Source organism: Bradyrhizobium sp. BR 1433 (assembly GCF_051547665.1).
Lineage (GTDB): Bacteria > Pseudomonadota > Alphaproteobacteria > Rhizobiales > Xanthobacteraceae > Bradyrhizobium > Bradyrhizobium australafricanum.
In genome coordinates this window covers 1,294,331-1,350,372 of the sequence record NZ_JBPUGG010000001.1, presented here as the reverse complement: position 1 = coordinate 1,350,372, position 56,042 = coordinate 1,294,331, and the positions used below count along the sequence as shown (strand labels likewise).

The following is a 56,042-nucleotide window of genomic DNA, read 5'->3' as shown; positions in this document are numbered from 1 at the left end:
CGCCGAACCGCTCGAGCGTGGCTTCGGCCAGACGCTCGGCAACGCGCTGCGCCGCATCCTGTTGTCCTCGCTGCAGGGCGCGGCGGTGCAGTCGGTGCATATCGACGGCGTGCTGCACGAGTTCTCCTCGATCGCCGGTGTCCGTGAAGACGTCACCGACATCGTCCTCAACATCAAGGACATCTCGATCAAGATGCAGGGCGAAGGCCCGAAGCGCATGGTCGTGAAGAAGCAGGGCCCGGGCGCCGTCACCGCCGGCGACATCCAGACCGTCGGCGATGTCACGGTGCTCAACCCCGACCTGCAGCTCTGCACGCTGGACGACGGCGCCGAGATCCGCATGGAGTTCACGGTCACGACCGGCAAGGGCTATGTCGCCGCCGAGCGCAACCGTCCCGAGGATGCTCCGATCGGCCTGATCCCGGTCGACAGCCTGTTCTCACCGGTCCGCAAGGTGTCCTACAAGGTCGAGAACACCCGTGAGGGCCAGATCCTCGACTACGACAAGCTGACCATGACGATCGAGACCAACGGCGCGATCACGCCGGAGGACGCGGTGGCCTACGCCGCGCGCATCCTGCAGGATCAGCTCAACGTGTTCGTCAACTTCGAAGAGCCGCGCAAGGAAGTCACGCAGGAGATCATCCCCGATCTCGCGTTCAACCCGGCGTTCCTCAAGAAGGTCGACGAGCTCGAGCTGTCGGTGCGTTCGGCAAACTGCCTGAAGAACGACAACATCGTCTACATCGGCGACCTCGTGCAGAAGTCGGAAGCGGAAATGCTCCGCACCCCGAACTTCGGCCGCAAGTCGCTGAACGAGATCAAGGAAGTGCTGGCCCAGATGGGTCTGCACCTCGGCATGGAAGTGCCGGGCTGGCCGCCGGAGAACATCGACGAACTCGCCAAGCGCTTCGAGGATCACTACTGATCCGATTCCACCGTCGTGGCCGGAAACTTCCGGCCACGATTTTTTACGCAGCATGATCCCGGAAAAGTGCGGAGCGGTTTTCCGGCGAGGATCATGCTCAAACAAGATAGCAAAAGCGCGCTAAGGCGCTTTTGCGGGCGAACGCAGGATGCCCACCTGCAAAACTTGTCGCTGAACCACCGCGGCAGAATTGAAGAAGGAATAAGTCAATGCGTCACGGCAAGGTTCATCGGAAGCTCAACCGCACCGCCGAGCACCGGCGTGCGATGTTCGCCAACATGGCGGCCGCGCTGATCAAGCACGAGCAGATCGTCACCACGCTGCCGAAGGCCAAGGAGCTGCGGCCGATCGTCGAGAAGCTCGTCACCCTCGGCAAGAAGGGCGGTCTGGCCCTGCGCCGCCAGGCGATCTCGGAGCTGCGCGACCTCGACCAGGTCAAGAAGCTGTTCGACACGCTGGCGACCCGCTACAAGGACCGCCAGGGCGGCTACACCCGCATCATCAAGGCCGGCTTCCGCTACGGCGACAACGCGGCGATGGCCGTGATCGAGTTCGTCGACCGCGACGTCGACGCCAAGGGCCAGGATTCCGGTCCGACCCAGGACAAGGAAGCCGAGGCGGCGTAAGCCGCTCTCGCTGAGGCGGCGCAGGCCGCTCTCGAGCCAGGTTTTGAAAGCGGCGCCTTCGGGCGCCGTTTTTGTTTTGGTGGCGTCGCTCTATCCCCGTCGTCGGCCTCGCGAAAGCCAGGACCCATTACCCCAACTGCTCATTGTTGCACGGCGATGGGGCAACGGTCGCGTTCACAATCGAATGCGGTGGTAATGGGTCCTGGCTTTCGCCAGGACGACGTCGTCTTGTGTACTGTCTTCCTCACGCATCGGTGAGATGCAATTGCGGCGCTGCATGCCGCGCCCGATATGTCCGTCGACATCAATGGAGATGACAGATGAAAATCGACCTTTCCGGAAAGACTGCGCTGGTGACCGGCTCGACTGCGGGCATTGGCAATGCCATCGCAAGGGGGCTGGCCGAGACCGGCGCCGAGGTCGTCGTCAACGGCCGCGGTCAGGCCAAGGTCGATGCCGCGATTACCGCGATCACCAAAGCGGTACCGGGCGCGAAGCTCCGCGGCATTGCCGCCGACGTCTCGACCGCGGCGGGCTGCAAGGCGCTGCTCGCGGCGCTGCCCGAGGTCGACATCCTCGTCAACAACGCCGGCATCTTCGAGCCGAAGACGTTCTTCGACATTCCCGACGAGGACTGGAGCCGCTTCTTCGAGGTCAACGTGATGTCGGGCGTCCGGCTGTCGCGCGGCTACATGCAGGGCATGCTGAAGCGCAACTGGGGCCGCATCGTCTTCATTTCGTCCGAGTCGGGCCTCAACATTCCGACCGAGATGATCCACTACGGCATGACCAAGACCGCGCAGCTTGCGATCGCGCGCGGCCTCGCCGAGCTGACCAAGGGCACCGCCGTGACCGTCAACTCGGTGCTGCCCGGACCGACCATGTCCGAGGGCGTCGAGACCTTCGTCAAGGATCTCGCCAAGCAGAACGGCCAATCGGTCGAGGAGGCGGCCTCCAACTTCGTCAAGCAGCACCGGCCGACCTCGCTGCTGCAGCGCTTCGCCAGCACCGCGGAGATCGCCAATCTCGTGGTCTATGCCTGCTCCAAGCAGGCCTCCGCGACCAACGGCGCCGCGCTACGCGCCGAGGGCGGCATCGTCAACACCATCGCATGAGCCCGCATGCCGGCCTATGTGATTTCCGAGGTCGAGATGCGGGACGCCGCGGCATTCGAGGCCTATCGGACGCTGGCGGCGAACACCATCGCGCAATATGACGGGCGCTACGTCGTCCGAGGCGGCGCGGCTGAAGTGGTGGAGGGCGGCCCACCACCGAACGCGATCGTCATCGTCGAATTTCCGACCATGGCGCGTCTGCGCGAATGGTACGCGTCACCGGAATACGCCGAAGCGTTGAAGCTTCGCGCAACCGCGCTGGAGCGACGCCTTCTGTTCGTCGAGGGCGTGCCGCCGATCTACGAGCTTTTCCCGTTCCGATGGAATCGGAACGGGGCTCTAGATTCTCGTTTTGACGCGTTTTCTTCACGCGAACCGGTATCCACTTCGCTCGAAAACGCTCTAGCTATCCCTTCGCGCCGTCCAGGAATTCGCCGAAGCCTGCGGGACGGTAGGGACCGAAGCAAATCTGCTCCAGCACGCCAATTCCGGTCTGGCCGCCCTGGCGGGCGCGCACCACCTGCTGTACGTGCACGTTTTCGCGGGCCAGCGGGTCGAGCGTCGATGGATCGAACGACTCGCCGCCGATCTCGAGCTCGCCCTTCCACATGCCCTGGCCCCACTGCGGATGGCCGTAGCCGAGGCCCTTCATCTGGAATTTGAGGATCGGGTCGAGTGCGATGGTCGTGGTGTGGCCGTCGATATCGACGAGGTCGATTTCAGCCGACTGCGCCAGCCGGGTGTTCGGCACGTATTCGACGCGATGCCGCGCGGTCGCCATGCGGCGGTCGAGGCCGTCGACCACGCCGGGGATCTCGGCCTCGCTTCGGTAGAGCGGCGCGGTGATGCCCTCGCGGACCAGCGCCTCGCCCTGCGTCCCGTCGAAGAAGATCGCGTGCGAGATGTGGTCGTCCCAGACCAGCGGCGCCCAGAGGAAGAACACGCTCGGCGGCGGCATCGGCGCGCCTCCGACGTCGCGTTCGCCGACATTGCGCACGCCCCAGGAGCGATCCTTGGTGCCGTAGCAGGTGCGATCGTCGACCTTGATCCCGCCATCGGGGTGGCTGATGACGCCGCTCCAGCGGCCGAACTGGTCGAACCGGGTCGAATCCATCGCGCGGCGGTCGCCCGACCAAAGCGTCTGGCGCGCTTCCTGGATCGCGGCGGTGCGCGCGGAGAAGGTCAGGTCGCAGGCGAGGCCCGTCGCATTGTCGTCGAGCACGACCCGGGTCCGCAGCATCGGCTCGAGCACTTCGAGCCTGAACGGACCGACCTGCATCTCGGTGCGCTCGATCGGGGCCCGCCGCGAACCGTAAAAGCAGTGCTGCCGTCCGCTGCGTTCCACGACGCTGAAGGCGCAATCGAGGATCTTGCGGTGCGGGTAGATCGCAATGCCGATCCCGAAATAATACGCGCCGTCGGCGGTGTAGCCGTTGAACCAGGTCCGGTCATAGACATTGCGGTCGCTGGTCGAGGGAACCGCGATCGGCTCCGGCGTCTGGTGGATGGGGAAATCGTCCAGTTTGTTGAGCACGCCGATCCCTTTCGATGTCCTGACGCGTTGTATCCACTTCGCTCGATAGCGCGTCAGTCTTGCCAGTATGAAAAACTGTCGTGGTCCAGGGCTTGCGCGCAGGCGCCGCGGGTCATTTTCAGGAACAGCGCGTCGCCTCGCTCGGAGCGCTGGACGCTGAGCGCGGAGACGACGCCCATCATGATGCCGTGCAGCGTGTAGCGCCGATAATCCCGCCAGCAACGATCCCACTCATAGTCCCGCACGCCGCGCCGGATCAGTTCCGAATGATAGAACCGCACCAGGTCGGCTTCATGAAGCCGCCGTTCGATCGGGTCGATGCCGGCCGAGAGGAAATAGGCGACGTCGACGATTCCTGGGCCCACTGTCAGCGTCTGCCAGTCCAGCGTCGCCATCGGATGGGTATTGCCGCGGACGTCGAACAGCATGTTGTCGAGCCGGAAATCCGCGTGCTGCAGCGTTCGCGGCGCCGATCGATCGGACTGGTAGCGCAATAGCGCGTCCGGAAGCCGGTCGATCAGATCAAGGAATTCCGGCTCGATTACGCCGCGATATCGCTCCTTGTAGTGACCGATGATGCCGGGCAGCACCGCGCGAAGGTCTCTGCGTCGGCTTGCGGCCATCACGAAGCATGGCACCGCATCGAGGCTCGGGTCATTCCATCGCGGCGCATGCAACGCCGCGGCCTCGGTCATGGCCATCTGGCAGTCGGCGATCGCGCATCCGGCGAGCTGATCGCCCGGACGTGCGGGCGCGAGGTCCTCCAGGATCAGGGTGAAGTCGTCGGTCGCCGGATCGATTTCGGCAAGAATCGGCCGGGGCGTGTGAATGGCGACGGTGGCGGCCAGCTCGCGATAGAACGCGACCTCGCGGACGTAAAGCGTGTGCGCGGAACCGGAGCGGCGGCTGTCGGGATCTGCGGCAGGGAATTTGCCGACGACGCTCAGGGGAGCGTTCGGCTCGTCACCGTCATAGGTCAGACGAAATCGATAGCTGTCGCCGACGAGGCCATTGCCGACTGGCTTGCAGGCGAGATCGACGACCCTGACCTGGTCGATCACACCGGCTTCGCGCAGCGCCCGCGTCATCCACTCCGGATCGATCCGCGACGGATCGGCCGTGAGCAAACTCATCGGTTTCCTCCCATCCCCGTGGGCGTCACCACCGCTCCGGCTGCGTCCTGCGCGGCCGGATTGAGGACGGGGTGATCGTTGCGCAAATCATACAGGCGCTGGCGGCTTTGGCAAAAGCCACCCGCCGGCCTGTGGGGATATCATGCCCGGGATGTTGCCTGGGCATGAGGAAGCGGACGTGAGGAGCCTTACCAGCCCTCGAGCACGATCTTGCCGCGTGACTTGCCGCTTTCCAGCAGAGCGTGGGCGCGCTTGAGGTTGGCGGCGTTGATGGTACCGAAGGTCTGGTCGAGCGTGGTGCGCAGCACGCCCTTGTCGATCAGGTCGGCGACATCGTCGAGCAGATGATGCTGCGCGATCATGTCGGGTGTCTGGAACGAGGAGCGCGTGAACATCGATTCCCAGTGCACCGAGACCGCCTTGCCCTTGAACGCGGCGACGTTGAATTCCGGCGGATCGTCGATCAGGCCGAACTTGCCCTGCGGCGCGATGAAGTCGGCGATCGATTTGTAGTGCTGGTCGGTGAAGGTGAGGCTGGCGACGAGGCTGACCGGCGGCAGCCTGAGCTTCTCGATCTGCTCCTTCATCGGCTGCGAGTGATCGATCACCGCATGGGCGCCGAGATCGCGGCACCACTTTTGCGACTCCGGCCGCGTCGCGGTCGCAACCACGGTCAGCCCGGTGAGGCGGCGCGCAAGCTGGATCAGGATCGAGCCGACACCGCCGGCGCCGCCGGTGATCAGCAGCGTGCGCGGATCGAGGCTCTTGCCCGGCACCGCGCCGAGCCGGTCGAACAGCAGCTCCCACGCGGTGATCGAGGTCAGGGGCAGGGCGGCGGCCTGCGCGAATGACAGCGACGCCGGCTTGTTGCCGACGATGCGTTCATCGACCAGATGAAATTCCGAATTGGTGCCCTGGCGCAGGATCGAGCCCGCGTAAAACACCTCGTCGCCGGGCTTGAAGAGCGAGACGTCGGGCCCGACCGCGTCGACCACGCCGGCCGCGTCGAAGCCGAGGATCTTGTATCCGCCGTCGGTCGGCGCCGCGCGCTTGCGCACCTTGTAGTCGACCGGATTGGCCGAGATGGCCTTCACCGCGACGCGGATGTCGCGCCCCTTCGGCTCGGGCTTGGCGATCTCGAAATCGACGAGCGAATCCGCCGCCTCGATCGGCAGCGATTTTTGGTATCCGACGGCCTTCATGCCTGGTCTCCGTGGTGGGCGATTGCCTGCCGATTAACTGTCGCGCTGGCGTCCATTTGGCAAGTACTGTAAAAACAGGGAACTAGTCCCTGTTTGTATACTATTGGGAAAATACTGCATGAAACGGAAGAATTTCGCGCGCCGGCCGGGCTGCGCGGTCGAGGCGGCGCTCGACCTGATCGACGGCAAGTGGAAGGGCGTGATCCTGTATCATTTGCAGGCCGGCACCCAGCGCTTCGGCGAGTTGCGACGGCGGATGCCCGGCATCACCCAGCGCATGCTGACCAAGCAGCTGCGCGCGCTCGAGGACGACGGCCTCGTGATCCGCAAGGTCTATGCCGAGGTGCCGCCACGGGTCGAGTACACGCTTTCCGAACTCGGCGAGAGCCTGCGCCCGGTGATCGATATTCTGAAAGCCTGGGCGAGGGCCATCAGGAGCGGCTGTCCTGCGCGCCGGCGCCGGAGGTCATTGTGAAGAAGTCGAAGCGCGCGGCCTGAAAGCATGTTCGCGCGACGCGCTCCGCTTCACCTCGCCCTGCGTGCGGGGAGAGGCATAGGCCGCCTACGGCGGCCGTTCTCAAGAACGCCGAAGCGGTGCTTCGGCTATGACGCATCGTCAGATGCGTTCCGGGTGAGGGGGAGTCTCAGCAAGCGCAGCTGCTGCCGAATGCGCGGAGAGGGCCCCTCACCCCAACCCTCTCCCCGTAAGAACGGGGAGAGGGAGCGCGGCGCCGTCCTGGTCAATATTCGACCGATCTCATTCAGCTAGAAACGCGTGAACCAAACGCTCGATGAAGACGGCCGGAGCGATGCCCCGGCCGTCTATGAGTTGGTCTCAGCTCCGATCAGATCAGAACGCAACCTGCGTGCGCAGCGCGACCGCGTCGAACTTCGAACCGACGTCCGCAGCCGAGGTCGCCGAGGCCTGCTTGGCGATATCGCCGTGCAGATAGTTCAGCATGAAGCGGACGTTGTTGTTGACGTACCAGTTCAGCGCGGCGGTGTAGACGGTCTGCCGTCCACCCGCGATGCCGACCGCCTGCGCGATCTGATCGTTGAGGTCCATCGTGCTGACGCGGCCGGCGATTTCCCAGGCGCCCCAGCCGCCGCCCGCGAGCGAGAACGGATGATGCGGCTTGATCCCGCTATAGGAGGCCGTCGCCGGGTTGTAGGCGTGGTTCTCGCCGGTCAGCACATAGCCGACCTGCGCGTAACCGCCGTCGAACTTCAGGCTCGGCGCGCCGAACGGCGGCAGTCCGGTGTTCGCGGAGCGATCGACATTGAACCAGTAATATTCGCCCTGCGCGATGAACGGGCCATAGGTCGCCGCCGCCTCGACGCCGTAGACCTGCGCGCCGGAGACATTGGCGATCGCACCGGTCGAGATCAGCGTGGTCGGATCGATGCGCAGCTCGGGCCGGTCGCTGAGCGTGAGCGTCTGCGCCTGCGTGAGCTGGTTGCGCGGCGGCTGCACCAGCCATTCCGCATCGGCGCCAATGTGCACCGAATAATTCTTGCCGCTGATCGGATTGCCGGCGACGCGGATGACCCCGCCATACTGCTCGGACGTGCCGGCCGGCGAGGCGGAGGACGCGGAGTGGATGGCGCCCGACGTCGGTCCGGTGACATAGCCGCCGATCCAGAACTGGTCGTTCCACCAGCGGGTGCCGGCGGCCGAACGGAAGTCACCGGCGGCGATGTTCTGTGCGATGATGCCGACCGAGGCGCGCTCCATGAACAGGATGTCGTTGGAGCTGGTCGCTTCGTCGAGTGTCCACGGCACGTCCATGATGCCGCCTTCGATCGCCATCTTGCCGCCGAACGGCTTGAAGCCGGTGTAGCTCAGATACGCGTTCTCGATGCCCGAGGTGCCGCCGCCGGGCAGCGATCCCGGCGCCGCGCCGCCGAAGCCGTCGGACGAGCCGCCGAAATCGTAGATCAGCGAGTAATTCCAGTCACCGAAGAACTTGCCGACGATGCCGATGCGCGCGCGGCGGACGTTCTCGCCGCTGTCGAGCTTCTGCGGTGAGGTGCCTGCGGTGTTCGGGCGATAGTCGTAGCCGCCGACATCCCAGTGCACGCGGCTCGTGATCGCAACGCAGTTCTGTTCGTCCGCGGTGCAGATCGTTCGGCCGGTTGTTCGGCATCGTCACCACGACGCCGGACGGCGCGACCGGGCCCTTCACCGGGATCGCGGCGTTGGCGGTCGCCACCCGCGCGGCCTTGGCATCCGCCGCCTTCGCATTGGCGTTTGCGCTGGCTGCGCTTGCGGTATTGGCGTTGGTCTGCTTCTGCAGTTTGTCGAGCTTCTGCTCGAGCATCTTCAGCTGCTGCTTCAGCAGCGCGATCTCCGCATCGCTGCCGCCTCCGGCCGATTGCGAATAGGCCGGCGAGGCGGCAAGCGCCCCTGCCAGGCCTATGGCGATTGCACTGACTTTTGTTGCACCCATTGTGCACCCCTGTTGTGTTTGAATTCCCCACTCACTCACTGAACGGTCCTAGGAGCGTATCGTGACTGACGCACGACAGTGCTTCCGGGCATCGCAGTTCCGCTTGTGGTCCGCAGGCAACAAGCGGAGCGGCGCAGTGAGATGACAGCCATCATAGAAGCTTGGCGGCGCGCTTCAACGCGGCCGCTGCGGGTTGTGCACCGGTACGGCGGGGGGCCAGTTATCCGGCCGGGCGCCCTTCAATTGCCCGGCGAACACGCCTATATTCCGGCGTTTCCACGAGAGGTGAGAATGCTCCGACCTGTCCGCTTTGCTGCCGTATCCGCTCTGTGCACGTTGGCCTTCATGGGGAATCTTTCCGCAGCCGCGGCCCAGGACCGCCGCGTGCCGTCCTCGCAGGCCGAGCTGCAATTGTCCTATGCGCCGATCGTGCAGCGGGTGCAGCCGGCGGTGGTCAATGTTTACGCCGCCAAGACCGTGCAAAACCGCAATCCATTCCTGGACGACCCGATTTTTCGCCGCTTCTTCGGCGTGCCGGGACAGCAGCCCGAGCAGATGCAGCGCTCGCTCGGCTCCGGCGTGATGGTCGACGGCTCCGGCCTCGTAGTCACAAACAATCACGTGATCGAGGGCGCCGATCAGGTGAAGGTCTCGCTCGCCGACAAGCGCGAATACGAGGCCGAGATCGTGCTGAAGGACAGCCGTACCGACCTCGCGGTGCTGCGCCTGAAGGACACCAACAAGGAGAAGTTCGCGACCCTCGACTTCGCCAATTCCGACCAGTTGCAGGTCGGTGACGTCGTGCTCGCGATCGGCAATCCGTTCGGCGTCGGCCAGACCGTGACGCACGGCATCATCTCGGCCCTGGCGCGCACTCAAGTCGGGATCACGGATTATCAATTCTTCATTCAGACCGACGCCGCGATCAATCCCGGCAATTCCGGCGGCGCGCTGGTCGACATGACCGGCCGGCTCGCCGGCATCAACACTGCGATCTTCTCGCGCTCCGGCGGCTCGCAGGGCATCGGCTTTGCGATCCCCGCCAACATGGTGCGCGTCGTGGTGGCCTCCGCCAAGAGCGGCGGCAAGAATGTGAAGCGGCCATGGCTCGGCGCGCGGCTGCAGGCGGTGACGCCGGAGATTGCCGAGACGCTCGGGCTGAAGCTGCCGTCTGGCGCGCTGGTCGCCAACGTCGCGCCGAACAGCCCGGCGGCGAAGGCCGGACTGAAGCTCTCCGACCTGATCGTCGGGATCGACGGCACGCCGATCGACGATCCCAACGCGTTCGACTACCGCTTCGCGACGCGTCCGCTCGGCGGCAACGCGGAGATCGAGGTGCAGCGCGCCGGCAAGCCGGTGAAGCTCACCATACCGCTGGAGACCGCGCCCGACACCAACCGCGACGAGATCGTGCTGACCGCGCGCTCGCCGTTCCAGGGCGCGAGGGTCGCCAACATCTCGCCGGCGCTGGCCGACGAACTGCATCTCGACGCCGGTGCCGAGGGCGTGGTGGTGACTGATCTCGCCGGTGACGGCACCGCGGCCAATGTCGGCTTCCAGAAGGGCGACATCATCCTCGCGGTCAACAACGAGAAGATCGTGCGGACCAGCGACCTCGAGAAGGCATCGAAGACGGGGACGCGGGTCTGGCGCATCACGCTGGTGCGCGGCGGCCAGCAGATCAACGTGACGCTCGGCGGATGAGCCCCAAGCAACCGCGAGAGGCCGGCAACCTCTTTGCTGCGGCGGGGATGGAGCAGGACGCGCCGCACCCGCTGCCGGACCGGCTGCGTCCGCGCACGCTGGCCGATGTCATCGGCCAGGATCACATCCTCGGCCCCGACGGCGCGCTGACGCGGATGCTGGAGACGCGCACGCTGGGCTCGCTGGTGTTCTGGGGACCGCCCGGCACCGGCAAGACCACGGTGGCGCGGCTTCTGGCCGACGCCACCGAGCTGCATTTCGAGCAGATCTCCGCGGTGTTCTCCGGCGTCGCCGATCTCAAGAAGGCGTTCGATGCCGCGCGTGCACGCCGCGAGACCGGCAAGGGCACGCTCCTGTTCGTCGACGAGGTGCATCGTTTCAACCGCGCGCAGCAGGATTCCTTCCTGCCCGTGATGGAGGACGGCACGGTGGTGCTGGTCGGCGCCACCACGGAGAACCCGTCCTTCGAGCTCAACGCGGCGTTGCTGTCGCGCGCCCGCGTGCTGGTGTTTCACTCGCTCGATACGGCGGCGATCGAGAAACTGTTCGCCAATGCCGAGAAGATCGAGGGCAAGCCGCTGCCGCTCGATGCCGAAGCGCGCGCCGTGCTGGTGCGGATGGCCGATGGCGATGGCCGCGCCTCGCTGACATTGGCCGAAGAGGTCTGGCGCGCCGCCCGCAAGGGCGAGGTATTCAACGCCGAGCAGTTGCAGGCCATCCTGCAACGCCGGGCGCCGATCTACGACAAATCGGCCGACGGCCATTACAATCTGATCTCGGCGCTGCACAAGTCGGTGCGCGGCTCCGATCCGGATGCGGCGCTGTATTATCTGGCGCGCATGTTCGATGCAGGCGAGGATCCGCTGTTCCTGGCGCGGCGCGTGGTGCGCATGGCGGTCGAGGACATCGGCCTTGCCGATCCGCAGGCGCTGGCGGTCTGCAACGCCGCCAAGGATGCCTACGACTTCCTCGGCTCGCCGGAGGGTGAGCTTGCGATCGCGCAGGCCGTGGTCTATCTCGCCACCGCGCCGAAATCGAACGCGGTCTACACCGCGTTCGGCGCGGCGATGCAGACCGCGAAGCAGGGCGGCTCGCTGCTGCCGCCCAAGCACATTTTGAATTCGCCGACCAAGCTGATGAAGTCGGAGGGCTACGGCTCCGGCTATCAATATGATCACGACATGCCGGACGCATTCTCCGGCCAGGACTATTTCCCGGAAGCGCTGGGCCGCCAGACCTTCTACGATCCGCCCGACCGCGGCTTCGAACGCGAGATCCGCAAGCGGCTGGATTACTGGCAGCGGCTGCGCAAGGAACGGGGCGGGAGCTAGAGCAAGACGAGATTGGGCCGCGGCCGCGAATAGCGTGCGTTCCCACCTGCGGCGCGGGCAGGGAACGCTTGCGTAACTTCGGAATATTAGAAATATATTCCTGATTTGCCCGACGTGTCAAGTTGCTTGGTGCCACGTTGCTTGGTGCCACGCCGATCGCCGCCGGCTCCTTTGCATGGGGTTGTTTTCGATATTTTGCCAGCGCCCGCTGCGACGGCCCATAACTTGATAGTGCTTGAGCGCATCACTTGACGCTCTTCACGAATTCCAGGATCTCGTCCGTCAGGCGTGTGTCCGGCGTGTTGATCGCATAGACCTCCGACATGTGGCTGTGCTGCGGCAGCATGAAGCTGCGGGCGCAGCCGCTCGGCCGCTTGCAGTTGGCCTGCTTCATGAGCTCGAACTGCTCGACGAAGCGCGGCGGATCGAGCTCCGCCGCCGTGATCAGGAACGGGATCGGGCTCGCGACCAGCCCTTGCAGCGAGGAGCGTTCGGCATAGCGCGAGGGGTCGGAGCCGTAATAGGCGAGCTCGGCGTCGCCGGCCGGCGAGGCCGTCAGATCGTAGATGCCCGACACCATGATCGCGCCGGCAAGTCCGCCGCCCTTCACCTTGTGGAATTCGCCATGGGAGACATAGCTCGCGACATGGATCGCGCCGGCCGATTGGCCCATCAGGAAGATGCGCCTCGGCTCGCCGCCGCGGGAGGCGATGTTTTCCGCAACCCACTGCACGATCGCACCCATGTCCTCCGGGCCTGCCGGCCACGGAAAGGCCGGCGCGAGGCGATAGGTGGCATTGACGCCGACGAAGCCGTTCTTGACCGCCCACAGCATGATGTTGTCGTAGAACGGGCTGCCGGGCGCGCGCTTGTTGCCCGCGACGAAGCCCCCGCCATGGATGTAGATCAGCACGGGTCGTGCGGGCGCCGCCGTCTCCGGCGTGAACACGTCGAGCAGATGCCGGTCGGCGGGGCCGTATTTGAGGTCGCGCTCGACCTTGACGCCCTGATAGGGCTCCTTCTGTTGCAGCGGCGCGTAGAGTGCAGCGGTCTTGGGCGGGTCGATGACGCGGCCGAGTTCCAGGAGCTTCCAGGCCAGATCTTCCGGCATCGCGGCTTCGGGCATCGGACTTTGCTGGGCGAGCGCAGGGTCCGTGAGCATCAGGGCCGCCGCCAAAGCCGATATCGCCAGTCTCATTCCAGGGCCCCCGTCGATTGTCGTATGCGGCCGAACATGGCCGATGTTGCACCGGATTCACACCGATTTCGCCGTGACGATTCGCGGCATTTGCGCTAGGCACAATGCAGGTCTGGAGCCGAAAAATCACCATGAGCCGCCGCATCAAGAGAACCACATCGCCGGGCGACCGCGCCAAAGGGCGCGACAAGGGCCGCGACCGCGACCGCGCCGGCGATCGTGGCAAGGATCGTGGTAAGGATCGTGGCAAGAGCGGATCGGCGGAGCGCACCCGCAAGCCGGACGATCGCAAGTTCGGTGAGCGCAAGTCTGGAGACCGTCCGTTCGCGCATCGTGCGGCCGGAAAGCCGCCGCGCTTTGCCGAGTCGCGTCGCGACCGGCAGGAGCGGGCTGAGCCCGCCGCTACGAAGCCCGCGGCCGAGCAGCCGCTGCCGACCAAGGTGCAGACCGTCGTCGTCACCGCCGACGAGAACGGCATGCGCGTCGACCGTTTCCTCGAGGCACGCTTTCCCGGCCTGTCGTTCTCCCATATCCAGCGCATCGTCCGGAAGGGCGAGCTCAGGGTCAACGGCAAGCGCGCCGATTCCAAGGACCGGCTGGAGGAGGGCCAGAGCGTGCGCATCCCGCCGCTGCGGCTCGATACGCCGAAGACATCAGGCACGCTCTCCGAGGCCGAGGCGAAGACGCTGCAGGCGCTGAAGGACATGACGCTGTACGAGGACGACGACGTGCTGGTGCTGAACAAGCCGGCCGGTCTCGCCGTGCAGGGCGGCTCCGGCATGACGCGCCATGTCGACCAGATGCTCGAGGTGATGCGCGACGCCAAGGGGCAGAAGCCGCGGCTGGTGCATCGGCTCGACCGGGAGACCTCCGGCTGCCTTCTGGTCGCCAAGACGCGTTTCGCCGCCACGCATCTCACCGGCGCATTCCGCCATCGCTCCGCGCGCAAGATCTACTGGGCGCTGGTCGCCGGCGTGCCGAAGCCGAAGCAGGGCCGCATCTCGACCTATCTCGCCAAGGAGGAGAGCGAGGAGGACAGCATCATGCGGATCGCGGAGCATGGTGACGAGGGCGCGAGCCACGCCGTGACCTATTATGCCGTGGTCGAGACCTCGGCGACCAAGCTCGCCTGGGTCTCGCTCAAGCCGGTGACCGGCCGCACCCATCAATTGCGCGCCCACATGGCGCATATCGATCACGCGATCGTCGGTGATCCCAAATATTTCAACAAGGAGAACTGGCAGCTGCCCGGCGGCCTGCAGAACCGGCTGCATCTGCTCGCCCGCCGCATCGTGATTCCGCACCCGCGCGGCGGCGTGATCGATGCCACCGCGCCGCTGCCGCCGCACATGCTGCAATCCTGGAATCTGCTCGGGCTCGAGGCCGACCGCTTCGACCCGATCGAGAACGCGCCCGAGGAGTGACGGGCGGGACGCGGCCTCCAATATCCGTCGCGGACAGCAACAACGATCAAACGGCTCCGCGCTTTGCGGCTATCCTCGCGCGCCGGCCTTTGCCGGCCTGCAACGGAGACCCTCCATGATCGGCACCTGGCTGCGCCTCACGCTTTTCCTGATTGGCTCGGCTGTCGCCTCGGTGACGGCGCAGGCCGAAACGATCGTGCTCCGCGGCGGCACGCTCTACGCATCGGCCGATGCGGAAGCGCTGCCGGATGCGGTGATCGTGATGACCGACGGCGTCATCAGCGCGGTCGGCAGGTCCGGCGACATCCAGGCGCCGCCGGATGCCCGCGTGATCGATTGCAGCGGCAAGACCATCGTCGCCGGCTTCTGGAACAGCCATGTCCATTTCACGCAGAAAGTCTGGCGCAACGCCGGCGCAGCGCCGGCCGCGGCGCTGACGCAGCACATGCAGGAGATGCTGACGCGCTGGGGTTTTACCACGGTCTGGGATCTCGGCTCCGATCCGAGCGACACGTTGCCGCTGCGCAAGCGCATCGCCGCGGGCGAAGTCGCCGGCCCCAACATCCTGCTTGCCGGCAACATCTTCCCGAAGGGCGGGCACCCCGTCTACATCCCGCGCGAAGTGCAGCTTCCTGAAGTCGCAACGCCGGAGGAGGCCACGAAATGGGCACGCGACTGGCTCGGCATGGGTGAGGACGGCATCAAGCTGTTCACCGGCGCGTTCATGGGGGACAAGCCCGTCGTCAACATGGACCCTGCAATCGCCAAAGCGGCTGTCGACGTCGCGCATGCGCAGGGCAGGCCGGTGTTCGCGCATCCGCAGAACAAGGTCGGCGTCGAGACGGTGATCGAGTCCCGCGTCGACGTGCTCGCGCACACCACGCCCGGCGAACCCAGCTACACCGCGGATCAGCTGGCGCGGTTCAAGGCACAGGGGACTGCGCTCGTTCCCACATTGTCGCTGTTCACCACCGTGGTGCTCGATCCGAACGTCACCAACCGTCTGGTGGCCTCGACCGTCAACCAGCTCAAGCAGTTTTCGGAGAATGGCGGCACGGTGCTGTTCGGCACCGATGCCGGTTTCACCACGCTGTACGACACCACGCAGGAATTTCAGCTGATGCACCGCGTGTTGTCGGAGCGGCAGGTGCTGGCCTCGCTGACGACCAATCCGGCGCGGTTCTTCAAGGCCGCGAAGAAGGGACGGGTGGAGCGGGGCTTCGACGCCGATCTCGTGGTGCTCGACGGCGATCCGCTCAGTGACGTCGGCAATCTCGCGAAAGTGAGCACCACCATCCGTAGCGGCCGCGTGATCTACCAAAAGCCGTGACGAGGGCGGGGAACTCGCATCTCGGGGGCAGCGTCGACGCATGGTGCGTTCACTTGAACCGTTGCGGCCGCGTCACGACATATAGCCGATGAAACGATCCTTGATTATCGGCAGCGTTTTGCTCTGGGCCATGAGTGCGGCGAGCGCGCAATTCCCTCCGCCCGGCCGCTCGACGTGGGACCCGCCGGTGCCCCAGCCTCCGCCGCCGCCGCGGATCGAGGTGCCGGCCATCCCGAGGATGGATGCACCGACGCAGCCGAGCCTGCGTTCGCGGCCGCGCAGCTCGTTCGGCGACCGCGTCAGCCGGTGCCTCGACGAGGCCGCCGCCGCCGGCCTGAACCAGGCCGAGCGTGCCGCCTATTCGCGATCCTGCGCCAATCACCGGGATTAGGGCAGGGCGTGGTCTGCTAGGCACGCCTTGTTGACGCACGGATGAGCTTGCGAGCTCGCCGGTGCGAGCTCGAACGGCCACGCGGCATCGTTCGGCGGAGGCGCGGCGATCCGGCTCAAGGCCGTCGAACGTGCGAAGCTGGAATTTGTTTGGCTATCCAAACGGACCAGTTTGATTGCGTCTCATGATCTTGAGCGTGAGCAGAACCGCACCGAGCAAAAGAAACAGGACACCGACGACAATTGTGCTTGTCGATTCGAATGTCACGCCGACTGCTGTCAGCAAGCAGCCAACAAGGATAGCAATAAGCCCACCAAGCTTCTTTATCAACAGAAGCTGTCCGTCGCTTGCGCGCGCAACCATGATCAACCTCACTCTGTAAGTGATGCGGTCATTCCACCGTCGCCGCGGGCCGGTGTTGCTTGGACAAGCGGCGGGCTCACATCCGCACACGATGATCGTACTCTCGCGTGCCAATGATGGAAATCGCTCGTTGCTGCCATGATGACTTCGCTTTTGATTCAATTGCGCCGCGCGCGATTGGGCAATCTTGCTTACCTAGCCGCGCCGAAACGTCGCATGACTTAATCGAGTGTCGTATCGCGCAACGGCGCTGCGCGACACGCAATGCGTTCAACACATTTGTCGTAAAGTGGTCTGGACCAATGCAAGTATTGCAAAGGTTGTGCAGGGATCGTTGACTTCGTGTTTTTTTGGGAGCCTACTTCTGGTTGCCGACTAGAAGACCTGAAGCAATAAGGTCGAAATCCGCAAGGACAGCCAATGCGGCCGCCTTCGATCGCGGAACAAGCGGAGCGGCCCTACATCTCGACCGGGCACTTGCCCGAGCCCGAGATGGTGCAGGAGCTCGTGTCTCAAGCGCATCTGCGCTTCAAGTCGAACAGCGAAGGGACCAATTCGCAGGTTTATCCGGCGCTGGCCAGGGTGCCGAGTGAACTGTTCGGCGTCTGCGTGGCCGGTACCAGCGGACGTGTCTACGGCGCGGGCGATATCGAATACGAATTCTCGATCATGAGTGTATCGAAGCCATTCGTATTCGCATTGGTGTGCGAGGCGATCGGCCCTGAACAGGCTCGTGCAAAACTGGGCGCGAACGCGACCGGGCTGCCGTTCAATTCACTGGCGGCGATCGAGCATGGAGCCGGGCGCACCAACCCGATGGTGAACGCAGGCGCGATCGCGAGCACAAGCCTCGTGCCGGGTTCGAGCGCGGACGAGCAGTGGCGGTTCATTCATGACGGCTTGTCGCGTTTCGCGGGCCGCAATCTGCCGCTCAACGAAGAAGTGTACGCATCGGCATCCAAGACCAATTTTCGCAATCGAAGCATCGCGCGGTTGCTGGAGAGCTACGACCGGATCTATTGCGACGCCAGGCAGGCGACCGATCTCTACACCCGGCAGTGTTCGCTGAATGTGAGCGCCAGGGATCTGGCCGTGATGGGTGCGACGCTCGCCGATGGTGGCGTGAATCCGGTGACCCGGCAGCGGGTGGTCGATGCGGCCGTGTGCCACTATGCATTGGCCGTCATGGTCACTGCCGGACTGTACGAGACGTCGGGCGACTGGCTGTACGACATCGGTCTGCCCGGCAAAAGCGGCATTGGTGGAGGCATCGTCGCGGTGTCTCCGGGAAAGGGTGGTTTCGGCACTTTCGGGCCGCCACTGGATGCGGCCGGCAACAGCGTGCGAGGGCAGCTCGCCGCGAAGTTCCTGTCGCAAAGACTGGGCATGGATCTGTTCGTGTCCCAACCGGACGAGTGAACGAGAGGCACTGAAGATCTGTCGAGCTGTGGCCTGATCGATCGCAACGTCGGGCAGGTTGGAGGACGCGATGGCAACGCAAGCAATCTCGATCGGCGACATTCATCAGGAAGAGCGCGCATCATGGGTGCCCATGGTCGCGATTGCGTTCGGCCAGATGATCATGTCGTTCAATGTCGCGTCGTTGCCGGTTGCGATGGGGGGAATGGTGGCCAGCTTCGGCGTGCCGCCGACCACCGTCGCAACCGGAATCGTGGCTTACTCGATGCTTGTCGCCGGGTTCGTGATGCTTGGCGCCAAGCTCGCCCAAAGGTTCGGGGCGGTGCAGGTATTTCGCGCTGCCGTCGTGCTTTTCCTGATCGCGCAGATTGCGATGACGTTCAGCCCCACGGCCTCCGTCATGATTTCCGCGCAAGCGCTTTGCGGCGCTGCGGGCGCGGTGATCGTGCCCTCGCTCGTCGCGCTGATTGCCGAGAATTATGCCGGACGCCAGCAGGCGACGGCCCTTGGCGCGTTGGGCTCGGCGCGGGCTGCCGCCGGCGTGCTGGCATTCGTCGTCGGCGGATTGCTCGGCACCTATATCGGCTGGCGCCCCGCGTTTGGAATTCTCATCGTTGCCTCGGCGATCGCTTTCGCTCTGAGTTTCCGCCTGCGGCCGGACCACGGTCGCCCGAATGTCCAGATCGACCTGATCGGGGTCGCTCTTGCCGCGAGCGCGATCATCTTCATCAGTTTCGGATTCAATAACCTGAACGGTTGGGGCGTGATCCTGGCGACCCCTAACGCGCCGCTCGAATTGCTGGGCGTCTCGCCGGCGCCGGTCCTGATCGTGCTTGGCATTGTGCTCGGGCAGGCATTCCTGATGTGGACCCATCGCCAGCTGGCCGCGGGGAGGACGCCTTTACTGGCGTTGGAGGTGATCGATTTACCGGAGGAGAGGAGTGCCGTCTACGCGCTGTTCGCGGTCGTGGCGCTCGAGGCAGCGCTGAACTTCACGGTCCCGCTCTACATCCAGATTGTGCAGGGACGTTCGCCAATCGCGACGGCGATCGCGATGATGCCCTTCAATCTGACCGTTTTTCTGTCGGCGATGATGATCGTCAATCTCTACGACAAACTGACGCCTCGCCGGATCGGACGCTTCGGTTTTGGCCTCTGCACCGTCGCGTTGCTGTGGCTCGCGTTCGTCGTGCGCAACGACTGGAGCGAGATTCCCGTTCTCCTTGGACTGGTGCTGTTCGGCATCGGCCAGGGCTCGCTGGTGACACTGCTGTTCAACGTTCTGGTCACGGCCTCACCCAAGGCATTGGCCGGGGACGTCGGGTCCTTGCGCGGAACCACACAGAATCTGGCGGCTGCAGTCGGTACCGCGGTCGCCGGAGCTCTTCTGGTCGGTCTTTTGAGCACGATCGCGCTCGGCAGGATTGCGGCCAGTCCGGTGCTGACCAAGGAGCTTCAGAACCAGGTTGATCTCGGCAACATCACCTTCGTCAGCAATGATCGGCTGCGCAGCGTGCTCGAAGGCACGAGCGGTACGCCGCAGCAGGTCGAGGAAGCCGTCCGGGTCAACACCGAAGCGCGCCTGCGCGCCTTGAAGATCGGATTGCTGATCATGGCCGGCCTCGCACTGCTTGCGGTCATTCCCGCGGGACGGCTGCCGAATTATCGGCCAGGCGAAATACCGGACGACGGAGCGACCGGCGAGGGCGAGCGATCGGCCTGATCGGATGTCGGGCGCCGCGGGGCAAGAAGGTCTCTGCAAGAACGAGGTGGCAGATATGGATGAACTCGATCGTCGCATCGTGCTCAGGAGAATGCTCGGCGGCGTCGCAGCCGTTGGTCTCGGAACCGGCTTGCTGACGCAGGTGGCCAGGGCGCTGCCACTCATCCCTGAAGATGCCCTCGTCGCGAAGACGGGTGGTCCCGTGCGGCCGCTTCATATGGTCGTCGCCCGACCACCACCGCGCCCGCGTCCTCCGCCACCGCGCCGCCGCTGGCATCGCCGGCGCCGCTGGGTCTGTTGGTGGCACAGAGGTCGCCGCCGCTGTGGATGGCGCTGGTGACGGCTGGCACAAGCTTCGGCAGCTCGAGTGGCCCGGTTGCGCGCGACCGGGCCATGGCTGCTTGGGATCAAGGAGGACGACATGGCTACCTATGAGAACAGTTCCACGATGCTCCGCGGGCTACCTGGTCCGCCTTTATGGGTCTGCGTTCTGCTGGGCCTCGTCATGATCGCCGCGGGCCTTCTGGTCCTGGGAGATGTCGTGCTTTTCACCGTGATCAGCGCCATCTTTATCGGCTGGACGGCCATCGTTGCCGGCGGGTTCGAAATCCTGCACGCCTTCTGGACCAAGGGCTGGGGTGGATTCGTGTGGCAGCTTCTGCTGGGGGTGCTCTACCTTGCCTGCGGAATCGTCCTGCTCAGCCAACCGGTGGCGAGCGCGCTGCTCCTGACCTATGCCCTCGGTCTCATGCTTTTAGTCTCCGGGATTGTGCGCATGCTGGTCGGCATCGGCCATTGGCAGCAGTCCGGCTGGATCATGCTGGCATCCGGGCTGTTTGGCGTCCTGGCCGGCCTCATCATTCTGACAGGATTTCCGGCAACCGGGCTGTGGGTGCTCGGGCTGCTGCTGGGGATCGATCTGCTGTCTCATGGCATCGGATGGCTGACTTACGCTTTACAGCCTGCCGCCAGAGCGGCTCAATAAGCCGTCGATCCTCCAGGGAGCAGCAGAACGCTCATTAATCGTCTGAAATCAAGTCGGCTCCTCGCGAGATCAATGACGGTCTCGCGCGATGCGCCATCGGCGGAGAGTGGACATGTCAGGTTTGAGGAAGGGCGTGAGAGTTTCGGCGCTGGTTGCGTCGATCGTGATGAGCCTCGTTGCCTTGCTGCCCGCGCAAGCTCAGCAGGATGGCGACGTGCTGTTTCAGAACGTGCGCATTTTCGATGGCAGGAATGGCGCGCTGTCCGGGCCGTCCAATGTGCTGATCCGGAACAACAAGATCGAGAAGATTTCGACTGCGGCGATCACGTCCGACGCTCAGGTGATCGCCGGCGACGGACGGGTGCTGATGCCCGGGCTGATCGACGCGCACTGGCATGCATTGCTGGTACGCCCGACGCCGGCGGCCGTGATGGCCAGCGATGTCGGTTACACCAATCTTCTTGCGGCCGCCGAGGCAACGGCCACGCTCATGCGCGGCTTCACCACCATTCGCGACATGGGCGGGCCGGCCTTTTCCCTCAAGCGGGCGATCGACGAAGGTCTCGTCGCCGGTCCTCGCATCTACCCATCCGGTGCCATGATCACCATCACCGGCGGCCATGGCGACTTCCGGCCGCTGTCCGATCTGCCCAGAACGATCGGCGGCATGCTCAGCCGCATGGAGAGGATAGGCGGCGCCATCGTCGCGGATAGCCCGGATGAAGTTCGCGTGCGCGCGCGCGAGCAGCTCATGCAAGGGGCTACGCAGGTCAAGCTCACGGCGGGCGGTGGGGTGGCGTCGCCGTTCAGCCCGCTCGATGTGTCCACGTTCACTGAACCGGAGTTGCGCGCCGCGGTAGAAGCTGCCGAGAACTGGGGTACCTATGTCGCCGTACACGCCTACACACCGGTCGCGATCCAGCGATCGATCGCAGCGGGGGTCAAGTGTATCGAGCATGGTCATTTGATGGACGACGCGTCGGCCCGCCTGATGGCCGAGAAGGGAATTTGGCTGAGCACCCAGCCCTTCCTCGATATGTCGGGCGCCAGCGCCCTTGGACCTGCGGAGCAGGACAAGATGCGGCAGGTTGTTGCCGGCACCGACCGGGTCTACGGCTTTGCCAAGAAGTACAAGTTGAAGACGGCCTTCGGTACCGACGTTTTGTTCTCGAAAGCGCTCGCTGACCGGCAAGGCGCCATGCTGTCAGCCCTCACGCGATGGTACACGCCGGCTGAGGCGCTCATCATGGCGACATCGACGAATGCAGAACTGCTCGGTCTGTCCGGGCTTCGAAATCCATATTCAGGCAAGCTGGGCGTGGTGGAGGAAGGCGCGTTCGCCGACCTTCTGCTGGTCGATGGCAATCCAATCGACAACATCAAGCTGATCGAGGATCCGGGGAAGAACTTCCTGGTCATCATGAAAGATGGGAAGGTCTACAAGAATCTTCTCGGTGGTGACCGGAACAGGTAGGCGGACATGGTCACAAGGCGGGCCAAGCGGCAGCATCAAAGCATCGGCTCGTAGCCGATATGGCTGCCGACGTGGCCGGTGGAGCAGCGATCGCCGGAAGGCAAGGGCAGTCTACTACCGCCGAAACTGCGTCAGAAACGTCCGCAAGGAATCGTGCGGGCTCTCGACATCCGAAATCACCCAGCCGTCGGGACCGTTGACGACGATGAAGTTGAGCGTGACGGCGCGGCCTTCATTGTCGAATGTCACCGTCACGTCGGCCTTGTCGAACTGCCGGCGCGGGATGGCGATCGAGATCGGGCCGAGCCGCCAGGTGGGGCTCTGCACCAGAAAATCGTAGGGCGCATCGTGCAGCGCGGTCCAGGCACCGCGCAGGGTGGGATCGAAGAATCGGCGAGCGGTTTCCTCGTCGCGCGGCAGGCCGTTGGAATATTCGGCGCTGCCTCGCCCATAATGGGCGTAGACGTTGCGGATCAGGGATTCCGGCGAACGGAACCCGGCGCAGGCTGTGGCGGCGGCGAAAACCGCCGCAACCAGCGAAAAACCCGCAAGGAATTTGCCGCGTCCCATCAGCTTTATTTGCCGTTGCCCCTGACATATCTTGCAGGGAAATCCCTTTGAACGAAAGCTACCCGGCGCGATGCGCGAACTTTTCGACGATGTCCCAGAACAATCTCCGTTCGATCCGCAGGAGGCGGTGCGGCGCCACATTCGCACGCCCCAGCGCAAGCGGTTTTACACCAGCGCCGGCGTCGCGGAGGCCGACGGCGGATTTTCGATCACGCTCGACGGCAAGCCGATCCGCTCGCCGTCGGGCAAGCCGATCGCGGTGCCGACGCGGGCCATTGCGGACACGGTGGCGGCGGAATGGAATGCGCAGCGCGAGACCATCGATCCCATGACCATGCCGCTGACGCGGCTTGCCAACAGCGTGATCGAGGGGGTGATCGATCGCGTCGACGAGGTCGCCGACGATGCGGCCAAGTTTCTCGGCAGCGACCTGTTGTTCTATCGCGCCGGCCATCCCGAAACGCTGGTGGCGCGCGAGGCGCAGCATTGGGATCCGATCCTGTTCTGGGCCGCTGACGCGCTCGGCGCCCATTTCGTGATGGCCGAGGGGGTGATGCATGTCGGCCAGCCCGAGCGTGCGATCAAGGCGGCGCGGGCGGCGTTCCCGACCGACCCATGGTCGGTCGCGGCGCTCCATGTGGTGACGACGCTGACCGGCTCGGCGCTGCTGGCGCTGGCGTTGGCGCATGGCGTCCGCGACGAGGACCAGGTCTGGGCCGCCGCCCATGTCGACGAGGACTGGAACATCGAGAAATGGGGCGTCGACGAGGAGGTCGCCGCCCGCCGCGCCGCCCGCCAGCTCGATTTCAAGGCCGCCGCCGGCGTGCTCAGGGAGCTCAAGCCGGCTGCCGGTTAACGAGGGGTTTACGGCGCCGGGCTAGCCTGCGGCACGTTCCTCGCGCCTGGCCGAGACCTCTGACATGGCAATCGCCATCAATCCCGTGCTGCCGGTGCTCGCCTCGAAGGAGGCGGACAGCGTCGCGCCGGACCTCACGCTCGAGGCCGGCAGCGTCGTCAATGCGCAGGTGCTGAAGGTGCTGTCCGCCGATCTGGTGCGGATCGCGATCGCGAGCCTGTCGATCGACGTCCAGACCGAGGTGCCGCTGCAGCAGGGCCAGAACCTGCAGCTCGCAGTGTCGCAGACCAATGACGGCATCCGCCTGCAGCTGGTCGGGCCGGGGCCGGACACCGGCGATGCCGTACGGCTGTCGCCGGCAGCGGCCAACGCCACGGATGCCGCCCAGCCGGTCGCCACGGCACCGAAGGCTGTATTGACGCCGCTGGAGCGCGTCACCATCACCGCGACGGCGCAGACCGCGGCGGCGGTGCAGGGCAGCCAGGCGCCGCTGTTTGCCAATCTCGCCGCGCTCGCCTCGGCCAATCTTTCGCCGAAGCTGCAGGCCGCGATCGCGCAGGTGCTGGCGCAGCAGACCGGTCTCGACGAGAATTTGAGCGGCGATGCGGTCAAGACCGGCTTGCAGAAATCTGGGCTGCTGTTCGAGGCGACGCTCGCCGCGGGCATTGCGCCGGCGAGCGGCAGTGCGCCCGATCTGAAGGCCGCGCTGATCGTGCTGCGCCAGGCGCTGACCTCGCTCGGCGCCAGTGATGCCGGCAGGCCGGCGTCCACCACATCGCTCCAGCAACCGGCGCTGGCCAGCGCCGCCACGGCACCGAGCCTCATGCCATCCGGCACGCCAGACCTCGACGTTCAGGAGATCCTGCTGCCGCAGGCCCGCCTGCCGGTCGCCGAGGATGTCAGCCGCGGCACCGCAGGGTTCGCAGGGGCGCTCGCCGATGCGCTCGATGCCGGCCCGTCCTCCGGCGGCGCGCTCAATCTCATTCAGGAAGCGCTGCACGAGCTCGGCAACCCCGCACGGCAAGGCGCCGCACCGAGAGAGATGCTGCCGGGTGAATTGCCCGCACGCAGAAACACGCCGCCACCGCCGTTTCACGGCGCGCTGCCGTCGGCGCAGGCCGTCGCCGAGCCGTCGATCGCCCCAAACACGCCGCTCGCGACCGCCGCGCATCGCCTGCTGGAGAACACCGACGCCGCGCTGGCGCGGCGAACTCTGCTGCAGGTCGCCTCGCTGCCGGACCGTGGCGACGGGTCGCGGCCGCAGCTCGACGCCATGCTGCCGCGCTGGAATTTCGAGATCCCGTTCCTGACCCAGCAGGGCACGGCGATGGCGCAGTTCGAGATTTCCCGCGACGGCGGCGGCAATGAGGTCGAAGCCGCCAAGCGGGTGTGGCGCGCGCGCTTCACGCTCGATGTCGAGCCGGCCGGCCCGGTGCACGCGCTGGTCTCGCTGAACGGCGAGCGCACCTCGGTGCGGATGTGGGCCGAGCGGCCCTCGACCGCCGCGCAACTGCGCGCCGGCGCCTCCGAACTGAGCCAGGCGCTGACCAGGGCCGAGCTTACGCCCGGCGACATCGAGATCCGCGACGGCACTCCGCCGCAACCTGCGCCCGCGCGCGCCGGCCATTTCCTGGACCGCGCATCATGAGCGAGGCCAACAACCAGCTGGCGGTCGCACTGCATTACGACCACGCCGGCGCGCCGCGCGTCGTCGCGAAAGGCAAGGGCGCGATCGGCGCCAAGATCATCGAGGTCGCCAAGGCCAACGACATCCCGATCGAGGAGAACGAGGTGCTCGCCGGCGCGCTCTCCAATGTCGAGCTCGGCGACGAGATCCCGGCCGAGCTCTACAAGGCCGTCGCCGAGGTGCTGGTGTTCGTGCTGCGGATGTCGGGCAGAGCGCGTTAGCGATCGCGTTTTCGAGCGAAGCGGGAACCGGTTCGCGTGAAGAAAACGCGACAAGCAAGTGAGTCTTCTTGCCATCCTTTCACCACGATGGCATCCACCATCGTCGTCAACGCGAACCTGCCCAGGACTTGTCGTGATCCATCGCCGTCATGCGCTCGGTCTGCTTGCTGCCGCCGCGATCCTGCCGTCGCGCAGCTTCGCCAACGTGTCCTACCAGCGCAGCGAGTTTCGCGAGGAGCTGCAAAAGCGCTTCTTCGAGCTCGGCACCGAGGGCACCTTCGTCGGCTACAAGGTCGAGGACTATCTGATCATCGCCAGCGACAAGGTCCGCTCGGGCGACGGCAAATTGCCGGCCTCGACCTTCAAGATCCCGAACGCGCTGATCGCGCTCGAGACGGGGGTGGTGCAGGACCCCGACAAGGACGTCTTCAAGTGGGACGGCACAACGCGGAGCATCGAGGCCTGGAATAAGGATCACACGCTGCGCTCCGCGCTCGCGGTGTCGGCGTTTCCGGTGTTCCAGGAGATCGCCCGCCGCATCGGCGAGGAGCGGATGAAGAAGTATCTCGACATCATCGACTACGGCAACCGCGACATCGGCGGCGGCATCGACCAGTTCTGGGTGACCGGCAATTTGCGGATCGATCCGGTGCAGCAGATCGATTTCCTCGAACCGGCTGCGCCGCGGCGTGCTGCCGGTCGGCAAGCGCAGCCAGCAGCTGGTGTGCGACATTCTCCCGGTGACGAAGGTCGGCGACGCCGTCATTCGCGCCAAGACCGGCCTGACCGACAAGGAGCACGGCTCGCTCGGCTGGCTGGTCGGCTGGGCCGAGAAGGGCACCGACATCACCGTGTTTGCGATGAACATGGACTGCAAGACCCAGGCGCAGACCGATGCGCGGATGAGCGTCACGCAGCAATGCCTCACCGATATCGTCGCGCTGTGACGGGCTGACCTCCGCGCAAACGCTTTGCGTTTGTCGCGCGCGACGCCATGCTCTAGCATCCTCCGATAAATCAAAGCGGAGGAATCATGCATTCAGCAACAGTCTGGCTCTCGTCGCTCACGCTGGCCGCGGCCGGCGGCTGGCTCGCGGCAACGGTGTTTTCAGCGCCGGCCACCAGCAAGGAGCCGCGCTTCCCGCAGCTCACGATGGAGCAGCTCAGCGACCTGCAAAAACCGCTCGGCGAGCAGATCATTAAGGTGTCGAGCGTCGGCATCGGCGGTCCCTACAATCCGATGATCCGGAGCCCGGTGCTCGGCCAGCGGCTGTACGATCTGTTCTATTATCTGCGCTGGCAGACCTCGGTGCCGACACGGCTGAACGAGTTCGCGATCCTGATCATCGGCCGGCAGTGGCGCTCGCAGGTCGAGTGGTTCGCGCACGCGCCGCTCGCCGCCAAGGCCGGCCTGCCGCCCGATGTGATCGCGGAGCTCAAGGCCGGCAACCGGCCGTCGAAGATGGCCGACGACGAGGCGGTCGTGTACGACTTCGTCACCGAGCTGACCACGACCAAGAAGGTCTCCGACGAGACCTATGCGCGCGCCAGGAAGATTTTCAACGATCAGCAGATCGTCGACCTCACCGCGGTCGCCGGCAATTACGTGATGGTGGCGATGATCCTGGCGATGGCGGAGGAGACCGTGCCGCCTGGCAAGGAGGAGCCGTTCAAGATTGGTGAGAAGTAGGGGCGGCGCGGACTCCGTTCACCTCGCCCCGCGTGCGGGAGAGGTCGGAACGCATCGCAGATGCGTTCCGGGTGAGGGGACTCTCCTCAGGCACAGCTATCACCGTGCAAGAGGAAGCAGCCCCTCACCCCAACCCTCTCCCCGTAAGAACGGGGAGAGGGAGTAGGGCGCCGTCGCTATTGGCGCCCGATCGCCCGCTGCAAGGTCGGCATCAGCTTCGGGTCGCGGCATTGCGCGACGTTGAAGCGCATGAAGGCGGCGGCCGTCTGCGAGGCGCTGAACACGTTGCCCGGCGCCAGCACGACATTGTCCGCGAGCGCCAGCCGCGCCACATCGGCGGAGTCGCACCCGTCGGGCAGATGGCACCACAGATAGAAGCCGCCGCGCGGCATCAGCCAGGGTGTGACGCCGATGCGCTGCAGTTTGTCGCCGACGTCGCGGCGGGCGCGGGCAAGGCGCCGGCGCAGCTCTTCGACATGCTTGCGATAGAAGCCGCTCGCCAGCACGCTGGCGATGATCTCGGTCGCGACCGCGCTCGGGCCGCCGAAGCCGGTCGCGACCTGGAGATCGACGAGATCCTCTATCCAGTCCGCCCGCGCCGCGATGAAGCCGCAGCGCACCGATGCCGACAGCGTCTTGGAGAAGCTGCCGATCCGGATCACGCGGCTCAGGCCATCCAGCGCGGCGAGCCGCGCCGAAGGCTCCGGCTCGAAGTCCGCAAAGATGTCGTCCTCGACGATCGTGAGGTCATAGGCTGTCGCGGCATTCAGCACGCGGTGCGCGGTTTGCGGCGACAGCGTCGCACCGGTCGGATTATGCAGCGCCGAATTGGTGACATAGAGCCGCGGCCGCTCGGCGGCGAGTGCCGCCTCGAAGCTGGCAACATCGGGGCCCGACGCCGTGTAGGGCACGCCGACGATGCGAACCTGATGCGCGCGCAGCAGCGCCCGGAAATTGAAGTAGCAGGGATCGTCGACCAGCACGGTGTCGCCCGGCCGCAGCAGGAAGCGGCAGACGAGATCGATCGCCTGCGTGCCGGACGCGGTCAGCAAAAGCTGCTCGGGCGGCACCTCGAGGCCCTCGTCGGCAAACCGCGCCATCAGGATCCGACGCAGCGTGAGCGAGCCGCGCGTCGCGCCGTAGTCGGAGAGCACGGCGTCGTCGGCCCGCGCCAGGCCGCGCAGCGCGCGCCGCAGCGCTTCGGTCGGCATCCACTCGGCGGGCAGCCAGCCGCAGCCGGGCTTGAGCGCGCCGGTCTCGGCATCGAGCGATTGCCGCGACACCCAGAACGGATCCACCGCGCGGTCGCGTTGCGGCTGGTCCTTGGCGAGCGCGAGCGGCGGCAGCGCCGTGGACGAGACATAGAAGCCGGAGCCGGGCCGGGCCCGGATCAGGCCCTCGGCCACCAGTCGGTCATAGGCCTCGACGACGGTGGAGGGCGAGACGCCCATGGTCGCGGCCAGGCCGCGGATCGAGGGCAGGCGGTCGTCGGCGACCAGCGCGCGGCTCGCCACCTTGGCGCGGATCGCGTTCATCACGTCGGTGGTCCGCGTCGCCTTTGGCGCATCGGATTGCTGTTGCAAGTGTATGCCTACCTTTGCCCATACAGTTTTACGGTATTGTACTGATCTGTAGCTGCCTTGGCGAGCCTCCGCCGGCTATGGTCGGTGCGAGGTCGGACTCGGCTTCACCTCGCCCCGCCAGCGGGGAGAGGTCGGAACGCATCGCCAGATGCGTTCCGGGTGAGGGGAAGTCTCCACGAGTTCGGCCGTTACCGAGTATGCGGAGCCGCCCCTCACCCTAACCCTCTAAGAGCGAGCTTCGCTCGTCTCGGCCCCGCAAGAGCGGGGCGAGGGGGCGCAGTTACGTTTTGGGAAGCAAAGTACGATGGACAAGGCTTCGATCGACGGCTGGGGCAGCGGCCTGCTCGGCGTGATTATCTTCAGCGGCTCGCTGCCGGCGACCCGCGTGGCCGTGGCAGGGTTCTCGCCGCTGTTTTTGACTTCGGCGCGGGCGGCGATCGCGGCGCTGCTCGGCGCCGCGCTGCTTGCGGTGCTGCGGCAGCCCTGGCCGCAGCGCAAGGATCTGGTGTCGCTGACCATCGTCGCACTCGGCGTCGTGATCGGCTTTCCGCTGCTCACCGCGCTCGCGCTCCAGCACATCACCTCGGCGCATTCGATCGTGTTCATCGGGCTGCTGCCGCTGTCGACCGCCGTGTTCGGCGTGCTGCGCGGCGGCGAGCGGCCGCAGCCGCTGTTCTGGCTGTTCTCCTGCATCGGCAGCGCGACGGTCGGCGCATTCGCGCTGTCGAGCGACGGATCGGCGTCGCTGACCGGCGACCTCCTGATGGTCGCCGCCATCATCGTCTGCGGCCTCGGCTATGCCGAAGGCGCGGCGCTGTCGCGGCGGCTCGGCGGCTGGCAGGTGATCTCCTGGGCACTGGTGCTGTCGGCGCCGGTAGTGCTCCTGATGACGATCATGACGCTGCCGCCGAGCTGGCAGGGCATCGGTGCGCCGGCCTGGCTCGGGCTCGCCTATGTCTCGATCTTCAGCATGCTGGTCGGCTTCGTGTTCTGGTACCGCGGGCTTGCGATCGGCGGCATCGCCAGCGTCGGCCAATTGCAGCTGCTGCAGCCGTTCTTCGGCCTCGCGCTGGCCGGCCTGTTGCTGCACGAGCAGGTGCCGTGGTCGATGATCGTGGCGACCATGCTCGTCGTCGTCTGCGTGGTGTTCGCGCGCCGCTTTGCTTGACGTCTGTCTCTCCTCACGGTGAGGAGCGCGGAACGCGCGTCTCGAACCATGAGGCCACAGGCGGGCCTGCATCCTTCGAGACGCCAGCAATCGACGCGCACGCGTCAATTTGACCGGCCGTGCGTGACGTCAGGAAGCGGGTGCTAGGCGGGCTCCTGCGCTTTCCCGATCCGCCCGAGATGGGTGAAGCCGAAGCCTTTGGAATATTTCAGCCCGTAGCCGAGCGCGCGGTCGATCCCGATATGGGCGAGCCAGATCATCGCGATCGACAGCACCAGCGGCGCCGCGGCGGCAAAGCCCAGCGTCATCAGCGCGACCGGCGCCAGATAGCTGTGGGCGGCGTTGTAGACGATGGCGCCGACCCGCGGGCCGGCGAGATAGGCCGCGAAACTCAAATCCGGCACTAGGAACAGCAGGACATAGACCAGCCACGAGCCCTCCCATTGGGCATAGAGCACGGTCATGCCGAGGAACAGCACGAGGCCCTCCAGCCGGAGCAGGGTGCGCACCCCGCCGGTCGGTGCGCCGGTCTCGACCGTGGCCGTGCTCGTGTTGGTCATCGCCATCTCCCCAGATATCGGAAAATCCTACCGTTTTTGCGCCCGAACCCGTCCACAACCGCCTTTCCGGTTCCGAAATGGCCGTGCTAAGCCATTTCCGAACGAAGCGGACCTCGGCTCGCGCCGGGACGCGGACTGTAGCTAACACGGGCGGAAACAAATGAAAGATATCCTCGATACCCTCGAAGAGCGGCGCGCCGGCGCCAAGCTGGGCGGCGGCGAAAAGCGCATCGAGGCGCAGCACGCCCGCGGGAAGCTGACCGCCCGCGAGCGGATCGAGCTCCTGCTGGACAAGGGCTCGTTCGAGGAGTTCGACATGTTCGTCGAGCACCGCTCGATCGAATTCGGCATGGAGAAGACCAGGATCCCCGGCGACGGTGTCGTGACCGGCTGGGGCACCGTCAACGGCCGCAAGACGTTTGTCTTTGCCAAGGACTTTACGGTGTTCGGCGGCTCGCTCTCCGAGACCCACGCGCTGAAAATCACGAAACTGCAAGACATGGCGATGAAGGCGAGGGCGCCGATCATCGGCCTCTATGACGCCGGCGGCGCGCGCATCCAGGAGGGCGTCGCGGCTCTGGCGGGCTATTCCTACGTGTTCCGCCGCAACGTGCAGGCCTCGGGCGTGATCCCGCAGATCTCTGTCATCATGGGCCCCTGTGCCGGCGGCGACGTCTATTCGCCCGCGATGACCGACTTCATCTTCATGGTGAAGAACACCAGCTACATGTTCGTCACCGGCCCCGACGTGGTGAAGACCGTCACCAACGAGGTGGTGACCGCGGAAGAACTCGGCGGCGCCTCGGTGCACGCCACGCGCTCCTCGATCGCCGACGGCGCGTTCGAGAACGACGTGAACGCGCTGCTGCAGATGCGCCGCCTGATCAACTTCCTGCCCTCGAACAACAGCGACGGCGTGCCGGAATGGCCGAGCTTCGACGATATCGGGCGGGTCGACATGTCGCTGGACACGCTGATCCCCGACAATCCGAACAAGCCCTACGACATGAAGGAATTGATCCTCAAGGTCGTCGACGAGGGCGACTTCTTCGAGATCTCGGAGACCTTTGCGAAAAACATCGTCACCGGCTTCGGCCGCATCGCCGGCCGCACCGTCGGCTTCGTCGCCAACCAACCGATGGTGCTGGCGGGCGTGCTCGACAGCGACGCCTCACGCAAGGCCGCGCGCTTCGTCCGGTTCTGCGATGCCTTCAACATCCCGATCGTCACCTTCGTCGACGTGCCGGGCTTCCTGCCGGGCACCGCGCAGGAATATGGCGGCCTGATCAAGCACGGCGCAAAGCTGCTGTTCGCGTATTCGCAGTGCACGGTGCCGCTCGTCACCATCATCACCCGCAAGGCCTATGGCGGCGCCTTCGACGTCATGGCCTCGAAGGAAATCGGCGCCGACATGAACTACGCCTGGCCGACCGCGCAGATCGCCGTGATGGGTGCCAAGGGCGCGGTCGAGATCATCTTCCGCTCTGACATCGGCGACCCCGACAAGATCGCCGCCCGCACCAAGGAATACGAGGACCGCTTCCTGTCCCCCTTCATCGCCGCCGAACGCGGCTACATCGACGACGTCATCATGCCGCATTCGACAAGGCGCCGCATCGCGCGGGCACTGGCGATGCTGAAGGACAAGAAGGTCGAAATCCCCGCGAAGAAGCACGACAATCTGCCGCTGTGAGGAGAGCGTAGGGTGGGTTAGCGCAAGCGTGACCCGCCGCGTTCGCTCCGCACGATCCGTAGCGGGCCTGACCCGCCCGACAGGTCCGAACCTGATGACCGAAGACGAGCCGACCGACGAGATCTCCGAGATCGAGGCGCAGATCGAGGAGCTTGCCGAGAGCGCCGAGCGCTCCCGGCGGATCATTCTCGGCTCGAAGGTCGCGATCGCAGGCGGGTTCGCGTTGCTGGCCGTCGCGCTGCTCGGGCTGTTGGGCGCCGGTCAGACCGCGGCACTCGGATCGATCGCACTGGTGCTCGGCGGTATCGTGTCGCTCGGCTCGAATGTCAGCACACTGCGGCAGACCGAGGCTGCGATCAGCACCGCCGAGGCGCGCCGCGCGCGTTTGATCGGCAATATCGACCTGCGCCTGGTTCACGACGCGCCGCTGAAACTGATGTGAGGCGCGGCGGGCGCGCAAAGCGGCGCCACAAACTCAGTGTCGTCCTGGCGAAAGCCAGGACCCATTACCCAAATCTCAATTGTTGCGCGACGCTGGGGCCGCGATCCCGTTCATCACCGAAATGCGGTGGTTATGGGTCCCGGCTTTCGCCGGGACGACGATCGTGTGTGAGGAACCCGCACCGTCATCGCCAGGTTCGCCCCGCATGCGCGGGTGATGACACCGTATAGGCTGTTTGAGATGTAAATCGGTTTCTATCCTTCGAGTCGTCCCGGGCAAGCGCAGCGCGACCCGGGACCCATAACCACAGCTCAATCTTGTTGCACGATGTTGGGGCCACAGCTTGCTTCACAACGCAACGGTGGTTATGGGTCCCTGCTTCCGCAGGGACGACGGCGCAGCAAGCGACGCGTGTCCTCAGCCTGCCGCCAGCGGCACGTAGTCGTATTCGCCGACGCCTTGCAGGATCAGGAACGTCAGCGACGTCGTGCCGGCATTGGTGACGAGGTGAGGGCGGGTCGGGCGGACGGCGTAGACTTCGCCGACCTTCAGGTTCACTTCCTCCTTGGGCTCCTGCAGGAACAGCCGCATCTGGCCCTCCAGCACATAGAAGGTGTCGGAGATGTTGCTGTGGGTGTGCCACGGCACCTTCTGGGTCGGCGAGAGCTGCAGCTCCATGATGCGGAAGCCGGGGCGGGCGGCGTGCTGGGCGCGGCGCTCGACTTCGTAGAGATGGCTGGCGTCCTTGACCGGTTGTCCTGGCTTCATGGCGACCTCCCTGTGGTGTTGTCCCGTCGGGCGGGAAGGCGATGATGCTAGTCCCGTTCTGCCGCGCGCGGAACGGCCGGAATGGTCATGGCGGGCGCGCACGGTGCGTAGGGCCTCAGGCGCGGCCGTAACCCGCCCCGCAATATCTCACTTCATCCCCATGCAGTTCGCATAGAATGTGGTCGTGGCCGGCCAGTCGGAAAACATCGCGCGGACGCCGACCTGTTTTGCCAGCACGTCGAGCACGGTCAGCGTGTCGCCGTCGCGGTCGATCGCCGCTTTGACCGACTTGTGGTAGAACGCACCGCCTCGGTTGAGCGGCCCGTCGCGCTCCAGCGACCAGCCGATCAGATCGAGGCCGGCGGCCTTCGCTGCCCTGGCGTAAGCCGACGGGACGATCTCGCCCTTGTCGTTCAGCGCCAGCATCGCGAAGATCGGCGGCCCCAGGATCGCGACGCCGGAGGCCTTCAATTCCTGCATCGACGGCTTCCAGGTCTCCGGCCGGTTCGGATCGAGGCCTGCTTTCTCGTAGCGGTCCTCGAGATAGAGTGCCTGGCCGGCAAAGTCGGCTTCGGTCTTCACCCAATAGAGGATGTCCTTGAGGCTGAAGCTCTGCGGGAACACGTCGCTCGGCTGAATGCCGGCGGCCTTGTAGGCGGCGAGCATCTGCGTCGCATATGTCTCCTGGGTGTAGTCGCCGTCGAACGGCATCGCCACTTCCGGTGCCTTCAGCTCGGGCGTGAATTTTGCGCCGAGAACTCCTGATCAAGGCGATGCTCTCGTCATGGCTCATCAGCGTGCCGGAATTGGCGTAGAGGTCGGTGCGCCAGCGCGGCGTGCCATTTTGGTACTCCTCGGGCGTCCTCGCATCCGGATTGAAGCCGTCCATTTTCGCGGTGAGCCGCTTGAATTCGGCGAGCGTGATGTCGCTGGTGCAGCATTTCGCCGATGCCTTCCTGCCGGTGGCGGGGTCGGCCGGGCTGAAGGGCTGCGTGCATTTTGCGGCGAGACCCGGCACCGTCAGGATGTTGGTCGTGGTCTGCAGGTCGCATTGCGAGTGCCGGCACACCAGCTGGCGATCCCGCGTGAAGGTGACGTCGCATTCGATCACGCCGGCGCCCATCCGCGCCGCGGCGAGATAGGATTCGCGGCTATGCTCGGGAAATTGCAGCGCGGCGCCGCGATGGCCGATCGAAAAATCCGTCTTGTGGAACGGCCCAGTGCATTGGCTGAGCTGCTGCTTCAGGGGCCCGTCCTTCATCTTGTCGACCAGATAGAACGGGCGCGGCCCGAGCTGCGCCTCACGCGGCAGCGCGATCTCCTCGGCGGCAGCCGGCAGCGCGGCGCCGAGGGCGAGCAGGAACGAGAGCAGGGCGGTGCGGTGACGGGCAAGCATGGGTGATCCCCCTGATCAGGCATTGTCAGCAGACCGACATATCACGGAGCATGGACCGGCCGCGTGTGCGAAATGAAACCATGGAGGAAACAATGCCGGCAGCCTATTTCGTCGTCCGCGCCACCTTCACGGACGCCGCCCGGCGTGCCGCCTTCGACACCTGGTATTCGCGCGAGCATCTGCCGGACGCGATGAAATCGTTCGGCGCCGAGCGCGCCTGGCGATGCTGGAGCCTGAGCGATCCCTCGCTGCACCAGGCGACTTATCAGTTCGCCGACGAGAAGGCGCTCGAGCGCGCGGTGAGCAGTGAGGACATGAAGCGGCTGGTCGCCGACTTCAACCGTGACTGGCCGGAGGTGACACGCACGCGCGATCTCCTGGTGCAGGCGGAGGAGACGACGGCGGCATGATGGTTGCGTGACGTCACGACGTCGACAACCCTCGAGTTCCATGAAACGTGAACGCGCGGTTCAGCGGGCGTTCAGCTCGTGAGGCAAAAACTCGCTGCTGCAGTTGGTCCAACTCAGCAACAAAGGGAAACGCTCATGGAACGCCGGGATTTTCTGAAGATGGCCTTCGGTGCCGCCGCCGGAGCCGTCACCTTCGCAGCGACGGCGCAGGCGGCGCCGCTCGCGCCGCTTCCTCTCAACCAGGATGCACGCGCGCCGGCGGCTGGCGATGCGCATCCCGCCGTCACCACGGGTGACGAGGTCGGCCGCATGAAGCCCGAGCAGGTACGCTGGCATCATCGCCATTGGGGTTGGCGTCACCGGCACTGGCACCGCAGGCATTGGGGCTGGCGTCGCCACCATTGGCGTCGTCATCACTGGCGCCGCTGGTGACGTCGACTCCATGACGAAAAGAAAAACCCCGCGCCAGGCGGGGTTTTGTTAGTTCGGAATCTGCCGCGATCAGATCGGGCGGCAACGGCCATAGCGCCAGGCAAAACCGTAGGGGCAGGCGCGGACACGCGGCGCCACCACGACGGGGCGCTCGACCACGACCGGCGGGCGCACGACAACGGCGCCCGGCGCGACGACGACGCCGCGATTCCTGACGCAGCCGCCATAGGGGCCACGGTGCCAGCCGGGGCCGCAGCCACCGGCCGCATCAGCGGCGCTGATGCCGGCGAATGCGGTCGTCAGCAGAACTGCTGCAGCAAAAAGATACTTCATGTCTTCTCCTTTTTTATTTTGGGCCGCGCTGCGGCACCGCAACAAGCTTTCGTCTACCGATTCGCCCGGCCGGATCATTGCAGAAGGCGTGCCCGATGTCGCCGACCATAATGTTGCGGCCTGAATGCGACATGAATGTTGCAGCTCAAAGCTGCGTCAGCACGCCGCAAGCCGGCTCAGCATCAGTTCGAAATATTTCGCGGACGCGGGCAGCCGCGCGCACATGGCGAGCGTACGAAAATACATCGGAAGGCGAGGCAAGCGAGACCGGCGGTTCATCGACGCTTGCCCGAAGGCGCGCCGCTATTGGTCCGGGCCGAACAACGCAGCGAATCGCTTCTCGCCGTTACGCGAAAAATTGACCACGCGGCTGCCCGGCGCAGCGTCGCGCGCGGCCCATTTCAGTTCCGTGAAGCGGTCCATCATGGCAGCGCCCAGCGTGCCGGCAAGATGATGCCGCCGCTCGCTCCAGTCGAGGCAGGCCTTGCACACAGGACGGCGCGGATGCGTCAGCGCATCGGCGTCGATCTGCAGCTCCTCGGCCATGAAGCGCTTGCCTTCGCCGGTGAGCTCGATCGCCTGCTTGCTCTGGCGGACCAGCTTCTGCCGCTTCATGCTGTCGAGCATCTGCACGCCGAGATCGCCGGCGAGATGGTCGTAGCAGATGCGGGCGCGGCGCAGCGCCGGATCCTTCGGCCCGGTGCGCACCCGCATATGGCCGGCGCGGGCGGCAATGCCCTGCAGGCCTTCCAGCACGTCGGCGACGTCGGGGTCGGAGAGGCGGTAGTAGCGGTGGCGGCCCTGCTTCTCGGGCTCGATCAGCCCGCCGGCCTCGAGCTTGGAGAGATGCGAGCTCGCCGTCTGCGGCGTGATGCCGGCCTCCTGCGCCAGCTCACTCGCGGTCAGCGCCCGGCCGGTCATCAGCGCGGTCAGCATGTTGCAGCGTGCGGGATCGCCGACCAGAGCGGCGATCCGGGAGATGTCGGGTCCTGCTTTCATAGTTCGATGATAGACGAAGCATCGAGGTCGGACAAGCCGCTATTGTTCACCGTGCCGTCATTGCGAGGATTGCTTCGCTGACGCTCGCAACAACGGAAACATGACCGGAGGCCATCAATGACCGTCACCGTTTTCATCCGCTACCAGCTCGATCCATTCAAGCGCGCGATGTTCGAGGAGTATTCGCGGAATTGGCTCTCGATCATCCCGCGCTGCGGCGGCGACCTCATCGGCTATTGGATGCCGCATGAGGGAACAAACAACATCGCCTTCGCGCTGATCTCGTTCGACAGCCTTGCCGCTTATGAGGCCTATCGCGCGCGGCTGCGCCAGGACAAGGAGGGAGTGGCGAACTTCAACTTCGCGGAAGAAAACCGCTTCATCCTCGCCGAGGAACGGACATTTCTCCGCAAGGTCGAGGTATAGTAGGGCCACAACAGCAATGTGCGGGAGGCGCCCATGATCGCAGTGATCTTCGAAGTCTGGCCCAAGCCTGAGCAACGGGATCTCTATTTCGACCTCGCCGCCGAGCTGAAGCCGATCCTGCAGGAGATCGACGGCTTCATCTCGGTCGAGCGGTTCGAGAGCGTTACCGAGAAGGGCAAGTTCGTGTCGCTGTCATTCTTTCGCGACGAGGCTGCGGTGGAAGCCTGGCGCAACACGATCGAACATCGCCGTACCCAGGCCAAGGGCCGCGCGCGGATTTTCGAGAACTACCGGCTGCGGGTGGCAAGCGTGATCCGTGATTACGGCCTGAACGAACGCGATCAGGCGCCGAAGGACAGCCGCGCGGTGCATGAGCCGCACTAGCGGGCGGATGCGTGGGTGCCTATCTCTGCGCGGCCAATGACTCCAGGGAGCGACCAATGCCACTGCCAACTGCTGACAAACGCGCCGCCTTCAAGAAGCTGCATGAGAGCGGCTGCTTCATCATTCCGAATCCGTTCGATGTCGGCAGCGCCAGCGCCTTGCAGCATCTCGGCTTCAAGGCGCTGGCGTCGACCAGCGCGGGCTTTGCATGGACCATCGCCAAGGCCGACAACCGCGTCACCGTCGATGACGTCTGCGACCACCTGACCGCACTGTGCGCGGCGGTCGATATTCCCGTCAATGCGGATTTCGAGGGCGGCTTCGCGGTCGAGCCCGACAAGGTCGCCGCCAATGTCGCGCGCGGCGTCAAGACCGGCGTCGCCGGGCTTTCGATCGAGGACTCCACCGGAGACGCCGCCAACCCGCTGTTCGAGCACAAGCTTGCGGTGGAGCGCATCAAGGCGGCGCGCAAGGCCATCGATGCCGACAACAGCGGTGTGTTGCTCACCGGCCGCTGTGAGGCATTCCTGTGGGGCAAGAAGGACATCAATCTGGTGATCGAACGGCTGCAGGCCTATTCGGAAGCAGGAGCGGACGTCCTTTATTCGCCGGGCATCGCGACCAAGGAGGAGATTTCCGCGGTTGTGAAGGCGGTGGCGCCAAAGCCGGTCAATCTGTTGATCGGCGGCGCGTCGGAGCTGACGCTGCAATCGGTCGCCGATCTCGGCGTGCGCCGGATCAGCGTCGGCGGAGCGCTGGCGCGGATGGCCTGGACCGGCGTGATGAAGGCGGCCAAGGAGATGGCCGAGAAGGGCACCTTCACGGAATTCGCCAACGGCTATCCCGGCGGCGAGCTCAACAAGATGTTCAAGTAGACTCACACGCAAAAAAGCAGCGGGCCGCCGGGGCCCGCTGCTTCGTCGCTCACGATAGCGAGCGGATTACTTGTTCTTGTCGCCGGTCGAGTCGGACGGCGTCGCCGAGCGGTCGATGTCCTGTCCGGTCGGCTTGTTGGCCGACGGAGACGCCGGCTGCGCAGGTGCCGCGCCCGTGGTCGTGCCGGGCTGGCTGTTCGGCTTCGGCGTCACGTCGCGCATGCCCGGAGGCGGCGCGGCCGGATTGGCCGGCTGCTGCTGCGCGGTCTGCGCTGACGGCGTGGTGCCCGCCTCATGCACCGAGGTATTGTTCAAGCCGTAGAACAACGCACCGAGCACCACGGCCACCGCGACGGCGAACATCGCGATCTTGGTGGTGCTGGCCGGTCCCTCCTGGAGTTCCGGGTCCGGCTGCAGCTCGTTGTCCAGGCTGTTGAAGCGCGCCTGACGGCGCATTTCGTCCTCGGTCAGGTTGGCGCGATACGGATCGTCAGGTTGATGGGCCATTGCAAGGTTCCTCCGTTAGCCCTGAAAGCTAAACGCAGGGGACAATGGCTGGCGCGCGAGGATGTTCCGCGCCAATGTTGCAACCTGTTCATGCAGGAACCGCCGATTCCTCGGGTTCCAACCTGTTTCATGAGGCCTTTTCAATGTGGACCATGCCGCCCACCGATTCGGTGCTGCACTTGCTCTCGTTCATTGCGGTTGCGGCGCAGTCGATGACGGCGGCGCTGGCGGCAGGCAGGCGCAGCATGGACTGGGCCGGCGTCTGCATGCTCGGCGCGATCACCGCGCTCGGCGGCGGCACCATCCGCGACGTGCTGCTCGGACATTATCCGCTGCTCTGGGTCGCGCACCCGATCTACCTTGCGGTCGCGGCGGCGGGCGCCTTCGCCACCATCCTGCTGGCGCGGCTCGTGCACCGGCTCAACCTCGCATTCCTGGTGCTCGATGCGATCGGACTTGTGGTGTTCACCATGACCGGTTGCGACGTGGCCTCGCAAGTCGACGTCCCGCTGCCGATCGTGATCGTCGCCGGCATGATCACCGGCTGCGCCGGCGGCGTGCTGCGCGACATCCTCTGCAACGAGGTGCCGCTGTTGTTTCGCAGCGAGCTCTACGCCAGCGTCTCCGTGGTGACCGGACTGTTTTATGTGACCGGCCCCGGGCTGCAGGTGAACGCCCAGCTCTGGACCGCGCTGACCTTCGCACTCGGGCTGACGTTCCGCATGCTGGCGATCCGCTACCGATGGGGGATGCCGAAATTCGTGTTCAGCGACGAGGAGCGCTGAACGGCTATTTCGCCGTCCGCGCCTTGGCGACCTCGTCCGCGGTGACGGCCGGCGCCGCGTTGCCCCAGGCATTGCGGATGTAGGTCGCAACGTCCGCGACCTCCTGGTCGGTGAGCTTGGGATAGGCCGGCATCGAGCCGCCGTTCGGGGCGCGCGGCGTGGTCACGGTCTGTGCGCCGTCGAGGATGATGCGCAGCGTGCTTGCTGGATCGGCCGATTGCAGATTGGCGTTGCCGGGCAGAGGCGGATAGATCCGCGGCGCGCCGGAGCCGTCGAGCTCATGGCAGGCGATGCAGGCCCCGCGGTAGATGCGTTCGCCATTGCTCATCTGCGCCGGCGAGGGCGGGGTGACCTCCGGCTCCGGCGCGCCGGCAGGCAAGCTCTTCAGATAGACCGCAATCGCGTGCACATCGGCGTCGCGCATCTTCGAGGTCGAATTGAGCACCACCTCGGACATCAGGGGGCCGGCATGGCTGTGCCCGTTGCGGCCGCTCTGCAGATATTCGGCGATGTCAGCCACGCTCCATGATTTCAACCCGCTGCGCGCGGCGCCATCGAGCCTTGGCGCGAACATGCCTTGCACCATGCTGCCACCGAGCGCCTGGTCGCGCCTGTCGGCGCCGAAGGCGTTCTTGGGCGTGTGGCAGGCGCCGCAATGGGCGAGGGCCTCGACGAGATAGCGTCCGCGATTCCATTCCGCACCCTTGCCCTGGTTCGGCTGGATGATGCCCGGTGTGAAGAACAGCGCGTTCCACGCCCGCATCAGCAAGCGATAGTTCAACGGCCAGCGCAGCTCCGGCGGCGGCGCCTTGTCGTTGACCGGCGCCAGCGTCGCGAGATAGGCACGGATCGCCAGGATGTCGTCGCGGATCAGCTTCGTAAAATAGGGGTAGGGGAAGGCGGGATAATAATGCGCGCCGCTCGGCGCGACGCCCCTCCGCAGCGCGCGCAGGAAATCGTCGTCGCTCCAGCCGCCGATGCCGGTATCGCGGTCGGGGGTGAGGTTCGGCGAGAACACCGCACCGAACGGCGTGTCGATCCGCTTGCCCCCGGCAAAAGGCTTTGCCGGATCGGCCGTGTGGCAGCTGGCGCAGTCGCCGGCGATCGTGAGCGCCTTGCCGCGGGCGATGACGTCGTCGGTCGGCGCGGCGGCACATTCGCGGGTCGCGAGCGCGCCGCACAACAGCGCTGCAACCAGAATCGCACCCGTCGTTCGAAATCGTCGCCGCATCCATTTACCTTCCGCACCTTCCGGTCCACAAGACACGTCACGCCATTTCGCCACGGGCCTGTCCTGCGACAGAAACCGAAACCGCCCTGCAATATTCCCGGCACGAAATTGCGATTTTTGAGCCACGGGCCTGGTCGCCCAGAATTGTGCTGCGCGGGCCGGAAAATCCGACATAGACTGGTTCTAACAAGCTCGGATGACTAGCTAAAAAGCAGTCGTCGCGACCAGCGAAAAGAGGGCTAAATGGGAATCAACCAAGGGCCTATCAGCCTCGACCAGAAATACACCCAGGACACCGGCCACGTTTTCATGACCGGCATCCAGGCGCTGGTCCGCCTGCCGATGGCGCAGATCAGGCGCGACCGCGCCGCGGGCCTCAACACGGCAGGCTTCATCTCCGGCTATCGCGGTTCCCCCCTCGGCGGCTACGACCAGCAGCTGTTCGCCGCCCGCAAGCATCTTGAGCAGTACAACATTAAATTCCAGCCCGGCGTGAACGAGGACCTCGCGGCCACCGCGATCTGGGGCTCGCAGCAGCTCGCCCTGTCGCCGGGCGCCAAATATGATGGCGCGGTCGGCATTTGGTACGGCAAGGGCCCCGGCGTCGACCGCTGCGGCGACGTGTTCCGCCACGGCAATGCGGCCGGCTCCGCCAAGCATGGCGGCGTGCTCTGCCTTGCCGGCGACGACCATGGCGCGAAATCCTCCACCGTCCCGCATCAGTCCGACCACGCCTTCATCTCCGCGCTGATGCCCTACCTCTACCCCTCCAGCATCCACGAAATGATCGAGATGGGCCTCCTGGGTATCGCGATGTCGCGCTACTCCGGCTGCTGGGTCGGCATGAAGGTGATCACCGAGACGGTCGAGACCACCGCCGAGATCGACCTCACCGACGAGATGACGCCGTTCATCATTCCGACCGATTTCGAATTGCCGCCGGGCGGCCTCAACATCCGCTGGCCCGACGACCGCTTCGAGCAGGACCGGCGGTTGCAGGACTACAAGGGCTTTGCCGCGATCGCCTTCGCCCGCGCCAACAAGGTCAACCGCATCACGATGGATTTGCCGAACGCGCGCTACGGCATCATGGCCTCGGGCAAGAGCTACGAGGACATCCGCCAGGCGTTGCGCGAGCTCGGCATCACGCCCGAGATCGCCGCCAAGATCGGCATCCGCCTCTACAAGATCGGCATGCCCTGGCCGCTGGAGCCGGAAGGCGTGCGCAACTTCGCCGTCGGCCTCGAGGAGATCTTCATTGTCGAGGAGCGCCGCGAGATCGTCGAGAACCAGGTCAAGCAGGAGCTGTTCAACTGGCGCGACGACGTGCGTCCGCGCATCGTCGGCAAGATGGACGATCACGACAAGCGCTTCCTGACCTTCGCCGCCGAGCTCAGCGTGGCCTCGCTTGCGAGCTCGCTCACCGAACGGCTGCTTCGACTTAATCTCAATCCTGAAATCGCCGAGATGCTGCGCGCCAAGGCCGACTGGTTCAACGGCCGTCAGTCGACGCAGATGCAGGCGACCGCGCCTGTCAGCCGCACGCCGTATTTCTGCTCGGGCTGCCCGCACAACACCTCGACCAAGGTGCCGGAAGGCAGCCGCGCGCTGGCCGGCATCGGCTGCCATTTCATGGCGCTGTGGATGAACCGCTCGACCGAGACCTTCACCCATATGGGCGGCGAGGGCGTGCCGTGGGTCGGCATCGCGCCGTTCACCAACGAGAACCACATCTTCGCCAATCTCGGCGATGGCACCTATTTCCACTCCGGCATTCTCGCGATCCGCCAGGCGGTCGCTTCCAAGGCCAACATCACCTACAAGATCCTTTACAACGACGCGGTCGCGATGACCGGCGGCCAGCGCCATGACGGCGATCTCTCGCCGCAGCAGATCACCTTCCAGCTCCACGCCGAGGGCATCCGCGAGATCTACCTGGTCTCGGAGAACCCGGACTCCTATCCGGCCGATACGATCGCGCCCGGCGTCAAGCTGTACCACCGCGACGAGCTCGAGAACGTCATGAAGATGTGCCGCGAGTACAAGGGCACCTCGGCGATCGTGTTCGTGCAGACCTGCGCCGCCGAAAAGCGCCGCCGTCGCAAGCGCGGCCTGATGGAGGATCCGCAGCGCCGTGTGCTGATCAATCCTGCCGTTTGCGAAGGCTGCGGCGACTGCTCAGTGCAGTCGAACTGCATCTCGGTCGAGCCGCTGGAGACGGAGCTCGGGCGCAAGCGCACCATCAACCAGTCGACCTGCAACAAGGATTATTCCTGCGTGAAGGGCTTTTGCCCGTCCTTCGTCACGGTCGACGGCGGCAAGCTCAGGCGGCGCGCGCCGCCCGAGCTCGGCAGCATCGATAATCTGCCGGAGCCGGCCTCCAAGCCCGCGCTCGACCGGCCCTACAACATCGCGGTCGGCGGCGTCGGCGGCACCGGCGTGCTGACGATCGGCGCGCTGCTCGGCATGGCCGCCCATATCGAGGGCAAGGCCTCGATGATCCTCGACATGTCAGGTCTCGCGCAAAAGGGCGGCGCGGTGTTGAGCCACGTCCGGCTCTCCGAGCACACCGCCGACGTGACCTGCTCGCGCATCGTGACCGGAACGGCCGATCTGGTGCTTGCGGCCGACGAGGTCGTGGCGGCGTCGAAGGACACCATCACGCTGTGCGATGCGAGCCGCACCGTCGGCATCATCAACAGCCACGTGATCCCGACCGCGGACTTTATCCTGAACCGCGACTTCAACTTCCAGAGCCGCAAGGTCAACAGCGTGCTGGAGACCGAGCTGCGCAAGGACTCCGCGTTCTTCGACTTCACCAAGCCGGCCGAAGCGCTGCTCGGTGACTCCATCGCCACCAACATCATGATGATGGGCTTTGCCTATCAGCGCGGGTTGCTGCCGCTGTCGGCGGAGGCGATTCTGCAGGCGATCGAAGTCAACGGCGTCTCGATCAAGATGAACACCCAGGCGTTCCAGCTCGGGCGCCTGGCCGCCGCCGATCCGGCACGGCTGAGCGGCATGATGAAGGGCGACGACGAAATCGCGCCACCGAAATCGCTGGATGCGATGTCGCTGGACGAGATCATCACCCATCGCATGGCGTTCCTGACCGACTACCAGAATGCACGTCTGGCAAAGCGCTATCGCAAGCTGGTCGACCAGGTGCGCGACGCCGCCACCAAGGGCGGCTATGGCGAGGCGCTGCCGCGCGCGGTCGCGATCAACTACGCAAAGCTGCTCGCCTACAAGGACGAGTATGAGGTGGCGCGGCTGTTCACCGACGGCCGCTTCGAGAAACAGCTGCGCGATCAGTTCGAGGGCGAGTTCAAGTTCAACTTCAATCTGGCGCCGCCGATCCTCGGCGGCGGGCTCGACGCGCAGGGTCGGCCGAAGAAGCGCGCCTTCGGTTCGTGGATGATGTCGGCCTTCAGGGTGCTGGCGAGATTCCGCTTCCTGCGCGGCACGCCGCTCGACATCTTCGGCTACAATGCCGACCGCAAGCTGGAGCGCGATCTGATCGCCGGCTACGAGAAGGATGTCGCGACGGTGCTGAACCTGCTGTCGCCGCTCAACCACGACATTGCGGTCGAATTGCTGGCGCTGCCCGATCGCATCCGCGGCTACGGTCCGGTGAAGGACAAGGCGATCAAGGAAGCGAAGGTTCGCTACGCGCAACTCGCCGCCGACCTCGCCAACCCGCCGCCCGCGCCGCGGCAGATGGCGGCGGAGTAGGGGGTGTTCACAGCGCTCGATGCTGCTCCGGAGCGGCTCGACAAACACGAGCAGAATTTCGTCGAGCATATCCGACGACATGGCTGGTTTGGTACGCATGTCGCATCGGACGACGTAGGCCCGGGCTTCTCGTACACCACCGGATTTTGGCTGAAATTCAAGCTTCCGGAATTGATCCTGTTCTCAATGTCGATGGAGAACGCCCAGGCTACATTCTGGCACATCTATCGCGAACTCGAGGCTGGACGACGGTTTCCCGTTGGCGAGCTAACGGAAGAGATATTCGAGAATGCCTCCGCGGTGCTGCTGCCGGTCGCTGTCGAGCATCATCGATCCCATCTCGGGTGGAGCAGATGGTTTTACGGAAACGACAACTTTGAATGCCACCAGATCATATTCCCGGATCGAGGCGGAGAGTTTCCGTGGGCGCCGGGGTCATCGGACGAGTTTAGGTCGGCGCAGCCAGACTTGACCGCTGGCAATTGGTCCGGGCTGCGCGATCGATAGCGTGCCACAAATTCGGTGTCGTCCCGGCGAAGGCCGGGACCCATAACCACCGCACTTTGTTGTAGCGCGACGCTGGGGCCACAGCTCACTCTCACCACACAATCCTGTGGTTATGGGTCCCGGCTTTCACCGGGACGACATCTGTGTTTTGGGCGCGCGCACTGTGCACATGCTACAGTCTCGCCTGACGGAATATTTCCGCGCTTGCCAAGGTCGCGTCGTCGGTTCAGAAAAACGCTCGAGCGAAGAAACGCCAGCGGAGAGCGATTTGACCATCAAGGGCAAGGCCTACATTGCCGGGATCTACGAACATCCCACCCGGCACGCACCCGATAAATCAACAGCACAGCTGCACGCCGAGGTCGCCAAGGGCGCGATCGAGGACGCCGGGCTCACGAAGGACGACATCGACGGCTATTTCTGCGCCGGCGACGCGCCGGGCGGGCTGTGGCCGATGGTCGATTATCTCGGTCTCAACACCAGGAAGCTGCGTCATGTCGACTCCACCGAGACCGGTGGCTGTTCCTATCTGATCCATCTCGGCCACGCCGCCGAGGCGATCGCCGCGGGCAAATGCTCGGTCGCGCTGGTCACGCTGGCGGGCAAACCGCGCACCGGCCCGATGCCGCCGCGCGCCTCGGGCGCCGAGGCCGATTTCGAATCCGCCTACGGGGCTACCACGCACAATGCCTATGGCATGTGTGCCATGCGTCATATGCACGACTACGGCACCACCTCCGAGCAGCTCGCCTGGATCAAGGTCGCGGCCTCGCATCATGCGCAATACAATCCGCATGCGATGCTGAAAGAGGTCGTCACCGTCGAGGACGTGCTGAACTCGCCGATGATCTCCGATCCGCTGCATCGGATGGATTGCTGCGTCGTCACCGACGGCGGCGGTGCGATGATCGTCACGACGCCCGAGATCGCCAAGGGCCTGAAGAAGCCGCTGGTGCGTCTGATCGGCCATGGCGAGGCGATGAAGGGCCCGCGCGGCGGCAAGGATCTCGATCTGACCTACTCCGCCGGCGTGTGGTCCGGTCCGCGTGCCTTCGAGGAGGCGGGCGTGACGCCGAAGGACATCAAATACGCCTCGATCTATGACAGCTTCACCATCACGGTGCTGATGCAGCTCGAGGACCTCGGCTTCTGCAAGAAGGGCGAGGGCGGCAAGTTCGTCGCCGACGGCAATCTGATCTCGGGCGTCGGCAAGCTGCCGTTCAACACCGACGGCGGCGGTCTGTGCAGTAACCATCCCGTCAATCGCGGCGGTATGACGAAAATCCTCGAGGCTGTGCGCCAGTTGCGCGGCGAGGCGCATCCGAAGGTGCAGGTGAAGAACTGCGACCTCGCGATCGCCCACGGCACCGGCGGTCTGCTCGGCGTTCGCCACGCCGCCTCAACCTGCATTCTGGAGCGTGCGTGATGTCTGAAGCGAAGAAGTACAATGCCCCGGTGACCAACCCGGAGACCGCGCCGTTCTGGGAGGCGGCGAAGGCGGGCAAGTTCATGATCAAGCGCTGTAACACCTGCGGCGAAGCGCACTACTTCCCGCGCGCGATCTGCCCGTTCTGCTTCTCGGACAAGACGGTGTGGGAAGAGTTCGAGCGGCGAGGCCACGGTCTACACCTACAGCCTGATGCGGAAGTCGCCGACCGGTCCCTATGCGATCGCCTATGTGACGCTGAAGGAAGGTCCGTCGCTGCAGACCAACATCGTCGATTGCGATCTGGAGAAGGTGAAGATCGGCCAGAAGGTGAAGGTGGTGTGGAAGCCGACCGACGGCGCCCCGCTGCCGTTCTTCACGCCGGCCTGATTCTACCCTCTCCCCTTGTGGAGAGGGTGCCTTCGCTGAAAGCGAAGGCGGGTGAGGGGTCTCTCTCCGCGTAGAGAATTCTCTGTGGCGCGAACCCCTCACCGAAACGAGTTTGAGACGACTGCCGGTGCTGCCCTCTCCCACAAGGGGAGAGGGCGCAGTAATGGGCACCGTGCCGTTAAGAATACATTCGGGGAGAAAACAACAATGCCGATCGTGTACGAACAGCTGATGGCCCTGAAGAATCTCGGCCAGAAATACAGCTACAGCGACCGTGACGTGATGCTCTATGCCTATGGCATCGGCCTGGGTGCCGATCCGATGGACGAGAAGGAGCTCGCTTTCGTCAATGAGGGCGTGCTGACGCCGCGCCCGCTCAAGGTGGTGCCGACGTTTGCCTCGGTCGCTGCCTGGGGCGCCGGTCCCGGCGAGATGAACCTCAACCGCGTCATGGTGGTCGACGGCGAACGCGACATCACCTTCCACAAGCCGTTTGCGACCGCGGCACACATCACGGCCGACTCGACCGTGCTCGACGTGTTCGACAAGGGCAAGGACAAGGGCGCGGTGATCCGCCACCAGACCGTGCTGAAAGACGAGAAGGGCGAGAAACTCGCCACGCTGGTCGCCTCGCGCTTCGCCCGCGGCGATGGCGGCTTCGGCGGCCCGTCCGACGGCCAGCCCGAGCCGCACAAGGTGCCGGAGCGCGCGCCGGACAAGGTCGTCGACATCACGACGCGGCCCGACCAGGCGCTGGTCTATCGGTTGTGCGGCGACCGCAACCCGCTGCATTCCGATCCGGAGTTCGCCAAGAAGGCCGGCTTCCCGCGGCCGATCCTGCACGGCATGTGCACCTACGGCATCACCTGCCGCGGCGTGCTGCAGACCTATGCCGACTACGATCCGTCCGCCTTCAAGCAGCACGTGGCGCGGTTCTCCTCGCCGGTGTTCCCCGGTGAGACCGTGACCATGGAGCTATGGAAGGACGGCAATGTGGTGTCGTTCGAGGCCAAGGTGAAGTCGCGCGGCGTCACCGTGATCAAGAGCGGCAAGACGGTGCTGGCGTAGCAACGCTCGACCGCCGTCGGCTCCCTCGCCCCGCTCTTGCGGGGAGAGGGTGGGGTGAGGGGCTTTCTCCGCAACGGTGGTCTCGCGGACAGACCTGTACCCCCTCACCCGGATCGCAAGGGCGATCCGACCTCTCCCCGCAGGCGGGGAGAGGTGAAGAAGAAAGAACAACGGAGAAAACAACCATGGGATTACTCGACGGCAAGGTGGCGCTGATCACGGGCGCCGGCGGCGGGCTTGGTGAAGCCTATGCGAAGCTGTTTGCGCGCGAGGGCGCGGCCGTGGTGGTCAACGATCTCGGCGGCCCGCGCGACGGCTCGGGCTCCGACAAGTCGATGGCCGACAAGGTGGTCGACGCGATCAAGGCCGAGGGCGGCCGCGCGGTCGCAAATGGCGCCGACATCTCGACCTTGGCCGGCGGCCAGTCGGTGTTCGACGACGCCATCAAGCATTTCGGCCGCGCCGACATCTTGGTCAACAATGCCGGCATCCTGCTCGACGAGACCTTCCACAAGGCCAAGGAAGCGAACTGGGACAAGGTGATGAAGGTGCACCTCAAGGGCACCTTCTGCTGCACCCAGCCGGTGTTCAAATGGATGCGTGACAATGGCGGCGGCGTCATCGTCAACACGTCCTCGACCTCGGGCCTGATCGGCAATTTCGGCCAGACCAATTACGGCGCCGCCAAGGGCGGCATCTGGGGCCTCTCCAACGTGCTGGCGATCGAGGGCCGCAAGTACAACATCCGGATCTGGACCCTGGCGCCGGGCGCGCTGACCCGCATGACCGCGGACCTGCCGCGCTACAAGGAGAACCCGGGTGCGGCGCTCGGGCCCGATGGCATCGCGCCGGCCGTGCTCTACATGGTCAGCGATCTGTCGGGCGACCAGACCGGCAAGGTGCTTGGCGTCTCCGGCCCGCGCGGCGTCCGCGAAATGCGGATGATGGAAATGGAGGGCTGGACGCCGCCATTCACGGGATGGAAGGCGGAGGACATCGTCACCCACGCCAAGGAGATCTTCTTCTCCGAGGAAGAGATCAAGAAGTCGGCGCGGCGGTTCAAGTAAGGATTGGCACCCGCGACTGCGGGAACGGCTTCCCGATGCGCAATGGCGCATCGGGAAATGACGCTGTATAGAGGGCGGAAACAGACGAGGCACCCATGACCAAACTCACCGCCCAGGCCGCCGGAACCTTTGCGATCGCGCCGACCCCGTTCCACGACGACGGCCGCATCGACGAGGCATCGATCGACCGGCTGACCGATTTCTATACCGATGTCGGCTGCGACGGCGTCACCGTGCTCGGCATCCTGGGCGAGGCGCCGAAGCTCGACGCCGCCGAGGCCGAGCAGGTCGCGCTGCGCTTCGTCAAGCGCGCCAAGAAGCTCCAGGTCATCGTCGGTGTCTCGGCGCCGGGCTTTGCCACGATGCGCTCGCTGGCGAAGAAGTCGATGGATGCGGGCGCCGCCGGCGTCATGATCGCGCCGCCGCCGCATCTGCGTACCGACGACCAGATCATCGGCTATTTCAAGCAGGCGCAGGAAGCGATCGGCGACGATATTCCCTGGGTGCTGCAGGACTATCCGCTGACGCTGACCGTCGTGTTCACGCCGGCCGTGATCCGCAAGATCGTGATGGATTCGCCGTCCTGCGTGATGCTCAAGCACGAGGACTGGCCGGGCCTGGAGAAGATTTCGACCTTGCGCAACTTCCAGAAGGACGGCTCGCTGCGGCCGCTGTCGATCCTGGTCGGCAATGGCGGCCTTTTCCTCGATTTCGAGATGGAGCGCGGCGCCGATGGTGCGATGACCGGCTATGCCTTCCCCGAACTGCTGATCGACGTCGTCAACTTGTCCAAGGCGGGAAAACGCGATGCGGCGCATGATCTGTTCGACGCGCATCTGCCGCTGATCCGCTACGAGCAGCAGCCCGGCGTCGGTCTCACCGTGCGCAAATACGTGCTGCAGAAGCGCGGCATCATCTCCTCCAGCGCGCAGCGCAAGCCCGGAGCTGTCATCACGCCGCAGGCAAGGGCGGAGGTTGACTATCTCTTGTCCCGTGTGGCGCGCGTCGACCGCCGCGCCAATCTGCAACCGCAATCCAGTGCAGCAGGCTAATCATGACCGAGATCGTTGCCCCGCGCCTTGCGTCGACCGTGCTGCTGCTGCGTGACGGCAGCTCATCGGGCGAAATCGAAGTCTTCATGATGGTCCGCCATCACCAGATCGAGTTCAACTCGGGTGCGCTGGTGTTTCCGGGCGGCAGCGTCGACAAGAACGACAAGGAGATCGCCGCCGATCCCGCGCTCTATTCCGGCGGCGAAGGGCTCGACGGCGACGCGCTCGGCTTCCGCATCGCGGCGATCCGCGAGACCTTCGAGGAGAGCGGCATCCTGCTGGCGCGGCCGGCAGGCTCGAAAGACCTGGTCGATGCGAAGCGCGCGAACGAGATCGCGACCGCGCATCGCACGGCGCTGAACGAAGGCAAGATCAGCTTCCTCAAGGTGCTGACCGACAACGGCATGGTGCTCGCGCTCGATGAACTCGTGCCGTATGCGCACTGGATCACGCCGGAGGGCATGCCGAAGCGCTTCGACACCTGGTTCTTCCTGGCCGCCGCGCCGCCCGAGCAGCTCGGCGCCCATGACGGCAAGGAATCGACCGACTCGATCTGGGTGTCGACGCGCGAGGCGCTGGAGGGTGGCGAGAGCGGCCGCTTCAAGCTGCCGTTCCCGACCACGCGCAATTTGATCAGGCTCGGCAAGCAGCCGAACGTCGGCGCCGCGCTCGCCGACAGCAAGGGCAAGTCGATTGTCGCCGTAATGCCCGTGATGACCAAGACCGCCACCGGCCGCCAGCTCCGCATCCCCAAGGAAGCGGGGTACGATGGCGAGGTGTTCGACGTCGGGGCGCTGGGGTAGTTCTGTTGTGTGCTGGCGTGCGCGCGACTCACAGGCGGCGCAACAAACTCGCTGTCGTCCCGGCGCAGGCCGGGACCCATAACCACCGGCCTTCATTGTTGCGCGACGCGCGGGGCCATACCTTTTCCGACAACGCAACCCTGTGATAATGGGTTCCGGCTTTCGCCGGGACGACGATGGGAAGGCGAGGCGCTTTCTCCACACTTCGGTCTGTACCGAAGGATTGTCACATTGCGACGATGTAGATTCCGTCCCGTCATCGAGACGAAATCCGCTGCATGACCACCACCCCACGCCAGCCCAACATGGCCTTCGAGCTCGCCTTGCTGCTCGCGCTCGCCACCCTGTGGGGCGGCTCCTATACCTTCATCAAGCTTGGTGTCGCGACCATCCCGCCGATCACGCTGATCGCGGCGCGCACCACGATCGCGGGGCTGCTGCTGCTCGTCATCATGCCGATGCGCGGCGTATCGATGCCGGCCGATCGCGCGACCTGGCGCCGCTTCATCTTTCAGGCCTGCCTCAACAGCGTGATCCCGTGGACGCTGATCGCCTGGGGCGAGCGCTTCGTCGATGCCGGGCTCGCCACCATCCTCAATTCGGCCTCGCCGATCTTCACCTTCCTGTTCACCGCCGCGGTCACCCGCCACGAGGCCGCGAGCCCGCGCAACCTGTTCGGGGTGATATCAGGCATGGCCGGCATCTGCCTGATCGTCGGCGTCGATGCGTTCCGCGATCTCGGGCAGGGAATCGTGGCCGAGGTCGCGATCGTCGCTGCCACCTTCTGCTACGCCTGTGCCGCGATCTTCAGCCGCGGCTTCAAGGGGCTCGATCCGATGGCGCCGGCGGCGGGTTCGCTGCTCGCGGGCGCCGCGATTCTCGTTCCGCTCAGCCTTGCCGTCGAACGGCCCTGGACGCTGTCGCCGTCGACGACGTCGCTCGCCGCATTGCTGGCGCTTGCGCTGTTCTCGACCGCGATCGCGTTCGTGATCTACTTCCGCCTGATCCAGACCCTCGGCTCGGTCGGCACCACCGCGCAAGCTTACTTGCGGGTGCCGATCGGGGTGGCGCTCAGCGTCATGGTGCTGGGCGAACGGCTGAGCCCGACGGCGTGGATCGGCCTCGCCTGCGTCGTGATCGGCGTCGCCGCGATGACGATTCCTGCACGAAGGATCGCCACAGCCTGACGTCATCGCCGCGATGACGATTCCTGCGCGTAAGATCGCTACAGCCTGAAGTTTCGCCCGCTGAAACCGGCGCCTTGCTGCCGCCGGCCAATGCCTGCATGCTGCCCGCAACGAGATCACTGGGCGGGAAACGGACGATGTTGCGGCGGGTCAGCCTCATTGCCGGTGCGTGCATGGCGTTGCTGGCGATGGCCGCCACGGTGCGCGCACAGGACTTCCCGAGCCGGCCGATCCGCATCGTCATTCCCTACGCGCCGGGCAGCGTGGCCGACGTGTTCGCGCGCATCATGGCGCAGGACATGCAAGAGCAGTGGAAGGGGACGATCGTCGTCGAGGCCAAATCCGGCGCCAATGGCTCGATCGCGGCCGAGGAGGTCGCACGCGCCGCTCCCGATGGTTACACATGGCTGTTGGTGACGACCTTCTTTACCGCAAGCCCGGCGCTGAACACGCAGCTGCGCTGGGATCCCGTGAAGGATTTCGTGCCGGTCGGGCAGATCTGTCTCGCCCCGAACTTCTTCATCGTGCCGACCTCGCTGCCGGTGAAGACCGTCGCCGACTATGTCGCGCTGGCCAAGGCCAAGCCGGGGACGCTGAACTACAGCCATCCCGGCAAGGGCTCGACCGGCCATCTCGGCTTCGAGCTGTTCAAGCGGCTCGCCGGCATCGACGTCACTGCGATCGGCTATCGCGGCTATCCGCAGATGGTGCCCGATATCGCGAGCGGCCTGATCACCTCGAGCTTCCTGTCGGCCAACCAGGCGCTGGCCCAGGTGCAGTCCGGCAGCATCCGGATCATCGGGGCGATCAGCGACGGCCGCTCGAAGTATTTCCCCGATGTGCCGACCATGGCCGAGCAGGGCTTTGCCGAAGCGCAGGTGACGCCATGGTTCGGCTTCGTGGTGCCGGCAGGCACGCCGCAGCCGGTGGTCGAACGCATCAGCGCCGCGCTGGAGACGGCGCTGGCCTCCGCTGAGGTGCGGAAGAAGCTAGATGTCGCCGGTTGCGACGCCCGTAGCGCGCCGCTGAGGCAGTTCGCCGATATCATCAAGGCGGACGTTGCGCTCTGGGCCAGGGTGGTCAAGGAGGCCGGCATCCCGCCGGACTGAGCCCCGCCGCCCTGTGCCGGAATCGGCCACCGGCACCCGCCCGGGGTGACGCCGGTCACACCTCCGGCGGGTTGGGCCGTGCAGCATGTTTCCCCAAAGCCCGTAATTTCCCGTATATTAGGCGCATTGGACCCCGGCCTTGATGACATGACCGCTGAATTGCCGCCGAATTCGCAAGCGCCGCGTGCGTTCTCCCTCTCCATTGGCCAGCTCACGTTCGGCAGCTTCCTGCTGGTCCTGGCTGTGATCATCATCACATCCACCGCCAGCGTGATCGCGATCCGTCACATCGATACGACATTCGCCGAGCTGCAGCGGCTGCAGAGCGTCGGCGACATCGCCGAGGATATCGACCGCCGCATGAACGAGCTGCGGCTGGCGGCGCGCGATTTCGTCACCGAGCCGGGCAGCCAGTCGGTCCAGGTCGCGGAGGCGGCCCAGTTGCTGAGCGAGATCCTGAAAAAGACCCGCATCAAGCTGGCGCCCGAGCAGCAGGACATGATCGACGGCGTCACCCAGCGGCTGGCGACCTATCGCAACGGTATCGAGCGCATCTCGGCGCTGCTCAGCCGCCGCGCCGAGCTGGTCGCCGGGCTGCCGCCGCTGCGCGACGCCTTCGACAAGGCGGTCGCCGCGAGCAACGATGCGGCGTTGGCCAATGCGCTGTCGCAATCCCAGAGCCGGATTGCCACCGCGTTGCTGGCGCACAACACGTCCGCCGCCGAGCAGGCCGCGCAGAGCATGCGGGCGATGACCATCTCCGATCCCGCGCTGCGCGGCGCCGTCGACAATTATGCCGAGGCGATCATCGCGGTCTCGGTGCGTGAGGGCCAGATCGCCGACATCGACAAGGAGGTGCTCGGCGCCGAAGGCCGGCTGATCCAGAAGGTCACCGAGCTGCTGCGCGAGCTCAGCTCGCGCCGCGGCCACGTGCTGTCGCGCGATTTTGCCCGGACGCTGGCTGAAGCAAAATGGCAGAGCATCGTGCTCGGCACGGCGGGCGTGCTGATCGGCCTGTTCGCGTCGGTGCTGGTGGTTCGCCGCACCGTCCGCCCGCTGGCCAGGATCGCGGGCTCGATCCGCAAGGTCGCCGGCGGCGAGAAGAGCGCGTTCATTCCCGGCGCCGACCTCGACAACGAGATCGGCGACATCGCACGCGCCGCCGAAGTGTTCCGCCAGACCCTGGTCGACGCCGACAGCGCGCGCGAGGCTGCGCTGCGCGCGCTCGCCGAGCAGCGGCTCGCCGAGGAGAGCTACCACAAGCTGTTCGAAGCGTCGGTCGAGGGCATCTACGTCACGACGCCGGGCGGCGCGCTGCTCAACGCCAATCCGGCGCTGGCGCGGATGATGGGCTATGCCGCGCCGCAGGACCTGATCAAGGGCATCGACGACATCGCCACCACCGTCTACGTGGATCCGGCGGCGCGCGAGCAGTACCAGCAGCTGATGCAGCGCGACGGCACGGTGCGCGACTACGAGTACCAGGTGCGCGCGAGCGACGGCACCGTGCTATGGCTGTCCGATTCGGCGACCGTCGTCCGCAACGACGAGGGCGAAGTGATCCGCTACGAGGGCACGGTGCGCGACATCACCGACCAGAAGCGCGCCGAAGACGCGATCGCCGAAGGCCGTCGGCTGTTGCAGATGGTCATCGACACCGTGCCCGCCGTCATCAACGTCAAGGACCGCGACCTGCGCTACGTGCTGATGAACCGCTACATGGCGGGAATCTTCGGCATCGAGCCGCAGGACGCGATCGGCCAGACCACCGGCGAGCTGATGTCGCGCTATGGCGCGGCGAAGACCGATGAGAACGACAAGCGCGTCCTGTCGGCGCGGCGCGAGCTCGGCTTCTATGAAGAGGAGTACAAGGACGTCGCCGGCAACATGCGGCAATGGCTGGTCAACAAGCTGCCGATCCTCGATGCGCAAGGCGAGATCGAGAACATCGTCACGGTCGCGCTCGACATCGGCGAGCGCAAGCGCTCCGAGCAGGAGATGCGCAAGGCGAGGGATTCCGCGGAGGCCGCGTTGCGCAATCTGCGGGAAACCCAGAATTCGCTGATCGAGGCCGAAAAGCTCGCCGCGCTCGGCCGCCTGGTGGCCGGCGTCGCCCATGAGGTCAACAATCCCGTCGGCATCAGCCTGACGGTGGCGTCCGCGCTGGAGCGCAAGACCGCGAATTTCGCCACCCAGGTCGAGCGCGGCGACTTGCGCCGCTCCAGCCTCAACGATTTCCTGAACACGGCGCGCGATGCCTCCTCGCAACTCGTCGCCAATCTCAACCGCGCCGCGGAGCTGATCCAGTCGTTCAAGCAGGTCGCCGCCGACCGCAACTATTCGGACCAGCGC

General features: G+C 65.3%; 49 protein-coding genes and 6 pseudogenes (2 of these 55 running past the window's edge). 40 read left to right on the top strand and 15 right to left on the bottom strand.

Features of this window, described 5'->3' with window-relative positions; genetic code table 11:
- The 4 genes and pseudogenes from ACSKB9_RS06850 to ACSKB9_RS06835 form a co-directional block, all read left to right on the top strand.
- On the top strand, positions 1-928 hold the 3' portion of the coding sequence (locus ACSKB9_RS06850; RefSeq protein WP_035631062.1) for a DNA-directed RNA polymerase subunit alpha. It extends 104 nt beyond the left edge of the window; 928 of the gene's 1,032 nt are visible here — the last part of the coding sequence; its start codon lies off the left edge, out of view; it ends in the stop codon at positions 926-928.
- 209 nt (positions 929-1,137) lie between these two features.
- The gene (rplQ, locus tag ACSKB9_RS06845; protein WP_097675083.1) at positions 1,138-1,554 is read left to right on the top strand and encodes a 50S ribosomal protein L17; all 417 of its coding nucleotides are present in this window, start codon (positions 1,138-1,140) and stop codon (positions 1,552-1,554) included.
- A gap of 320 nt (positions 1,555-1,874) precedes the next feature.
- Entirely contained in the window at positions 1,875-2,669 is a 795-nt protein-coding gene (locus tag ACSKB9_RS06840) for an SDR family NAD(P)-dependent oxidoreductase (protein ID WP_438072160.1), read from the top strand.
- A 6-nt stretch (positions 2,670-2,675) separates the two neighbouring features.
- A pseudogene (locus ACSKB9_RS06835) lies at positions 2,676-2,966 on the top strand (DUF1330 domain-containing protein); the annotation flags it as partial.
- A 109-nt stretch (positions 2,967-3,075) separates the two neighbouring features.
- Here the strand turns inward: ACSKB9_RS06835 and ACSKB9_RS06830 are convergent.
- The 3 genes from ACSKB9_RS06830 to ACSKB9_RS06820 form a co-directional block, all read right to left on the bottom strand.
- Entirely contained in the window at positions 3,076-4,203 is a 1,128-nt protein-coding gene (locus ACSKB9_RS06830; RefSeq protein ID WP_438072158.1) for a hypothetical protein, read from the bottom strand.
- A 53-nt stretch (positions 4,204-4,256) separates the two neighbouring features.
- Positions 4,257-5,336, bottom strand: coding sequence for a phosphotransferase (locus ACSKB9_RS06825; RefSeq protein ID WP_438072156.1), 1,080 nt, complete (start codon positions 5,334-5,336; stop codon positions 4,257-4,259).
- A 188-nt stretch (positions 5,337-5,524) separates the two neighbouring features.
- Positions 5,525-6,538 (bottom strand): zinc-binding alcohol dehydrogenase family protein, encoded by a 1,014-nt coding sequence (locus tag ACSKB9_RS06820; protein WP_438072154.1) that lies wholly within the window; start codon positions 6,536-6,538, stop codon positions 5,525-5,527.
- 118 nt (positions 6,539-6,656) lie between these two features.
- On the opposite strand from ACSKB9_RS06820, the pseudogene ACSKB9_RS06815 reads away from it, so the two are divergent.
- Positions 6,657-7,036, top strand: a pseudogene (locus ACSKB9_RS06815) (winged helix-turn-helix transcriptional regulator).
- A gap of 352 nt (positions 7,037-7,388) precedes the next feature.
- Here the strand turns inward: ACSKB9_RS06815 and ACSKB9_RS06810 are convergent.
- Positions 7,389-8,988, bottom strand: a pseudogene (locus ACSKB9_RS06810) (OprO/OprP family phosphate-selective porin).
- Positions 8,989-9,333: 345 nt separating this feature from the next.
- Here ACSKB9_RS06810 and ACSKB9_RS06805 point away from each other — a divergent pair.
- Positions 9,334-10,692 (top strand): DegQ family serine endoprotease, encoded by a 1,359-nt coding sequence (locus ACSKB9_RS06805; RefSeq protein WP_092090135.1) that lies wholly within the window; start codon positions 9,334-9,336, stop codon positions 10,690-10,692.
- Positions 10,689-12,023, top strand: coding sequence for a replication-associated recombination protein A (locus ACSKB9_RS06800; protein WP_438072152.1), 1,335 nt, complete (start codon positions 10,689-10,691; stop codon positions 12,021-12,023). Before ACSKB9_RS06805 ends, ACSKB9_RS06800 begins: the two co-directional genes overlap by 4 nt.
- A 244-nt stretch (positions 12,024-12,267) precedes the next feature.
- On the opposite strand, the gene ACSKB9_RS06795 is transcribed toward ACSKB9_RS06800, so the two are convergent.
- Complete coding sequence (locus ACSKB9_RS06795; protein WP_246786891.1) at positions 12,268-13,185, bottom strand: alpha/beta hydrolase; 918 nt, start codon at positions 13,183-13,185, stop codon at positions 12,268-12,270.
- A gap of 167 nt (positions 13,186-13,352) precedes the next feature.
- Here ACSKB9_RS06795 and ACSKB9_RS06790 point away from each other — a divergent pair, with 167 nt between their 5' ends.
- The 3 genes from ACSKB9_RS06790 to ACSKB9_RS06780 all read left to right on the top strand — a co-directional run bounded on the left by ACSKB9_RS06790 (position 13,353) and on the right by ACSKB9_RS06780 (position 16,366).
- Positions 13,353-14,645 carry an RluA family pseudouridine synthase gene (locus tag ACSKB9_RS06790; protein WP_438072150.1) on the top strand — a complete coding sequence of 431 codons (1,293 nt, stop codon included), beginning with the start codon at positions 13,353-13,355 and terminating at the stop codon, positions 14,643-14,645.
- Positions 14,646-14,760: 115 nt separating this feature from the next.
- On the top strand, positions 14,761-15,975 hold the full coding sequence (locus tag ACSKB9_RS06785) for an amidohydrolase family protein (protein ID WP_438072148.1): 1,215 nt from the start codon (positions 14,761-14,763) through the stop codon (positions 15,973-15,975).
- A 187-nt stretch (positions 15,976-16,162) separates the two neighbouring features.
- Positions 16,163-16,366 (top strand): hypothetical protein, encoded by a 204-nt coding sequence (locus ACSKB9_RS06780; RefSeq protein ID WP_429041284.1) that lies wholly within the window; start codon positions 16,163-16,165, stop codon positions 16,364-16,366.
- 153 nt (positions 16,367-16,519) lie between these two features.
- On the opposite strand, the gene ACSKB9_RS06775 is transcribed toward ACSKB9_RS06780, so the two are convergent.
- Positions 16,520-16,729 carry a hypothetical protein gene (locus ACSKB9_RS06775; RefSeq protein WP_438072146.1) on the bottom strand — a complete coding sequence of 70 codons (210 nt, stop codon included), beginning with the start codon at positions 16,727-16,729 and terminating at the stop codon, positions 16,520-16,522.
- Positions 16,730-17,149: 420 nt separating this feature from the next.
- Between ACSKB9_RS06775 and glsA the strand changes: the two genes are divergently transcribed.
- The 4 genes from glsA (at position 17,150) to ACSKB9_RS06755 (ending at position 22,330) form a co-directional block, all read left to right on the top strand.
- Complete coding sequence (glsA, locus tag ACSKB9_RS06770) at positions 17,150-18,148, top strand: glutaminase A (protein ID WP_438072144.1); 999 nt, start codon at positions 17,150-17,152, stop codon at positions 18,146-18,148.
- Positions 18,149-18,218: 70 nt separating this feature from the next.
- The gene (locus ACSKB9_RS06765) at positions 18,219-19,871 is read left to right on the top strand and encodes an MFS transporter (RefSeq protein WP_438072143.1); all 1,653 of its coding nucleotides are present in this window, start codon (positions 18,219-18,221) and stop codon (positions 19,869-19,871) included.
- 421 nt (positions 19,872-20,292) lie between these two features.
- Entirely contained in the window at positions 20,293-20,856 is a 564-nt protein-coding gene (locus tag ACSKB9_RS06760) for an HdeD family acid-resistance protein (RefSeq protein ID WP_438072141.1), read from the top strand.
- Between the two features lie 166 nt (positions 20,857-21,022).
- Positions 21,023-22,330, top strand: coding sequence for an amidohydrolase family protein (locus tag ACSKB9_RS06755; protein WP_438080089.1), 1,308 nt, complete (start codon positions 21,023-21,025; stop codon positions 22,328-22,330).
- Between the two features lie 114 nt (positions 22,331-22,444).
- On the opposite strand, the gene ACSKB9_RS06750 is transcribed toward ACSKB9_RS06755, so the two are convergent.
- Positions 22,445-22,900, bottom strand: a complete 456-nt coding sequence (locus ACSKB9_RS06750) for a hypothetical protein (protein ID WP_225160318.1) — start codon at positions 22,898-22,900, stop codon at positions 22,445-22,447.
- A 70-nt stretch (positions 22,901-22,970) separates the two neighbouring features.
- Here ACSKB9_RS06750 and ACSKB9_RS06745 point away from each other — a divergent pair, with 70 nt between their 5' ends.
- The 5 genes and pseudogenes from ACSKB9_RS06745 to ACSKB9_RS06725 all read left to right on the top strand — a co-directional run bounded on the left by ACSKB9_RS06745 (position 22,971) and on the right by ACSKB9_RS06725 (position 27,354).
- Complete coding sequence (locus tag ACSKB9_RS06745) at positions 22,971-23,756, top strand: ATP12 family chaperone protein (protein WP_438072139.1); 786 nt, start codon at positions 22,971-22,973, stop codon at positions 23,754-23,756.
- Positions 23,757-23,820: 64 nt separating this feature from the next.
- Positions 23,821-25,404, top strand: a complete 1,584-nt coding sequence (locus ACSKB9_RS06740; RefSeq protein WP_438072137.1) for a flagellar hook-length control protein FliK — start codon at positions 23,821-23,823, stop codon at positions 25,402-25,404.
- Positions 25,401-25,664: an EscU/YscU/HrcU family type III secretion system export apparatus switch protein gene (locus ACSKB9_RS06735; protein ID WP_028335488.1), complete on the top strand. Its 264-nt coding sequence runs from the start codon at positions 25,401-25,403 to the stop codon at positions 25,662-25,664. Before ACSKB9_RS06740 ends, ACSKB9_RS06735 begins: the two co-directional genes overlap by 4 nt.
- A 133-nt stretch (positions 25,665-25,797) precedes the next feature.
- A pseudogene (gene blaOXA / locus ACSKB9_RS06730) lies at positions 25,798-26,611 on the top strand (class D beta-lactamase).
- 86 nt (positions 26,612-26,697) lie between these two features.
- A complete protein-coding gene (locus ACSKB9_RS06725; RefSeq protein ID WP_438072135.1) occupies positions 26,698-27,354 on the top strand; it encodes a carboxymuconolactone decarboxylase family protein in 657 nt (218 codons plus the stop codon).
- A gap of 176 nt (positions 27,355-27,530) precedes the next feature.
- Here ACSKB9_RS06725 and ACSKB9_RS06720 read toward each other — a convergent pair whose 3' ends face one another.
- Complete coding sequence (locus ACSKB9_RS06720) at positions 27,531-28,889, bottom strand: PLP-dependent aminotransferase family protein (protein ID WP_438080087.1); 1,359 nt, start codon at positions 28,887-28,889, stop codon at positions 27,531-27,533.
- A 352-nt stretch (positions 28,890-29,241) separates the two neighbouring features.
- On the opposite strand from ACSKB9_RS06720, the gene ACSKB9_RS06715 reads away from it, so the two are divergent.
- Entirely contained in the window at positions 29,242-30,105 is an 864-nt protein-coding gene (locus ACSKB9_RS06715) for a DMT family transporter (RefSeq protein WP_253608233.1), read from the top strand.
- A gap of 143 nt (positions 30,106-30,248) precedes the next feature.
- On the opposite strand, the gene ACSKB9_RS06710 is transcribed toward ACSKB9_RS06715, so the two are convergent.
- The gene (locus ACSKB9_RS06710) at positions 30,249-30,671 is read right to left on the bottom strand and encodes a DUF4260 domain-containing protein (RefSeq protein ID WP_438072133.1); all 423 of its coding nucleotides are present in this window, start codon (positions 30,669-30,671) and stop codon (positions 30,249-30,251) included.
- A 154-nt stretch (positions 30,672-30,825) separates the two neighbouring features.
- On the opposite strand from ACSKB9_RS06710, the gene ACSKB9_RS06705 reads away from it, so the two are divergent.
- Together ACSKB9_RS06705 and ACSKB9_RS06700 are read left to right on the top strand one after the other, a co-directional pair.
- Complete coding sequence (locus ACSKB9_RS06705) at positions 30,826-32,358, top strand: acyl-CoA carboxylase subunit beta (protein ID WP_438072132.1); 1,533 nt, start codon at positions 30,826-30,828, stop codon at positions 32,356-32,358.
- A gap of 94 nt (positions 32,359-32,452) precedes the next feature.
- On the top strand, positions 32,453-32,800 hold the full coding sequence (locus ACSKB9_RS06700; protein WP_028338231.1) for a hypothetical protein: 348 nt from the start codon (positions 32,453-32,455) through the stop codon (positions 32,798-32,800).
- A 417-nt stretch (positions 32,801-33,217) separates the two neighbouring features.
- On the opposite strand, the gene ACSKB9_RS06695 is transcribed toward ACSKB9_RS06700, so the two are convergent.
- Together ACSKB9_RS06695 and ACSKB9_RS06690 are read right to left on the bottom strand one after the other, a co-directional pair.
- Positions 33,218-33,568, bottom strand: a complete 351-nt coding sequence (locus tag ACSKB9_RS06695) for a cupin domain-containing protein (RefSeq protein ID WP_253608236.1) — start codon at positions 33,566-33,568, stop codon at positions 33,218-33,220.
- Between the two features lie 147 nt (positions 33,569-33,715).
- A pseudogene (locus ACSKB9_RS06690) lies at positions 33,716-34,964 on the bottom strand (glycerophosphodiester phosphodiesterase family protein).
- Positions 34,965-35,056: 92 nt separating this feature from the next.
- Here ACSKB9_RS06690 and ACSKB9_RS06685 point away from each other — a divergent pair.
- Both ACSKB9_RS06685 and ACSKB9_RS06680 read left to right on the top strand, forming a co-directional pair.
- On the top strand, positions 35,057-35,374 hold the full coding sequence (locus ACSKB9_RS06685) for a hypothetical protein (protein WP_438072129.1): 318 nt from the start codon (positions 35,057-35,059) through the stop codon (positions 35,372-35,374).
- A 135-nt stretch (positions 35,375-35,509) separates the two neighbouring features.
- On the top strand, positions 35,510-35,806 hold the full coding sequence (locus ACSKB9_RS06680) for a twin-arginine translocation signal domain-containing protein (protein ID WP_225646188.1): 297 nt from the start codon (positions 35,510-35,512) through the stop codon (positions 35,804-35,806).
- A gap of 69 nt (positions 35,807-35,875) precedes the next feature.
- Here ACSKB9_RS06680 and ACSKB9_RS06675 read toward each other — a convergent pair whose 3' ends face one another.
- Positions 35,876-36,139, bottom strand: coding sequence for a GCG_CRPN prefix-to-repeats domain-containing protein (locus ACSKB9_RS06675; RefSeq protein ID WP_016839912.1), 264 nt, complete (start codon positions 36,137-36,139; stop codon positions 35,876-35,878).
- Here ACSKB9_RS06675 and ACSKB9_RS06670 point away from each other — a divergent pair.
- On the top strand, positions 36,138-36,263 hold the full coding sequence (locus ACSKB9_RS06670; protein WP_256520351.1) for a hypothetical protein: 126 nt from the start codon (positions 36,138-36,140) through the stop codon (positions 36,261-36,263). The two genes, ACSKB9_RS06675 and ACSKB9_RS06670, sit on opposite strands and share 2 nt — an antisense overlap.
- A gap of 179 nt (positions 36,264-36,442) precedes the next feature.
- On the opposite strand, the gene ACSKB9_RS06665 is transcribed toward ACSKB9_RS06670, so the two are convergent.
- Positions 36,443-37,138, bottom strand: coding sequence for an ArsR/SmtB family transcription factor (locus ACSKB9_RS06665; protein WP_026192884.1), 696 nt, complete (start codon positions 37,136-37,138; stop codon positions 36,443-36,445).
- A gap of 117 nt (positions 37,139-37,255) precedes the next feature.
- Here ACSKB9_RS06665 and ACSKB9_RS06660 point away from each other — a divergent pair, with 117 nt between their 5' ends.
- From ACSKB9_RS06660 to ACSKB9_RS06650, 3 genes are read left to right on the top strand one after another with little or no spacing between them, the layout of a single operon-like run.
- A complete protein-coding gene (locus tag ACSKB9_RS06660; protein ID WP_050384507.1) occupies positions 37,256-37,564 on the top strand; it encodes an NIPSNAP family protein in 309 nt (102 codons plus the stop codon).
- Positions 37,565-37,597: 33 nt separating this feature from the next.
- Entirely contained in the window at positions 37,598-37,948 is a 351-nt protein-coding gene (locus ACSKB9_RS06655) for an antibiotic biosynthesis monooxygenase family protein (protein ID WP_438072126.1), read from the top strand.
- Positions 37,949-38,004: 56 nt separating this feature from the next.
- Positions 38,005-38,823, top strand: a complete 819-nt coding sequence (locus tag ACSKB9_RS06650) for an isocitrate lyase/PEP mutase family protein (RefSeq protein WP_438072124.1) — start codon at positions 38,005-38,007, stop codon at positions 38,821-38,823.
- A 66-nt stretch (positions 38,824-38,889) separates the two neighbouring features.
- Here the strand turns inward: ACSKB9_RS06650 and ACSKB9_RS06645 are convergent, their stop codons facing one another.
- On the bottom strand, positions 38,890-39,330 hold the full coding sequence (locus ACSKB9_RS06645) for a hypothetical protein (RefSeq protein ID WP_283070991.1): 441 nt from the start codon (positions 39,328-39,330) through the stop codon (positions 38,890-38,892).
- A gap of 143 nt (positions 39,331-39,473) precedes the next feature.
- On the opposite strand from ACSKB9_RS06645, the gene ACSKB9_RS06640 reads away from it, so the two are divergent.
- Positions 39,474-40,115 carry a trimeric intracellular cation channel family protein gene (locus ACSKB9_RS06640; RefSeq protein ID WP_438072122.1) on the top strand — a complete coding sequence of 214 codons (642 nt, stop codon included), beginning with the start codon at positions 39,474-39,476 and terminating at the stop codon, positions 40,113-40,115.
- 4 nt (positions 40,116-40,119) lie between these two features.
- Here the strand turns inward: ACSKB9_RS06640 and ACSKB9_RS06635 are convergent, their stop codons facing one another.
- On the bottom strand, positions 40,120-41,346 hold the full coding sequence (locus tag ACSKB9_RS06635) for a c-type cytochrome (protein WP_438072120.1): 1,227 nt from the start codon (positions 41,344-41,346) through the stop codon (positions 40,120-40,122).
- Between the two features lie 243 nt (positions 41,347-41,589).
- On the opposite strand from ACSKB9_RS06635, the gene ACSKB9_RS06630 reads away from it, so the two are divergent.
- The 11 genes and pseudogenes from ACSKB9_RS06630 to ACSKB9_RS06580 form a co-directional block, all read left to right on the top strand.
- Positions 41,590-45,081, top strand: a complete 3,492-nt coding sequence (locus ACSKB9_RS06630; protein WP_438072119.1) for an indolepyruvate ferredoxin oxidoreductase family protein — start codon at positions 41,590-41,592, stop codon at positions 45,079-45,081.
- A gap of 3 nt (positions 45,082-45,084) precedes the next feature.
- Positions 45,085-45,588 (top strand): DUF4262 domain-containing protein, encoded by a 504-nt coding sequence (locus tag ACSKB9_RS06625; protein WP_438072118.1) that lies wholly within the window; start codon positions 45,085-45,087, stop codon positions 45,586-45,588.
- A 268-nt stretch (positions 45,589-45,856) separates the two neighbouring features.
- The gene (locus ACSKB9_RS06620; protein ID WP_438072116.1) at positions 45,857-47,014 is read left to right on the top strand and encodes a thiolase domain-containing protein; all 1,158 of its coding nucleotides are present in this window, start codon (positions 45,857-45,859) and stop codon (positions 47,012-47,014) included.
- Positions 47,014-47,404: pseudogene (locus ACSKB9_RS06615) on the top strand (Zn-ribbon domain-containing OB-fold protein). The gene ACSKB9_RS06620 and the pseudogene ACSKB9_RS06615 overlap by 1 nt, the downstream one beginning before the upstream one ends.
- Positions 47,405-47,611: 207 nt before the next feature.
- Positions 47,612-48,472 (top strand): MaoC family dehydratase, encoded by an 861-nt coding sequence (locus tag ACSKB9_RS06610; RefSeq protein WP_028337617.1) that lies wholly within the window; start codon positions 47,612-47,614, stop codon positions 48,470-48,472.
- Between the two features lie 185 nt (positions 48,473-48,657).
- Positions 48,658-49,539, top strand: a complete 882-nt coding sequence (locus ACSKB9_RS06605; protein ID WP_076831307.1) for an SDR family oxidoreductase — start codon at positions 48,658-48,660, stop codon at positions 49,537-49,539.
- Between the two features lie 95 nt (positions 49,540-49,634).
- On the top strand, positions 49,635-50,591 hold the full coding sequence (locus tag ACSKB9_RS06600; protein ID WP_018272087.1) for a dihydrodipicolinate synthase family protein: 957 nt from the start codon (positions 49,635-49,637) through the stop codon (positions 50,589-50,591).
- A gap of 2 nt (positions 50,592-50,593) precedes the next feature.
- Positions 50,594-51,394, top strand: coding sequence for an NUDIX hydrolase (locus ACSKB9_RS06595; protein WP_438072113.1), 801 nt, complete (start codon positions 50,594-50,596; stop codon positions 51,392-51,394).
- Positions 51,395-51,672: 278 nt separating this feature from the next.
- Positions 51,673-52,581, top strand: a complete 909-nt coding sequence (locus ACSKB9_RS06590) for a DMT family transporter (RefSeq protein ID WP_438072111.1) — start codon at positions 51,673-51,675, stop codon at positions 52,579-52,581.
- A gap of 137 nt (positions 52,582-52,718) precedes the next feature.
- Positions 52,719-53,690 carry a Bug family tripartite tricarboxylate transporter substrate binding protein gene (locus ACSKB9_RS06585; RefSeq protein ID WP_438072109.1) on the top strand — a complete coding sequence of 324 codons (972 nt, stop codon included), beginning with the start codon at positions 52,719-52,721 and terminating at the stop codon, positions 53,688-53,690.
- Positions 53,691-53,837: 147 nt separating this feature from the next.
- Positions 53,838-56,042 carry the 5' portion of a PAS domain S-box protein gene (locus ACSKB9_RS06580; RefSeq protein WP_438072107.1) on the top strand. The gene runs 477 nt beyond the window's last position, so only the first 2,205 of its 2,682 coding nucleotides appear in the window; the start codon lies at positions 53,838-53,840; the stop codon falls past the right edge of the window.

Excerpts from the sequence above, each read along its gene's own strand:
- rplQ (WP_097675083.1), top strand. The coding sequence starts at position 1,138 with ATGCGTCACGGCAAGGTTCATCGGAAGCTCAACCGCACCGCCGAGCAC.
- ACSKB9_RS06840 (WP_438072160.1), top strand. The coding sequence starts at position 1,875 with ATGAAAATCGACCTTTCCGGAAAGACTGCGCTGGTGACCGGCTCGACT.
- ACSKB9_RS06825 (WP_438072156.1), bottom strand. The coding sequence starts at position 5,336 with ATGAGTTTGCTCACGGCCGATCCGTCGCGGATCGATCCGGAGTGGATG.
- ACSKB9_RS06820 (WP_438072154.1), bottom strand. The coding sequence starts at position 6,538 with ATGAAGGCCGTCGGATACCAAAAATCGCTGCCGATCGAGGCGGCGGAT.
- ACSKB9_RS06805 (WP_092090135.1), top strand. The coding sequence starts at position 9,334 with ATGGGGAATCTTTCCGCAGCCGCGGCCCAGGACCGCCGCGTGCCGTCC.
- ACSKB9_RS06800 (WP_438072152.1), top strand. The coding sequence starts at position 10,689 with ATGAGCCCCAAGCAACCGCGAGAGGCCGGCAACCTCTTTGCTGCGGCG.
- ACSKB9_RS06795 (WP_246786891.1), bottom strand. The coding sequence starts at position 13,185 with ATGCTCACGGACCCTGCGCTCGCCCAGCAAAGTCCGATGCCCGAAGCC.
- ACSKB9_RS06790 (WP_438072150.1), top strand. The coding sequence starts at position 13,353 with ATGAGCCGCCGCATCAAGAGAACCACATCGCCGGGCGACCGCGCCAAA.
- ACSKB9_RS06785 (WP_438072148.1), top strand. The coding sequence starts at position 14,761 with ATGATCGGCACCTGGCTGCGCCTCACGCTTTTCCTGATTGGCTCGGCT.
- ACSKB9_RS06775 (WP_438072146.1), bottom strand. The coding sequence starts at position 16,729 with ATGGTTGCGCGCGCAAGCGACGGACAGCTTCTGTTGATAAAGAAGCTT.
- glsA (WP_438072144.1), top strand. The coding sequence starts at position 17,150 with ATGCGGCCGCCTTCGATCGCGGAACAAGCGGAGCGGCCCTACATCTCG.
- ACSKB9_RS06765 (WP_438072143.1), top strand. The coding sequence starts at position 18,219 with ATGGCAACGCAAGCAATCTCGATCGGCGACATTCATCAGGAAGAGCGC.
- ACSKB9_RS06760 (WP_438072141.1), top strand. The coding sequence starts at position 20,293 with ATGGCTACCTATGAGAACAGTTCCACGATGCTCCGCGGGCTACCTGGT.
- ACSKB9_RS06755 (WP_438080089.1), top strand. The coding sequence starts at position 21,023 with ATGAGCCTCGTTGCCTTGCTGCCCGCGCAAGCTCAGCAGGATGGCGAC.
- ACSKB9_RS06750 (WP_225160318.1), bottom strand. The coding sequence starts at position 22,900 with ATGGGACGCGGCAAATTCCTTGCGGGTTTTTCGCTGGTTGCGGCGGTT.
- ACSKB9_RS06745 (WP_438072139.1), top strand. The coding sequence starts at position 22,971 with ATGCGCGAACTTTTCGACGATGTCCCAGAACAATCTCCGTTCGATCCG.
- ACSKB9_RS06740 (WP_438072137.1), top strand. The coding sequence starts at position 23,821 with ATGGCAATCGCCATCAATCCCGTGCTGCCGGTGCTCGCCTCGAAGGAG.
- ACSKB9_RS06735 (WP_028335488.1), top strand. The coding sequence starts at position 25,401 with ATGAGCGAGGCCAACAACCAGCTGGCGGTCGCACTGCATTACGACCAC.
- ACSKB9_RS06725 (WP_438072135.1), top strand. The coding sequence starts at position 26,698 with ATGCATTCAGCAACAGTCTGGCTCTCGTCGCTCACGCTGGCCGCGGCC.
- ACSKB9_RS06720 (WP_438080087.1), bottom strand. The coding sequence starts at position 28,889 with ATGAACGCGATCCGCGCCAAGGTGGCGAGCCGCGCGCTGGTCGCCGAC.
- ACSKB9_RS06715 (WP_253608233.1), top strand. The coding sequence starts at position 29,242 with ATGGACAAGGCTTCGATCGACGGCTGGGGCAGCGGCCTGCTCGGCGTG.
- ACSKB9_RS06710 (WP_438072133.1), bottom strand. The coding sequence starts at position 30,671 with ATGGCGATGACCAACACGAGCACGGCCACGGTCGAGACCGGCGCACCG.
- ACSKB9_RS06705 (WP_438072132.1), top strand. The coding sequence starts at position 30,826 with ATGAAAGATATCCTCGATACCCTCGAAGAGCGGCGCGCCGGCGCCAAG.
- ACSKB9_RS06700 (WP_028338231.1), top strand. The coding sequence starts at position 32,453 with ATGACCGAAGACGAGCCGACCGACGAGATCTCCGAGATCGAGGCGCAG.
- ACSKB9_RS06695 (WP_253608236.1), bottom strand. The coding sequence starts at position 33,568 with ATGAAGCCAGGACAACCGGTCAAGGACGCCAGCCATCTCTACGAAGTC.
- ACSKB9_RS06685 (WP_438072129.1), top strand. The coding sequence starts at position 35,057 with ATGCCGGCAGCCTATTTCGTCGTCCGCGCCACCTTCACGGACGCCGCC.
- ACSKB9_RS06680 (WP_225646188.1), top strand. The coding sequence starts at position 35,510 with ATGGAACGCCGGGATTTTCTGAAGATGGCCTTCGGTGCCGCCGCCGGA.
- ACSKB9_RS06670 (WP_256520351.1), top strand. The coding sequence starts at position 36,138 with ATGTCTTCTCCTTTTTTATTTTGGGCCGCGCTGCGGCACCGCAACAAG.
- ACSKB9_RS06675 (WP_016839912.1), bottom strand. The coding sequence starts at position 36,139 with ATGAAGTATCTTTTTGCTGCAGCAGTTCTGCTGACGACCGCATTCGCC.
- ACSKB9_RS06665 (WP_026192884.1), bottom strand. The coding sequence starts at position 37,138 with ATGAAAGCAGGACCCGACATCTCCCGGATCGCCGCTCTGGTCGGCGAT.
- ACSKB9_RS06660 (WP_050384507.1), top strand. The coding sequence starts at position 37,256 with ATGACCGTCACCGTTTTCATCCGCTACCAGCTCGATCCATTCAAGCGC.
- ACSKB9_RS06655 (WP_438072126.1), top strand. The coding sequence starts at position 37,598 with ATGATCGCAGTGATCTTCGAAGTCTGGCCCAAGCCTGAGCAACGGGAT.
- ACSKB9_RS06650 (WP_438072124.1), top strand. The coding sequence starts at position 38,005 with ATGCCACTGCCAACTGCTGACAAACGCGCCGCCTTCAAGAAGCTGCAT.
- ACSKB9_RS06645 (WP_283070991.1), bottom strand. The coding sequence starts at position 39,330 with ATGGCCCATCAACCTGACGATCCGTATCGCGCCAACCTGACCGAGGAC.
- ACSKB9_RS06640 (WP_438072122.1), top strand. The coding sequence starts at position 39,474 with ATGTGGACCATGCCGCCCACCGATTCGGTGCTGCACTTGCTCTCGTTC.
- ACSKB9_RS06635 (WP_438072120.1), bottom strand. The coding sequence starts at position 41,346 with ATGCGGCGACGATTTCGAACGACGGGTGCGATTCTGGTTGCAGCGCTG.
- ACSKB9_RS06630 (WP_438072119.1), top strand. The coding sequence starts at position 41,590 with ATGGGAATCAACCAAGGGCCTATCAGCCTCGACCAGAAATACACCCAG.
- ACSKB9_RS06610 (WP_028337617.1), top strand. The coding sequence starts at position 47,612 with ATGCCGATCGTGTACGAACAGCTGATGGCCCTGAAGAATCTCGGCCAG.
- ACSKB9_RS06605 (WP_076831307.1), top strand. The coding sequence starts at position 48,658 with ATGGGATTACTCGACGGCAAGGTGGCGCTGATCACGGGCGCCGGCGGC.
- ACSKB9_RS06600 (WP_018272087.1), top strand. The coding sequence starts at position 49,635 with ATGACCAAACTCACCGCCCAGGCCGCCGGAACCTTTGCGATCGCGCCG.
- ACSKB9_RS06595 (WP_438072113.1), top strand. The coding sequence starts at position 50,594 with ATGACCGAGATCGTTGCCCCGCGCCTTGCGTCGACCGTGCTGCTGCTG.
- ACSKB9_RS06590 (WP_438072111.1), top strand. The coding sequence starts at position 51,673 with ATGACCACCACCCCACGCCAGCCCAACATGGCCTTCGAGCTCGCCTTG.
- ACSKB9_RS06585 (WP_438072109.1), top strand. The coding sequence starts at position 52,719 with ATGTTGCGGCGGGTCAGCCTCATTGCCGGTGCGTGCATGGCGTTGCTG.